This window comes from Variovorax sp. Soil_C_26 (genome assembly GCF_057657075.1).
Window position 1 is genome coordinate 56,643 of sequence record NZ_JBDGJC010000010.1, and the last position, 56,903, is coordinate 113,545.

Sequence of the window (56,903 nt, forward strand, 5' to 3'; positions counted from 1 at the left end):
TGACCATCGACGCGGCCCTTTGTGTGCTGTGCGTCTGGCTGGCACTCAGCCTGCGGTACGAAGCATGGGTAGAGCTGAAGGGGGTGCATTGGCTGGCAGTCGGGGCCGCGATCGTGGTGGCGCTACCGGTGTTTATCTTCACGGGGCTCTACCGCGCCATCTTCCGCTATGCGGGCAGCGCGGCGTTCATGGCGATCGTGCGGGCCTGCCTGGTGTTCGGCATCGCCTATTTCCTGATGTTCACGGTCATCGGTGTTCCCGGAATTCCACGGACGGTGGGCTTGTTGGTACCGGTGTTGCTGTTCCTCGCAATCGGCGGGTCGCGCTTGCTGGCGCGCTACTGGCTCGGCGGCCTGTACATGCAGGTGCTGCGCAGCAAATCGCTGCCGCAGGTGGTGATCTACGGCGCGGGCAAGGCCGGGCGCCAATTGGCGGGAGCACTCGCGCACAGCCCCGAGATGGTGGTTCGTAGGTTTATCGACGATTCGGTTCAGTTGCAGGGCCGCACGCTGAACGGCTTGCCGATTCACGCACCATCGTGGCTCAAGGCCAATGCTGCAGCGCATGGCATCACCGACGTGCTGCTGGCGATTCCGTCTGCTTCGCACAGCCGCAGGGCGGAGATCTTGAACGAGCTGCTGTCGCTGCATCTTCATGTGCGCACGTTGCCCGGCATGGCCGATCTTGCGCAGGGCCGGGTCCAGGTCAAGGACCTGATGGAGGTCGACATCGAAGACCTGCTCGGGCGCGACCCGGTGGCGCCGGTCGATGACCTGCTGCACCGCCACGTGCGCGGCAAGGTGGTGCTCGTGACCGGCGCCGGCGGCTCCATTGGCAGCGAGCTGTGCCGCCAGATCGGGCAGCTGTCTCCCTCGACGCTGCTGCTGGTCGAATGGAGCGAATTTGCGCTCTATGCCATTCACCGCGAACTGGAGCAGGCCGCGCCCGCAGTCAACGTGGTGCCGCTGCTGGCGTCGGTCAGCGACGGCGCGCGCATGCGCCAGATCATGGGCGTGTGGCGCCCCGACACCGTCTACCACGCTGCGGCCTACAAGCACGTGCCGCTGGTCGAGCACAACCCCGTCGAAGGCCTGATCAACAACACGCTGGGCACGCTGACCACCGCGCTGGCCGCACGCGACCATGGCGTGTCGCAGTTCGTGCTGGTCAGCACCGACAAGGCGGTGCGACCGACCAACATCATGGGCGCCAGCAAGCGCCTGGCCGAGATGACGCTGCAGGGCCTGGCGCAGCAGAAGCCGCACACCTGCTTTTCGATGGTTCGCTTCGGCAATGTGCTCGGCTCCAGCGGATCGGTGGTGCCGCTGTTCCGCCAGCAGATCGAGGCGGGTGGGCCCATCACGCTCACGCACGAAGACATCACGCGCTACTTCATGACCATTCCGGAGGCGGCGCAACTGGTGATCCAGGCCGGCGCCATGGCGGAAGGCGGCGACGTGTTCGTGCTCGAGATGGGCGAGCCGGTGCGCATTGTCGACCTGGCCCGCCGCATGGTCGAACTCTCGGGACGCACGGTCTGCGATGAACAGAATCCCGAAGGCGACATCGAACTGCGGATCACCGGCCTGCGGCCCGGCGAAAAGCTGTACGAAGAACTGCTGATCGGCGACAACGCCATGCCCACCGCGCATCCGCGCGTGATGAAGGCGCACGAGGCCTGCCCGCCCTGGGCACAGCTGGCGCAGCAGATCGAAGAGCTGGGCGTACTGCTGGAGCGCAACGACGTGCCGGCCATCAAGAGCAAGCTCAAGCTGTTGCTCGGGGGTTACCAGCCGCACGCCGAGGTGGTGGACTGGGTCTATCTGGAGCGCCAGCGCCGGACGTCGGCATTGCCGACGGCGGCTGCGGCAGATGCAGCAGCCGCAAGACCAGGACTCGCACCGATCTGAGGGACCTGGTCGGCCTTGCGAGGCGTCGGGATCGCGCTTTGCCGCGATCCCGGTCCTGCGCAGATCATTCGTTGTACTTGTACTCGGTGTACCGGTAGCCGCCGTAGCGGTAGCCATGGCTGCCGTAGTGGCGGCGCGTCAGGTCGATGCCGTTGAAGACCACGCCGGTGACGCCCTTACCCGCATGCGCGAGGCGCTTGGCGCTTTCGTTGAGCTCGCCGAGTTGGGTCTGGTCGGCGCGGGCCACCAGCAGTACCGCACCCATGTGCGGTGCCACGCCAGCGGTGTCGGCAGCGACCAGCACGGGCGGCGTGTCGATGATCACGAGCTCGTACTGCTCGGAAGCCATCTCCAGCACGCGCAAGAAGCTCTCCGACATCAGCATGTCGGCGGGATTGCTCGGCAGCTTGCCGGTGGTCAGCACGTCGAGGTTGGGCATCACCTGCCTGCGGATCGCCTGCTCGGCCGACAGTTCACCGGCCAGCAGCTCCGAGAGGCCGCCCTCGCGCGGGAGCCCGAACTGCTTGTTGAGGTGGCCCTTGCGCATGTCGGCATCGATCAGCAGCACCCGCTTGCCGGCATGCGCCATGATCGCGGCAAAGTTGCCCGAAACGAAGCTCTTGCCGATGCCCGGCGTTGCGCCGGTGATGAGTACCCGGTTGTTGCCGGCTTCGAGCGTGGTGAACTGGAGCGCGATGCGCAGGCTGCGCAGCGCCTCAATGGGCGGGCTGTCGGGATGGGTGGCCGCGAGCAACTGGATGCCCTTGGCACCTGCCGCCACGCGTTGATCGAGCATCGTCTGTTCGGCTGTGAAGGGAACGACTGAGTAGACCGCCAACCCGGTATGGGCCTCGATTTCCTGCGGGTCGCGGATTCCGGCGAAGAAGCGGCTGCGCAGGACGGCGAGCACCGCCGCACTCGCCAGGAGGCCGAGTACGAGCGACAGCGCGAGGATCAGCGGCTTTTGCGGCTTGACCGGCACTTTGGGCTTGACTGCCTTGTCGAGCAGTCGGACGTTGCCGGTCTTACCTTCTTTGACCAGCCGCAGTTGCAGCGCATTGTTCTGCAGCGATTGATAGAGGCCGCTGTTCACGCGCACATCGCGCTCCAGGCGCAGGGCGTCCTGCTGCATTGTCGGCATACGGCTCACGCGGGCATTGAGACTTCCGAGTTCCTTTTCAATGGCGCCGATCTGACCGTCGATGATCCTCACGCGCGAATTGGCGTCCGTGAAGCGCGCGGCCACCTCGCGGCGGCGCTGCTGCGCTTCGAGCAGCTTCGTCTGCAGCTCGATGGTCTGAGCCAAAACCCCCTTGGCTTCTTCATCGAAAGCTACGGTGCCGTTCTTGTTGCGGAAGCGCGTGTAGGCGTCCTCTGAGGCTTCGAGCTGGCGCTTGAACTCGGGAAGTTGCTCGTCGAGGAACTGCAGCGTCTTCTGCGCTTCGGCGGACTTGCGGTCGACGTTTTGCTTCACATACTGCTCGCCGATTGCATTGAGGATGCTCGAGAGCCGATCGCGGTCGCTGTCTTCGAGCGAGACGCTGATCACATTCGATTGCCGACCCTGCTCACCGAGCTGCAAACGTTTCTGCAACTCTTCGATGGTGCGCAGCCGTGATGCGCGAGAGACAACGAATTCCGCACCGGCTCTTCCGTCGAGCCGTTCGACGAGCAGTTCGATGGCGCCATCTTCGAATATTTGGTGCAGGGGTTGACCGACTGTGCCCGCGAGCGGTTGCTCCATTGCCGGGTGGTTCAATGTGTACGCGCCGTCGCCCTGGGCGGTCAGCACGAAAGGTTCGTCATCTTCAAGTGCGGGTGGCACGTCGAAGCGCGCGATGGTGATCCGTTCCTTCCCGCTGACATAGCCGTCCATCCCAAGAAAGCCGGGATTGGACAGCCCTTCCGCGCGTCGCGCCAACCATGTGCCAACGACGGGCAGGTAGCGCGGCGCCGCATCGATATAAAAGCGTGTCTGGTCCACCGCTGCGCCAACGACCATGCGCGAGCGAATCACCTGGATCTCGCCTGTGGCAGGCGTCTTTACGTCGAAGAGGCTGGAGGCTTCGCCGAGGAAGCCCTTCGCATCAGCGGCCGAGTCTTCGACCTGAACCAACAGGTTCGACTGATAGATGGGCGTGGCCAGCACGATATAGGCCACCCCAATCGCGAAAGCGAAAGCCGTGATCGCGGCGACCAGCCACTTGTGGTCGAGAAAGATGTCGACGAATTCCGACAAGTGGATGTCGTCATCGGCAGCTCCAACTGAAGGCGCAGCCCCCTGCCCAGGGCGCGCAGGATTCGAATTGGTGACAGCAGGAGTGTTCATTTGAATCGCCGAATGCGTTCGGCCCATGTCTCGACGCCGGCGTCGATGAGTTGGAGTGCGTGCTCGAAGGCTCCCTGGCCCATCTTGTACGGGTCGGGGATGTTCAGCTTGGCGGTTTCGGCAAGGCGAAAGACCTTGCCGCGCGTCAGCGGGTAGTTGTTTTCGATGTGGCGGCGCTGGCCCTCGTCCATCGTCAGGATGAGGTCGACCGGGGCGCACATCGACTGGGTGATCTGGCGCGCACGGTGTTCGCTCAGGTCGAGCCCGCGCGCGGCCATCAGCTCGCGGGCGATCGGGTCTGCCGGGTGGCCGATCAGGGCGCCGGTGCCGGCCGACGACACGGTGAGCTGCGGAAGGGCATTGGCCAGCAGGATGTGGGCCATCGGGCTGCGGCAGATGTTGCCGATGCAGACCACGAGGATGGATTTCATCGTGCGCTCCTTCCCGCTCGGCCGCGGGTGGGCTGGGTTTTCATGCGAACACTCATTGGCTGTTGCTGCTGCTGTCGAAGTTCAAGATGTTGTCTCCCGCACGAGGCGCTTTGTTGGGCGGTGGTGCAAAGTCGAAGGCGCCGCGGTCGCGCACGGACGTCATTTCGTAAAGGGTTTGGCTGCGGCCGAGCCGTGCGCCGCCGTCGCGCGTGAGCGGCGACCATCCAAAGCCGATCGAGAACTTGCTCGACCGCGGAAGCAGGGCGTCCAGCGGAATCGACAGGTAGATGCCCTTGTCGAAATCGCCTTCGCCGAACTGCTGCGACGAGACGTTCGTCTTGGTGGCATAGGCCCCGAGCACCAGCCCGTTGTCGAACCGGCGGATGATCTCGAGCGTCACGCCGCGGTCGCCCGCAAGGTACTGGCCGGCGCTGACCTTTGCCAGCACGCCGTTCCAGCCGGTGTCCCAGTAAAGGCTCGCGTGGCCGGTGGTCACCTTGTAGTCGCGCAGGCCGAAGTCTTGCGCAAAGTCGCGTTGCCGCACGCGGTTGATGTCGACGCCGAAGGCAATGGGCGAGCGCGCCGGCCGGTACAGCCACTCGGCGCCGACGCCCGCGAACATCGATTCGAGCAGGCCGCCATAAGCGCTGTAGTAGTGGTTGGTCGACCACTGGCCCACGTGCGTGAGCTGCAGCGAAGGAATCGTGAAGCGCCGCGAGGTCACGTACTCGCGCTGGAAAGTGCGCACGCGCGGCAACTCGCTGGGCGCGGTGTAGGTGAACTTGTCGTAGTTGTCGGCCAGCCGCAGGTTGACGTTGCCGCTGAGCCAGGTGCGCGGCGTGAAGCGGTATTCGGCGGTGGCCTGCACGCCGATCTGGTAAAGGATGAAGGCGTCGGGGCCGCCCACGATCTGCCCGTAGCTCGGCGCAAGCCCGAAGCTGAACTTGTCGCGGGCCTTTTCCCATGGCCCGAGGGTGGGTGCGGCAGGCGCATTGCCGTCGGCCGGGCTGCGCTCGACAGGCGGGAGCGGTGCCGACAGCTCGGGCGTGGCGGCAATCTGTGGCCTCTCGCCGCGGCGCGGCAGTGCGGGTTCGTAGTCGCGCTTCGACACGGCGCGGGCCTGGTGCGGCGGCAGCGCCTTGATGCGCGCGGTCACCCATTCGGCCCGATCGATCACTTGCGCATGCACCGCGAGCCCGCGCTCCGAGTAATGAAAGACGAAGCTCTTGAAGGCGTCCGGCGCGTCGTGGTGCAGCACCGCAATGGCTTTCTCGACGCGGGCGGTGCGATAGACGGTGTTGCTGTCGGTCACCCACACATGCACCACGTCGTGCTTTGGCGCGATGCGCTCGACGGTCCATTCGGTTTGCGCCTCGATCTCCATGGCCGTGGCCGCCCAGCCGGGCGAGCGCTCGGGCCCTTCGGCCCTGAAGCCCGGCAGCGGCCGGTCGGCCACCTTGGTGGTCTGGGCATTCGCCATATTGCCCGCCAGCGTGATGCCGACCATGAACTTGTCGCCACGCTCGAAGCCTGTCGACAGTGTGATCGTGGGCGAGACGCGGTAGGTCAGGCCGATGTTGAAGGGCGAGCGCTGGCGCTGGTTGTTGGCTTGCGGCTCGTTCTGGTAGTTGTTGCCGTCGTATTCGAGCTTGAGCGTGAGCGGGTCCCAGGGTGTGCGCCACTGCAGGCCGCCAAACAGCGCGGCAGGGCCGCGGAAGTAGGAGCCGAACCGGCCCGTGTTGGCACCCGAGTTGCCGCGCGTGTCGAAGCGGCTGCCGAGCAGCTTGAACGGGTTGCCGATGTTGCCGCTGTTGCCCAGGTAACCCCAGCCGATGCCCAAGTTGAAATCGAAGTCGTTCCAGCGTTTGCTGGCGACCAGGTACTCGCCCGAGAACAGGCCCGTGCCGCCGATGTCGCGAAAGCCCAGCGCCACCTCGGGTACGCGGGCGCTTTCCTTCAGCAGCCGCAGCTTGATGTCGATGCTCTTGTCCTTGTTCGACTGGCCGGTGTTGCTGGCCTCGTAGGCGCGGTTCGAGATCGACGTGTAGCGAAAGCCCGCCTCCATCCAGTCGAACGGCTGGAGCATGAAGTTCAGCCGCGTGTAGGGCCAGATGGACGTGAGCGATACGCGCCCGTCGCCGGCTTGTCCCATGCGTGCCGAAGGGGTCTGCAGCAGGCCGATTTCGCCCCAGTCGTTGCCGCTGATGTCGAGCGGGCGCGGCTGGGTGGCGACGGTGTCTGGCAGGGCGGCGCTCGAGGTGGGGGCGGCGTACGCGGGCGCGGCGGCGGCAGTTGCGGCATTGGTCGCCATCGGGGTTGCCGCATCGGTCGATTCCTGCGGCGACGGGCCCTGCACCGCCAGAAACTTGATCATGCCCTCCGACAGCGCAGCGAGCTCGGGCATGCTGCGTGGCGGCGCCCAGATCCACGCACCCGGGGCGGGCTCGTCGGCGGGCTCGGCGTTCCAGGCGGCGATGGCGGCGCGCGTGGTGCGGCCATCAGGCTGGGCAATCCAGGCCCAGTCGGCACCGCCTTCGGGTGCGCAGCCGGCCAGGTAGTCGAGCACCGTGCGCCCGGCCTCGTGCCTCACGCGGCAGAAGCTGCCGTCGGGCTGCACCACCGTCACCCAGCGCAGCGCGGGTGGGGGCGCCACGAGCCGCTGGCCTTCGCCGAGCACGGGATCTTGTTCGGGGTTGGCCTGGAGCCAGCGCGCATCGACGATGCCGAGCGCCACGCGGCCGGTGACCGGCAGGCCGTTCAGCACGGACAGCAGTTGCTCGCGCGCGGGCCGCTCGCTGGGCGATGCCGACCGCACGGCCGCTTCGACGCTGACCAGCAAGGTTTCCTTCAACAGTTGCTGCGCCAGCAGCTCCTGCGGTACCTGCCAGGCCAGGCCGGGGTTCGCTACCTGCTCGGGCTGGCGCAGCAGCCAGTCGCTGAGCCGCTCGCCCGCCTGCACCTGGTCAGCGCGCGCGGTCAGGCGGTCGTTCGGCGCGGCGTGGGTGGAAGGAACCGTCAACACGATCGCTGTGGCCAGCAGGCTGAGGCGGAAGGGGAGGTTGATCGGGCCGAGCGGTGCCAAAGTCATGAACCAGCGCTTGTCGAGGCAATGTTGGCCGGGGCAGGCGGGTTCCATCGCTCGAAGCTCAGGCACAGGTCGCGGGAAAGGCACTGTTCCGAATACACCACCTCGAACCGGTCGCCCACAGGCGCGAGGCCGAAGCGCGCCGGCGGCAGCGCGGCCGAAGCGGGGTGCGTGCTGCTGCGTTCCTCGACCCAGCGCAGCGACTCGGCGGACCGGCCGGCGAGCAGGGTGTCGCGGGGCGGATCGATCGGGTGTTGTTCGATTTCGTCGCGGATGCCGGCACGGTAACCGGGCATGAGGTCGCGTTCACGTTCGAACCGCACTGCCGAAGGCTCGCCTTTGGCGGCCTGGGTCCACGTGGGCACGTTCGAGAGGCGCACCGCGCGCCAGTCGGTCGTGAGCCCGGCCGTGGAAACCACGCGCCCGTGGCGCAAGCGCACTGCTTCACCCGAGGCGCTGTACCAGACCTCGGTGGGACCTTCAGGATGGGGGTCGACGTATCCGAGCACGAGAAAAACGGTGCGGCCTTCGAAGGAGGCGCGGAGATAGCTGAATTCCGGGCGGAATACCGGGGAGTCCGATGGCGAGGCGCTGAAAAGTTGCCGGGCGGTGGCGAGCATTGCCGAGGAGCCCGAAGAGCATCCGCCCAAAAAAAAGGATGATGCGAGAACGCAACATCCTAATTTTCGGACCGCGCCAGTGGTGCGCCGGACTCTCGCTGAGAACCCCCCCTTGCGGAGGGTTCCGGCCATTACCTGGTGCCGGTGGTTCCAGTGCCGGTACCGCCCGGGGGAATGTAGAAGCCGCCGCCGCCGCCACCACCGCCGCCGGCAGTTGCTGCGATGACCACACCGGTCACGGCGCCGATGCCGATCATTTGTTCGCGGGTCAGGGAGCCACCCGACGCTGCTTGGCGGGCTTGTGAGGCGTTGGCCGGCTGGGCCGCTTGGGCGGGCTGTTGTTGAGCCAGCGCAGGGGCGGAAGCCAGGGCTGCCAAGGCCATTGCGGCGATCAGGTGAGTGTGCTTCATGATTTCCCTTTTCAGAGGTGGAATGGGCGCTTATCGAGGTTACTTGCACAGATGCATTGTTACGACTCGCTGGGTGGATACTACCACTCTCAGAGCGGTGGGAGCTACCCGCATGAGAGGAGAAACGCTTCGGGAAGACCCGCTTTTCGCCGGAATTGCGACTTTTGTTGCAAATGGTTGCCCAAATTCTCAGTAAGCGGCACGCGAGCCGGCTTCGGCAGGCGCCGCCGCGCCCTTGAACTCGCCCGCAAGCCGCCGCGCGGCGCCCGCGAACAGCAGCAGATCGACGCCCACCGCGACGAAGGTGCAGCCGAGTTCGAGATACCGCCGTGCGAGCTTCGGGTCGGAGGTCAGCGTGCCCGCGGCCTTGCCCGACGCCACGCTGGTGCGCATGGCCGCTTCGATCGCGGCCTGGACCTCCGGATGCCCGGGGCGGCCCCGGTGGCCCATCGACGCGGCCAGGTCGGCCGGGCCGATGAACACGCCGTCGACGCCGTCCACTGCGCAGATCTCGTTGAGGTTCGACAGCGCCGTTACGGTCTCGGCCTGCACCAGCAGGCAGACCTCGTCGTCGGCGACTTCGAGGTAGTCGGTGCGCCCGCTCCACTGCGAAGCCCGGCCGACGGCGCTGCCCACGCCGCGGACGCCCAGTGGCGGGTAGCGCGTGGCCGCGACCAGCGCGCGTGCCTGCTCGGCCGTGTCGACCATCGGCACCAGCAGGTTCTTCGCGCCGATGTCGAGCAGCTGCTTGATCAGCGCGGCGTCGCCCTGCACCGCACGTACCACGGGTTCGGCCGGGTGGGGAGCAACCGCCTGCAGCGTGGCGAGCGTGGAGCGCAGGTCGTTGGGCGCGTGTTCGCCGTCGATCAGCAGCCAGTCGAAGCCGGCGGTGGCGCTGACCTCGGCCATGTACGGATCTGCCATCGACAGCCAGAGGCCGACCTGCGGCCGTTTCGCGGCCAGCGCGGATTTGAAATTGTTGTGGGCAGGCATGAAAGGTGTCCTTGGGTGGGGTGTTTGCGTCAGTCCAGCTGGCCCTGGCAGACGTATTTGGTGTGCAGGTAGTCGTCGAGCCCATGAACCGACCCTTCGCGGCCGTAGCCCGAATCCTTCACGCCGCCGAAGGGCGCGGCCTCGGCGGCGAGCGCGCCCTCGTTGATGCCGACGATGCCGGCCTCGAGCGCATCGGCCACGCGCCAGACGCGGCGCACGTCGCGCGAATAGAAGTACGCGGCCAGCCCGAACGGCGTGTCGTTGGCCTGGGCGATCACCGCCGCCTCGTCGGCGAAGCGCGTCAGCGGCACGACGGGGCCGAAGGTCTCTTCGCAGGCGCAGGCCATCGTGGCGTCGGCATCGGCCAGCACGGTCGGCGCAAAGTAATTCGGCCCGAGCGCGGGCAGCCTGGTGCCGCCGGTGAGCACGCGCGCGCCGCGCGTGGTGGCGTCGTGCACATGGCGCTCGATCTTCTCGACCGCGCGCGCATTGATCATCGGGCCGATCTGCGAAGCGCCGTCCGACGCCGGCCCCACGCGCAGCGCGGCCACGCGGGCGACGAGCAGCGCGGCAAAGCGGTCGTGCACGGCCTCGTGCACGAACACGCGGTTGGGGCACACGCAGGTCTGGCCGCCGTTGCGGAACTTGGCCGCCATCAGGCCGTCGACCGCGGCCTCGAGGTCGGCATCGTCGAACACGATGAAGGGCGCGTTGCCGCCGAGTTCGAGCGAAAGCTTCTTGAGCGTGTCGGCCGAGCGCCGCGCCAGGTGCTTGCCCACAGGCGTCGATCCGGTGAAGGTGATCTTGCGCACGCGCGCATCGTCGAGCCAGGCATCGACCACCTGGGGCGTGCGCTCGCGCGAGGCGGTCACGATGTTGAGCACGCCCGGGGGCACCCCGGCCTCGGCCGCCAGCGCCACCAGCGCGAGCGAGGTCAGCGGCGTGTCCTCGGCCGGTTTGCAGACCACGGTGCAGCCGGCCGCGAGCGCCGGCGCGATCTTGCGCGCGATCATCGCGGCCGGAAAGTTCCAGGGCGTGATCGCGGCCACCACGCCCACGGGCTCGCGCAGCGCGAACATGCGCCGGCCGGCCAGGGGTGCGGGAATCACCTCGCCGTTGGCGCGCGTCGCCTCTTCGGCGAACCACTCGATGTAGCTCGCCGCATAGGCGACCTCGCCGATGCCCTCGGCCAGCGGCTTGCCCTGTTCGCGCGAGATCATCCGGCCCAGGTCGTCCTGGTGGGCGAGCACCAGGTCGTTCCAGCGCTTGAGGATCTGCGCGCGCTGCTTGGCCGGCGTGCGGCGCCAGGCCGGAAAGGCGGCTTGCGCCGCATCGACCGCGGTGCGGGCGGCGGTGGCGTCGGAATCGGGCACCTGCGCGATCGGCGCGCCGGTCGCCGGATCGGTCACGTCGAACATGCGGCCGGCCGGCCGGTGCCATTCGCCGGCAATGAAGTTCGCGCTGCGCTGAAGGTCGGGGCGGGAGAGGGTGAGCATGTCCATTCAGATCATTGGTTCAGAAATCATCAAGCCGTCGCGCAATCGCCGCGCATGAAAAAGTGCGGCTGGGGCCAGGAACACCGCGGAACCGGCTTTGCCGGGCCGCTGGTGTTGCCCCCTTGAGGGGGGAGTCGAGCTACACGAAGTGAGCGAGGGCCGGGGGTGGGCCTTTCTCTAGCTCACGATGCCGAGGTGCCATGGGACGAATTCATGGTCGCCAAGGCCCAGTGCCTCGCTGCGCGTGCGTTCGCCCGAGGCATGGCGCAGGATCTGTTCGAAGATGCGCTCGCCGAGCTGCGGCACGCTGAGCTCGCCGTCGAGCACCACGCCGCAGTTGATGTCCATGTCTTCTTCGAGGCGGCGAAACATCGGCGTGTTGCTCGCGAGCTTGATCGTCGGCGCCGGCTTGCTCCCGAACATCGAGCCGCGGCCGGTCGTGAAGCAGATCAGCTGTGCGCCGCTCGCGATCTGTCCCGTGACCGCCACCGGGTCGTAGCCCGGCGAATCCATGAAGACGAAGCCGGCCTTGTCGATAGTCTCCGCATATTCGTACACCGCCTGCAGCGGCGTGGTGCCGCCCTTCATGGCCGAGCCCAGCGATTTCTCGAAGATGTTCGCGAGCCCGCCGGCCTGGTTGCCGTGGCCGACCACGCCGTTGAACTGCGCGTTCTGCCCCGTCGCATAGCGCTCCCACCAGGCCAGGCGGTCGAGCAGCTTCTGCCCGACTTCTGGCGTGACGGCGCGGCGCGTGAGCATGAACTCCACGCCGTGGATCTCGGGCGTCTCGCTCAAGATGGCGGTGCCGCCGTGGCGCACCAGCAGGTCCATTGCGGCGCCGAGCGCGGGGTTCGCGGTGATGCCCGAGAAGCCGTCCGAGCCGCCGCACTCCAGGCCGACCTTCAGGTGGTGCGCGCCCACGCGGGTGCGCACCGCGGCATTGGCCTCGGGCAGCATCTCTTCGACCGCGCGGATGCCGGCCTCGATGGTCTGGCGCGTGCCGCCCACCTCCTGCATCACCAGCGTGCGCAGCAGCCGGCCCTGCTCGAGCCCTTGCGAGTCGACCAGCGCGTCGACCTGGTTGCGCTCGCAGCCCAGCCCCACGATCAGCACGCCGGCCAGGTTGGGGTGGCGTGCATAGCCCGCGAGCGTGCGACGCAGCACGTCGAAATGCTCGCTCGGCGACGACATGCCGCAGCCGCTGGTCTGCGCGAAGGCGGCCACGCCATCGACGTTCGGAAAGGCCGCGAGCCGCTCGGGCGTGAAGTGCGCCGCGATGCGCTTGATCACCGTGGCCGAGCAATTGACCGACGACAAAATGCCGACGAAGTTGCGCGTGCCCACGCGCCCGTCGGCCCGCACGAAGCCCATGAAGCCCGCGCGTTCCGCCTCGGGTACATAGTCGACCGGGCGCACGTCCTGGCAAAAGCCCGGGTCGCGGTACGAGTCGACCAGAGTGAGGTTGTGGCTGTGCACGTAGTCGCCGGCCTCGAGGCTGCGCGAAGCGACGCCGATCACCGTGTCGTACTTCTTCACCTGCTCGCCGGCCGCAATCGCCCGCGCGGCGATCTTGTGGCCCGCCGGGATCTGGGCGCGTGCGCGCACGCCGAAGCCGGCGATCGTCTCGCCAAGCGCGATCGGGGTCTTGGCCACCAGCACGTTGTCGTTCGGGTGGAGGCGCAGCAGGCGGGCGTCGTTCATGTCGGTCAGCCTTTTTCCATCAGCTCCTTGAGATTGAGCTTGCGGATCAGCTCGGTCTCCTGTCGGTAGACGGCCTCGACGTACTTGCGGTAGTCGGGGCCGTCCTGGTACATGACGGGTGCATCGATGCTGTCGGCCACTTTCTTGAATTCGTCGCTGTTCACCGCCACGCGGAAGGCGTCGCGCAGCTTCTTCTCCACCGCGGGCGACAGGCCGCGGGGCGCGCCGATGCCGTTGGGCGCTTCGACCACCACGTCGTAGCCCAGCTCCTTGAGCGTGGGCGTGTCCTTGAAGCGCGGCGTGCGCGCATCGCCCCAGGTGGCGAGCAGGCGCAGCTTGCCGCTTTCGACGTGCGGCGCCCACGAGCTGCTGTCGGCCAGCACGTCGACCTGCTCGCCGAGCACGTCCTGCAGCGCGGCCGAGCCGCCCTTGTAGGCGATGGCGTTGAACTTCACGCCGGCCGCCTGCGCGAACTGCTCCATGCCCACGTGCGTGGCGCCGCCGATGCCCGCATGTGCATAGCTGATCGCGCCAGGCTTCGCCTTGGCCTGCGCCACCAGGTCGGCCAGCGACTTGAAGCGCGAGTTCGCATGCACCGCGATGCCGAAGGTCTGGCCCGAGGTGCGCGCGAGAAAGCTCAGGTCCTTGAGCGGATCGATCTGCACCGTGCCGATCTGCGCAAAGCGCGTGACCGAGATCGGGATCTGCCCGATGGTGTAGCCGTCGGGGCGGGCCGAGGCGAGCGCCTTGGTACCGATCATCCCGGAGGCGCCGGCGCGATTCTCGAGCGCGACCGGCTGCCCGAGTTCGCGCGCCGCGATCTGGCAGATCGCGCGCATGGAGCGGTCGGCTGTGCCGCCGGCCGGCCAGGGGCAGATGAAGGTGATCGCGCGCTCGGGGTACTCGGCCGCGAAGGCGCGGCCGGTGGTGGCGGCGAGCGCGGCGGCGCCGAGGCCGCCCAATACCAGCTGCCGGCGGGGAAGGGTGCGATGGATGCTCATTTGTTGTCTCCGTTGTCGGGTTCGAAAGGCCACGCGTATTCTTCAGCAGACAATCATTGCAATCCAATGAAATAGCGGACTCGCTTCATAGCCTGGAGGTTATGTAGCCGCCGTAAGCACCCCATGAGCCAGATCGACCGCGTTCTTCGTTCCAACCTCAAGCTGCGGCATCTGCAGATGCTCGTGGCACTCGACCAGTTCAGGCATCTGGGCCGGGCCGCGGAGTTCCTGTCGGTCACGCAGCCCGCGGTGTCCAAGTCGCTCGCGGAGATCGAACGCATGTTCGGCTTGGCGCTGTTCGAGCGCTCCACGCGCGGCACAGAGCCCACGCCCTACGGCGACAGCGTGGTGCGCTTTGCCCGCTCGGTGCTCGCCGACTACGACCGCACACGCGACGAGATCGCCGCGGTCGCGAGCGGGGCCGCAGGCCGCACCAGCGTGGGCGCCATGGTGGTCGCCACGCCGGTGTTGCTCGCGCGCGCGGTCGAGATGCTCAAGGCGCACTCCGCGCAGACGACGGTGCTGGTGGAAGAGGGCGACCTCACTCGCCTGCTGCCCAAGCTGCGCCTCGGCGAGCTCGACCTGTTCGTCGGCCGGCTCGAGCCCGGCTATGCGGCACCCGACCTTGAAACCGAGGCGCTGCATGCCGAGCCGATGGCGGTGGTGGTGCGGCCCGGCCATCCGCTCGCGTCGAAGCGCCGGCTCGACTTTGCGGGGCTCGCCAAGGAGCCTTGCGTGATGCCGCCACCCTGGGCGTCACTGCGCGTCAAGCTCGACCAGATGTTCTTTCGCGACGGCGTGCATCCGCCGGCCGACATCATCGAGTCGGCCTCGTTCCTGGCGCAGGTCAGCTTCGTGCAGCAGCGCGATGCGGTGGCCTTCATGGCGCGCTCGGTCGCGCGCCATTTCGAGCGGCAGGGCATGCTCAAGGTGCTGCCGATCGCGGTGCCGATCGATCTGCCGCCGGTGGGCCTGATCACGCTGCGCGGCCGCAGGCGCACGCCGAGCACGCAGCAGCTCATCGAGTGCCTGCGGCGCGCCGCCCGGGCCAAATCGCCGCGCTGACCCCGTCTATTGGCTCGACGGGCTGGCAGGCGCGGCGGGCGGGTTGCCCGTGCCGGGCGTGGTCTGGAGTTGCGGCGCGCTCTGGGTCGGCGTCTCGGGCTTGACCGGGCCTTCCTCGCGTGTCTGGATGAGCAGGTTGTAGAGCACCGCGAGCAGCATCACCGTGATCGCCGCGCCAATACCCCAGCGGAACACGCGCTTGTTGTCGCGCTCGTCGCTCTTCGCTTGTTCGGTCTTCATCATTCTTGGTTCACCCCTTCAATGCGGTGCAATCACGCTGCCTCGGCAGGGGGCTTCGGGGTGTCGGACAGCGACTCGGGTCCTTGGCGATGCCTGCCTACGCGGTGGTGCTCCGCATCGCACGCGCGTGCGCCGCCTCTGCGGCCATGCTCCGCGCATGCAGCAGCAGCAAGAAGACGACCCGCAAGATCCTTCACGCGACACGCGCGCGCGTGCCTGCCCGCCGTTCCGGTCCGCCATCCGCACCGGCCTGATCGCAGGCGCCTTCGCGAGCGTGGCCTCGACGATCGCGCTGTCGGTATTGGGGCGTTGCCAGACCGCCAGCGCCAGTGCACCGACCAATGCGACGAGCCACTGGATCTGGGACCGCACCGCGCTGATCAGGCGGTCGCCCTCGCTGCGCCACACGCTGATCGGCTACGCCATCCACCACGGTTCCGCCACCTTCTGGGCGGTGCTCTACGCCTGGCTCCATGCCAACCGCAGGCCAGCGCAGTCGGTGCCCGCGGCGCTGTCGGGTGCCGGCGTCGCGGCGGCCACTGCCTGCGCCGTCGACTATCTGGCGACACCCCGGCGCCTGACGCCCGGGTTCGAGCACCACCTGTCGCGGCCGGCCATGGCTGCGGTGTATGCCAGCTTCGCAGTGGGCCTGGCGCTCGGCTGCGCAGTGGCCAATCGCCCGCCGCGGCATTGACGCGCGGATGCCAGCGGCATGGTGAAAGAAGGCCGGCCATGCGCGTGGTGATCGTCGGCGCATCGGGCTTTCTCGGCCGCGCATTCGCAGCCGCCTTCGCGGCGCACGGCGCCGACCTGCTGTGCACCGCACGCGACCCCGAGCGCGCCAGCGCCGAGGCGACCTGGCCGCAGGCACACACGCAGTGGCTCGGCGCCGACCTGATGCAGGTTCCGCCCGCGTCGTTCTGGGCCGACCACCTGCGTGCCGGCGACGTGGTCATCAATGCGGCGGGCGTGCTGCGCGAGCGCAGCGAAGGCGAGTTCGAGGCGATCCATCACCTCGCGCCGGTGCAGCTTTTCGACGCTTGCGCCGCGGCGGGCGCCGCGCTCGTCATCCAGGTGTCGGCGCTCGGCGCCGCGGTGGACGCGGCAAGCGCCTACCACCGCAGCAAGGGCGCCGCCGACCGGCATCTGCGCCAGTGCCGCGTGGCGTCGGCGATCGTGCAGCCTTCGTTGGTCTGGGGCGACGAGGGCGCGAGCGCCAGGATGTTCGCCACACTCTCCGTGATGCCGCTGCTCGCGCTGCCCGGCGGCGGTGGCCAACTGGTGCAGCCGGTGCACCTGCACGACGTGGTCGCGGGCGTGGTCGCGTTGGCCGAGGCGCGCCCCGTGCGCAGCCGCACCATCGCCTTCGTCGGTCCGGAGCCGGTACGCTTTGGTGACTACCTCGCCGACCTGCGCCGCCAGCTCGGCCATGCACGCGGCGCCTGGGTGCTGCCGCTGCCCGAAGGCCTGTTCCGCTTCGGCGCGCGGCTCGCCGGCCGATGGAAGGGCAGCTTCCTCGATGCCGACACCGCAGGCATGCTGCTGCAGGGCAATGCCGCGCCGGCCGACGAGTTCGCGCAATGGCTCGGGCGCGCGCCGCGCTCGCACCGCAGCTTCGTCCCCGCGCAGGGTGCCGAGGCGCTGCGGCGCACGGCCTGGTTGCAGTGGATGCTGCCGCTGCTGCGGTGGTCGGTGGCGGCGGTGTGGATCTGGACCTTCGTGGTGTCGATCGGCCTCTATCCGCGCGACCAGAGCCTGGCGCTGCTCGCGCGCGTGGGCGCGCACGGCACGCTGGCCGAATGGCTGCTGAACGGCGCGGCGCTGTTCGACCTGGCGCTCGGCATCGGCACCGTTGCGTTGTCCGCCGCCTGGCGCGCCCGCGTGCTGTGGCCGCTGCAGCTCGCGCTCATGGCCTTCTACACGGCGGCGATCACCTGGGCCATGCCCGAGTTCTGGCTCCATCCCTTCGGACCGTTGTCGAAGAACCTGCCGATGGCCGCCGCCATCGCGCTGCTTTGGGCGATGGAGCCGCCCAACCGACCGGAGAAAAAGGAGATGAAGCCGCCATGGAATACCTCGTCCTGAAATACCTGCATGTGATCTCGTCCACGCTGCTGTTCGGCACGGGCATCGGGTCGGCCTTCTATTTGCTCGCGACCACGCTCTCGCGCGACGTGCGCGCGGTGGCGGTGGTGGCGCGCATGGTGGTGCGCGCAGACTGGCTGTTCACCGCGACCACGGCCGTGCTCCAGCCGGTCACCGGCTTCATGCTGGTGCAACGCATGGGCCTGCCGCTCTCGACGCCGTGGCTCAAGGCTTCGGTCGTGTGCTATGCGCTCGCGATCGCCTGCTGGCTGCCCGTGGTGTGGCTGCAGATGCGCCTGCGCGACCTGGCCGCCGAGGCCGCGCGCGAGGGCACGCCGCTGCCGCCGCGCTACTGGCTGCTGTTCAAGTGGTGGGTGGCGCTCGGCGTGCCGGCGTTCTTCCTGTTCCTGGCGCTGTTCTGGCTGATGATCGCGAAGCCGGCGCTCGGAGGAAGTTAAACAGACGTCTTGGCGCGCTCGATGATGCACCGCACCGTGATGGCCAGCGTGCAGAGGTAGCGCGCATCGGCCGCGAGCGACCGGGTCATGGCGGCCACGAGGTCATCGAAGTCTTCTTCCGATGGGCGCAGGCCGGCCTCGTCGTGGCGCCGGTCCAGCGCCCGGCGCACGCGGTCCTGCGCCTGCATGTAGTCGGTGCGCAGCAGCACGCTGCGCGCCAGCAGCACATCGAGGTTGAGCAGGTCGAGCGCGTTCATCGCAAGCCTCATCCGAGCGCCGTGTCGAGCACCATCATCACGACGAAGCCGACCATCAGCCCGCCGGTGGCGAAGGCCTCGTGGCCCTGGCGGTGCGACTCGGGAATGATCTCGTGGCTGATGACGAACAGCATCGCGCCGGCCGCGAGCGCCAGGCCCCAGGGCAGCAGGCTCGCGGTCAGCGTGACCAATGTGGCGCCGAGCACTGCCATCACGGGCTCCACCAGCCCCGACGCGACGCCCAGGCCCGCCGATGTCAGCCGCCCGTAGCCCACGCCGCGCAGCGCGAGCGCCACGACCATGCCCTCGGGCACGTCCTGGATCGAGATACCGGTGGCCAGCGCGGTGGCGGCCACCGGATCGGAGCCCGCGAAGGCCACGCCGATCGCCAGGCCCTCGGGCAGGTTGTGCAGCGCGATCGCCAGCACGAACAGCCAGACGCGCTTGAGCTTGACGGCCCGGGGCCCTTCGACGCCCTTGATGAAATGCTCGTGCGGCACGACGCGGTCGATCGCCAGCAGCAGCGCCGCGCCCAGCAGAACGCCGCCGCCCACGATGCCACCCGCGCCCCAGGCGCCGAAGCCCTGCGTGCCGGCAGCCTCGAGGGCCGGAATGACGAGCGAGAACGATGTGGCTGCGAGCATCACGCCAGCGCCGAAGCCCAGCATGGTGTCGAAGGTGCGCTGCGAGAACTGGTGCGACAGCAGCACCGGCAGCGTGCCGAGCGCGGTCGCCAGCGCGGCCAGCGAACCGCCGAGCAGCGCACCGCGCACGCGGGCATCGCCCAATGCCACCGCCTCGAATGCTTCGAGCAAAAGAAACACCACGCCGGCCGCGACGATGCAAAGGCCAAGCAGCCGGCGCCAGGACCGCCTCCGGCCGGCGCGTGCGAACAGCAGTTCGAGGGTCGTCATCTTGGAACCAGAAGAAAGGTGTTCGCAAAAAAAGGAGCGGCGACCTTGATGGCCGCCGCCCAACTCGCACCCACGAGAGAAAAGGTTGTCGAGCCGGTGTTTGTTCACCCTGGATGAAGATTCGGTGCGGCGAATGTGGCCGCGCGTAGGAGCGTTTCTCGTGTGGGCTGCAAATGCAGACTACATGCGCCTCCATCGCATGAGGCATTGAGCTTTGGTTTGCTCAGCTGCCGTGAGGCAGCCGCGCGTGCCCGCGCATGTCTGCCTCGGGCATGCCGATTGCCGCTCCCATCGAGCGCCGGAAAGCGCATTGCTTCCGGACCGACTCCTTCTTTCTCGATGCTGGATAACTGCCATGAAAAGATCGCGGCGGCGCGCGGGCCGCGCCAATGAGTGCTACGAACTGCTCGAACAACTCTCGCGCCGGAAACTGCCGGTGGTGTGCTCGGAACCCGATGAGATCGACAAGATCCTCGCGCTGCGCAGCGCCTTGCTGCTGCAGGCGCAGACGGAACCCACGGTGGTGCTGCGCACGGGCGAACGCCGCATCGCGCGTGCGATCGTGACCGCCATCACCGCCGAAGGCCGCGCTGCCTGCGCGTTGCACGGCGCGGCAGCTCCGCCCGCCCGCCGTTGAGCCATCCCGGCCCAAGCCAGGGCACCCGTGGAACGGGCTTTGCCCGGCCACCGGGTGCGCCCCCCAGTGGGGGGAGGCGGCTACACGAAGTGAGCCGCTTCGGGGGGCGTCCTGGTCCTCTAGAACTGTCCCTGGCCGTCGCCTGTTCTGTCGTGCACCCAGCGCATCGCCTGCTGCTCGGCATGGCGCAACGCCTCGGCCTCGCTGGCATAGCCGATCTCGTCGGTGTCGTCGGGCAGCGCCTGTTCGCGGTGGCCGGCGCCCTGGCCCAGGCAAACCACGACGGGGCGGTACACGCCCGTGGCCATGCGGCGCGCGCTGTAGATGAAACGCCAGCCGCGGTAGGCGAAATCGTGGCGATCGCCGGCCCCCGGATCGCCGCCCGCTGCTGCAGGTTCGCGTGCACTCATTGCGGTTGCTCCATCGTCAAGGGATTGCCGTGGCGCCGAACGGCCTCGCGGCGGCGTTCGAACGGGTCGATGTTCATGCTCTGGCGGTACTTGGTGACCGTGCGGCGCGCAATGCGAAAGCCCTGCTGCGCGAGCTGGCGCGCTAGCGCGGCGTCGCTGAGCGGTGCCACCGGCTTTTCCACCGCGATGAGCTCGCGGATCAGGCCCTGCAGCGCCACGGGCGCACTCGCGCCGCCGGCCGCATGCGCGAGCCCACGCGAGAAGAAATACTGCAGCTCGAAGACGCCGACCGGCGTGGCGATGTACTTGTTGTGCACGGTGCGCGACACGGTGGACGGATGTACGCCCACCTCGTCTGCGATTTCGCGCAAGCCCAGCGGCTTCATCGCGAGTGGGCCGTGCTCGAGGAACAGCTTCTGCCGCGCGACGATGGCGCGCGCCACGCCGAGGATGGTGGCGGCGCGCTGCGAGACGTTGCCCGCCATCCAGCGCGCCTGCTCCAGGCATTCCTTCATCGCGGGGCAGCGGTTGCCGCCGTGCTTCTCGAACAGCTGGACGTAGTCGGCGTTCACGCGCGCGCGCGGCACGGCGCCGGGGTTGAGCGCGGTGCGCCACGCGCCGGCCACCTTCCGGACGGTGACGTCGGGCGCCACGAAACGCGCACCGGTCTCGCCGAACTGCCAGCCCGGGCGCGGGTTCAGGCGCCGGATGGCGTCGACTGCGGCCTGCACCTCGTGCGCCGCGGCGCCGAGTGCGCGTGCGAGCCGGCCGGTGTCGCGCGCGGCGAGCAGCGCGATGTGCTGTTCGAGGATGCGGCGCGCCAGCTGGCGCGTGCCGTCGTCGGCAATCGCATCGAGCTGCAGGCACAGGCATTCGGCCAGGTCGCGCGCCGCCACGCCTGTCGGCTCGAGCGCCTGCACGCGCCGCAGCGCGGTGCGCAGCTCCTGTTCGGCGTCGGCATGGCATTCGCCGAGCGCGGTACCGATCTCTTCGAGCGAGATGCGCAGGTAGCCGTCCTCGTCGAGGGCCTCGACCAGCGCCTGCGCGAAGGCGGCTTCGCGCTCGGACAGCCGCAGCACGCCGAGCTGCGCATGCAGGTGAGCGCGCAGCGAATCGGGCAGCGGCACGCGCTGCATCAGGTCGAAGCTCTCGTCGTGCGACAGGTGGCGTTCGCCCGTGGCGGGCGCGGCGGTGAGGCGGTCGAAGGCGGCGGCATCACTGGCATGGTCGGCGAGCGCCGGCGCGGCCTCGGCCGTGTCTGCCGCCACGACGGCCCCCGCTTCGGTACCGTCCTGAGAGGCCGCATCGACTTCGAGGAAGGGATTGAGCTCGGCCGCTTCGCGCAGCGCCTGCGCGTAGTCGAGCGACGACATCTGGAGCAGCCGCACCGCCTGCTGCAGCCGGCGCGAGAAGACCGGCGCCTGGATCTGGCGGGCCTGCATGGCAATGGAAGTGTTCATGGATCTCCGTGTGTTGGCCTGGCGGGGCGGTCGGCAGGGAGACGGTCCTGCGCAACGGACGTGCCAGCGCCGCGGGGGCCGGAATCGGCTTGATCAGTAACTCGAAAGTTCGCGAAAATCGGGCCGGACCCCGGCACCGGCAGAAAGCCTTGCGGTAAATCTTGCGGACCGGCAGGGTAGAGACAGCCGCCTGCGCTTGCAGCACACTCCGGCCAATGAAAATTCCGGCAAGTGGGAACGAGGGCGCGTGGGCGAAGTTGGCCGGCGCGGGCGTGCTGTTGCTGAGCCTGGGGCTCGTGTGCGCGCGCCAGGCGCGCTCGTCCGCGGCGGCCCACCTGGCGCTGGCCGACCATGCACGGCGCCAGGCGGCACGCGCAGAGGCGGCGCGGCGGCTCGAGCACGACCTGCGCAGCCCCGTGGGCGCCATGGCCGTGGCGCTGGAGCTGCTGCGCAGTGCCGACGACGACGCCACGCGCAACGAAGCGATGGCGGTGCTCGAACGCCAGGTCGCTCGTATGACCTCGCTGACAGAGCGAGTGCACGAATTCGCACAAGGCATGGCCGATTGAGCTGTCCGGCGAACGCCTGCCCGCGAGGCAGGCTCGAGTTTCAGGGAGTGACGCGGAGCAACGCAAGCAAGCAATCAAGGCGCGGGCGCAGGCAAGAGCGCAGGGCAGGCAGCAAGCCGGGGAACAAATTGGGCCACGCACTCATTGTTGAAGACGACGAAGATTCGGCGCGCATGATCGGCGCGCTGATTGCGCGCGAGGGGCACACGGTGATGAACGCCCACTCGATCGCGGCCGCGCGCCGCATGCTCGCGATGCAGCGGGCCGACCTGCTGCTGCTCGACCTGCACCTGCCCGACGGCAACGGGTTCGACCTGCTGGACGATCCTGACATCGTGAAGGACACGGTGCTGGTGCTCATGACGGGCCAGGCGAGCCTCGAGACCTCGATCCGGGCGCTGCGCCTCGGCGCGGCCGACTACCTCGTCAAGCCGATCAATCCGCAACACCTCAAGGGGCTGCTCTCGCGGCTGATCGCGCCGTCGCAGTTGCGCGCCGAGCTCGACGAGGTGCAGGAGCTCTGGCGCGAGACCGGGCACTTCGGGCACCTGATCGGGCGCTCGCAGCCGATGCAGCGCGTCTACCGCCAGATCTCGCGCGTGGCCGGCACCGCGGTGTCGGTGTTCATCCATGGCGAGAGCGGCACCGGCAAGGAGCTGGTGGCCCGCGCGGTGCACGACCTGAGCCGGCGGCGCGAGCAGCCGTTCCTGGCGGTGAACTGCGGTGCGCTGTCGCCGCACCTGGTCGAGAGCGAGATCTTCGGCCACGAGCGCGGCAGCTTCACGGGCGCCGAGCGCCAGCACCAGGGCTTCTTCGAGCGCGCGCATGGCGGCACGCTGTTTCTCGACGAGGTCACCGAGATGCCGCTCGAGCTTCAGGTGAAGCTGCTGCGGGTGCTCGAGAGCGGCACTTTCATGCGCGTGGGCTCGACCCAGGTGCAGCAGACCGACGTGCGCATCATCGCGGCCACCAACCGCGACACCGGCAAGGCGCTGGCCCAGGGCGCGATCCGCGAAGACCTGCTCTACCGCCTCAACGTGTTCCCGATCTCCCTGCCGCCGTTGCGCGAGCGCGGCGAGGACGTGGTGCGGATCGCCAGCAGCTTCCTGCAGGATCTCGTACGCCAGGAGGGCGGGGCCAAGCAGTTCACGCCGCAAGCGCTGGCACGGCTGCAGGCCTATGCCTGGCCCGGCAACGTGCGCGAGCTTCGCAACGTGGTGCAGCGGGCCTGGGTGATGGCGTCGGGTGACGACATCGACGAGGAATGGCTCCCCCAACCAGACGCGGCGGCCGAGGCGCCCGACGCGTGGCCGCCGACAGTGCCAGGCGGCGCGTCCGAGAGGGCCGCCGGTGGCTTCGATGCGGGGAAGAGCCGGCTGGTGGTCGAGGTGGGCACGCAGCTCGCCGACATCGAACGGCAGGTGATCCTGGCCACCTACGAGCACTGCGGGCGACACAAGGAGCGTACTGCGGCGCTGCTCGGCATCAGCATGAAGACGCTCTACAACAGGTTGAAGGAGTACCGCGAATGAGGCGGCGCGGCGGTGTGCAGCGGCCCGTGCCGCCGGCCTGATGATGCGGCGCCCGAAGGCTGCCTCTCGTGCAGGATGGGCGGACGCGCGCGGTAGCTCTCCTGCCAGGTTTGAAGCCGCAGCCTGTAGGCCGCGGCGCCGGCAGGGTCGAAGTCGGTTCCCAGGTAGTTCGCTGGATTCTCGAGTGGATGGTGGGTGAAGTAATGGCTGAGTTCGTTCATGCATACCTCCAGGCGCACGAGGCGTTTTGTTCGGGTTCTCGTGCACGGCCTCTCCGGCACCCGGCAAACTGCGTGCCGCCTCCGGGACCCGGTCGGCGGATGGCGGCTTGCAACCAGGAGAAAGCGCATTGGATGAGTTGAACGCCGATCCTGCCGACGACGCGGCCCCGCCGCGCCGCGGGCGGCTGCTGCCCGTGGTGGGCCTGGGTGGCTGCGCCGGCAGCCTCGAAGCCCTGCGCGCCTTCTTCGAGGCCACGCCGGCCGAGACCGGCATGGCTTACCTGGTGGTGCTGCATCCCTGCGCAGCCCCCGAGCGCGCGCCGGTGCTCGACATGCTGCGGGCCGCCACCCGCATGCCGGTGCTGCCGGTCGACACGCGCGAGCGCATGCAGGCCGACACGGTGCATGTGGCGGCACCCGGCAGCACGCTGCGCCTGCGCGGCGAACGCATCGAGCCGGTGGCGCTGGCGTCGGCGCGCGGCGCCCACACGGCGATCGACATGTTCTTCCGCGCGTTGGCCGACAGCCACGGCCCGAGCGCGGTGGCGGTGGTCCTGTCGAGCCGGCACGAGGACGCAGCGATCGGCCTCAAGCGCATCAAGGAGCGCGGCGGGCTCACCATCGCGCAGGCGCCGCAGGAAGCCCGCCACGCCGCGATGGTGCTGGCGTGCATCGCCACCGGCATGGTCGACTGGACCCTGCCGGTCGGCGAGATCGCCGCGCGCATCCAGGCCTACCGCCGCATCGAGTCGCAACTCAGGTTGCCGGCCGAAGAGCTGGCCCAGGAAGGCGGCGCGGGCGTGTCGCCAGCCGCGCGCGACGAAGAGTCGTCCTTCAGGGAAGTGATGGCCTTCGTGCGGCACCGCACCGGACGCGACTTCGCGCACTACAAGCGCGCCACGGTGCTGCGGCGCATCGCGCGGCGCATGCAGGTGAACGGCGTCAGCGACCTCGCGGCCTACCTGGAGTGCCTGCGCACCCTGCCGGGCGAGGCCGGCGCGCTGCAGCAGGACATGCTCGTGAGCGTGACCAATTTCTTCCGCGACGCGGCCTGCTTCGAGGCGCTGGAGGCGCGGCTGCCGGCGCTGTTCGCCGGCAAGACCGCGACCGACACGGTGCGCGTCTGGGTGGCCGCGTGTGCCACCGGCGAGGAGGCGTATTCCGTGGCCATGCTGCTCAGCGAGCATGCGCAGACGCTCGAGAGCCCGCCGGCGGTGCAGGTGTTTGCCACCGACCTGAACGAAGAAGCGATCCGCACCGCGCGCGAGGGCATCTATTCGAGCGCCGAGGCCGACCTGCCGGCCGACCGGCTGCGCCGCTTCTTCGTGCGCGAGCCGCGCGGCTGGCGCATACGGCGCGAATTGCGCGAAATGGTGCTGTTCGCGGTGCACGACGTGCTCAAGGACTCGCCATTCGCGCGCATCGAGCTCGTTTGCTGCCGCAACCTGCTGATCTACCTCGATCGGCAGGCGCAGGCCAAAGTGCTCGCGAAGCTGCACTTCTCGCTGCAGTCGGGCGGGCTGCTCTTCCTCGGTCCGCAGGAATCGGCCGAAGACCAGCGCTCGCTGTTCTCCGCGGTCGACGAGCCACACCGCCTCTATGTGCAGCAGGACGTGCCCCGGCCGGCGCTCCCGGCGCTCCGGGGCACCGGGCGCCGGCTCGCAGCCGCACCGCGGGCGGACGGCGATGTCGCACCGCTGCCGCGCATCGCGCTCTCACCCTATGGCGGCACGCGCGCGATGAGCTGGGCCGAGCTGCACCTGAAGCTGCTCGACCGCCTGGGGCCGCCGTCGATCCTGCTCGACGCCGAGCACGAAATGCTGCATATCTCGCCCGCCGCCACGGCGTTCCTGCATTTCAGCGGCGGAGAGCCGTCGCGCAACGTGGTGCGCGCCATCGTGCCCGAGCTCAGGTCCGAGCTGCAGACCGCGCTCTACCAGGCCCATGAGCGGCGGCAGCCGGTGGATGTGGCGCCGGTGCATGTGCGGCTCGGCGGGCGCGATGTCGAGGTGGCCGTGCAGGTCGTGCCGGTGGACGAACTCGGGGGTGCGCTGCTGGTGTTGCTGCGCTCCAGCGAAGCGGCTGCTGAGCTGCGCGAGGTCGTCGTGGTGCCGCGCGCCGACCCTGCCTCCGTCGCCGGCCACCTCGAGCGCGAGGTGGAGCGCCTGAAGCAGCAGCTGCGCGAGACCGTCGAGCAGTACGAGACCTCGACCGAGGAGCTCAAGGCCAGCAACGAGGAACTGCATGCGATGAACGAGGAGCTCCAGTCGACCACCGAGGAGCTCGAGACCAGCCGCGAGGAGCTGCAGTCGATCAACGAGGAGATCACCACCGTCAACCAGGAGCTCAAGAGCCGCGTGGACGACCTCGGCCAGGCCAACAGCGACATGCTGAACCTGATGGACGCGACCGCCATCGCCACCGTGTTCCTCGACCGGGCATTCCGCGTCACGCGTTTCACGCCCAGCGCGGCCGCGGTGTTCAAGCTGATCGCCGCCGACGTCGGGCGCCCGCTCTCCGACCTGGCGACCTCGCTCGACTATCCGCAGCTGCCGGACGACGCGCACCGCGTGCTCGAGACGCTGCTGCCCTGCGAGCGCGAGGTCGGCGACGACCAGGGCACCTGGTACCTGGCGCGCCTGCGGCCCTACCGCACCATCGAAGACCGCATCGCCGGCGTGGTGCTGAGCTTCGTCGACATCACCGAGCGCAAGGCCGCCGAGGCCGCGCTGCGCGAGAGCGAGGAGCGGCTGCGGCTGATGCTGGAGAACGCGGTCGACTACGCCATCTTCTCGGTCGACATGGCGCGCCGCGTCACCAGCTGGAACACCGGCGCCCAGCGGCTGCTCGGCTACACCGAGCCCGAGATCCTCGGGCGCTCGGCCGACATCATCTTCACCGAGGAAGACCGCACGGCCGGCGCGCCGGAGGAAGAGGCGCGCACCGCGCTGGCGGCAGGGCGCGCGGCCGACGACCGCCAGCACAAGCGCAAGGACGGCTCGCACTTCTGGGCCAGCGGCGCGCTCATGCCGATGCACAACGGTCATGGCGCGGTGATCGGCATGGTGAAGGTGCTGCGCGACCAGAGCGAGCAGCGCGCGGCGCAGCAAGCGCTCGAAGCGGCCGATGCCGCCAAGGACCGCTTTCTCGCGGTGCTCTCGCACGAGCTGCGCAATCCGCTCGCGTCGATCAGCGGCGCGGCGCAGCTGCTGGCGCCCGAAAGCCAGCTCACGCCCGACCAGGCGCACGCCGCGCGTGTGATCCAGCGGCAGGCCTCGGCCATGAAGGCGCTGCTCGGCGACCTGCTCGACGTGTCCAGCCTGCGCATGGGCCGGCTCGCGCTGCGCCGCGAACGCTTGACGGCGCAGGCGGTGGTGGAGGCTGCCGTCGAGGCCACGCGGCCGCTGATGGAGCTCGGGCGCCATACCTTCGAGCTCGATGTCAGCGCCGAGGAAGTCAGGCTCGACGCCGACCCGATGCGCTTGACGCAGGTGCTGTCGAACCTGCTGTCGAACGCGGCCAAGTACACGCCCGACCGCGGCGTGATCCTGCTGTCGATGCACCCCGACGCCGCGGCGCGCGAGGCGGTGTTCACGGTGACGGACAACGGCATCGGCATGGAGCCCGATACCGTCCAGGCGATGTTCGAGATGTTCACGCAGAGCGTGCGTTCGCACGACCGCGCGGCCGGCGGGCTTGGCATCGGGCTGGCGCTGGTGCGCAGCATCGTCGAGATGCACAGCGGCAGCGTCATGGGCGAGAGCGCGGGCAGCGGGCACGGCAGCCGCTTCACGGTGCGCATTCCGCTCGCGCGCAGCGAGGCGCAGGCCGCCGGTGCCGAGCGCGTGGCGAACCTGCCGCCGCCGGGGCCCGGACAGCCGCCGGCGTCGGAGCGGGCCTTGCGCGTGCTGCTGGCCGATGACAACGCCGATGCGCTCTGGGGCATGGCGCGGGTGCTGTCGATCTCGGGCTTCCACGTGGAGACGGCCGAGAACGGCATCGACGCGCTGCGCATCGCCGAGGCGTTGCGCCCCGACGCGGCCGTGCTCGACGTCGACATGCCGGGGCTCGACGGCCACGAGGTGGCGCGGCGAATCCGCTCGCACCCCTGGGGACGCGCGATGCTGCTGGTGGCCGCCACGGGATGGAGCCAGCCCGAAGACAAGCAGATGGCGCTGGCGGCCGGCTTCGACGAGCATCTCGTCAAGCCCGTGGCCCTGGGCGACGTGCAGCGGCTGCTGCGCAACTGGCGCGTGTCGGGCTGACGGCCGCAGGCACGCCGTTTGCCAGCATGTCAGGAATGTCCCAGTCTTCTTCCTCCCTGCAAGCGATCTGCATCGGTGCCTCTTCGGGCGGCGTCAATGCGTTGCTCCAGCTCGTTCCCGCGCTGCCGGCCGGCTTTCCGGCACCGATCTTCGTGGTGCAGCACATCGGCGCGCACCGCAGCCAGCTGGCGTCGCTGCTGGACGCGCGCGGGCCCAACCGCGCGGTCGAGGCGAGGTCAGGCGACGTGCCTGCCGCCGGCACGATCTACGTGGCGCCGTCCGACCACCACATGCTGCTCGACGGCGGCGTGATCCGCCTGAACCGCGGGCCCAAGGAACACCATGCCCGCCCCGCCATCGATCCGCTGTTCCGCTCCGTCGCGCTCACGTGCGGGCCGAACGCCGTGGGCGTGGTCATCACCGGCATGCTCGACGACGGGAGCGCGGGGCTGCGCGCCATCAAGGACTGCGGTGGCGTCGCGGTGGTGCAGGACCCGGCCGAGGCGCACGAGCCCAGCATGCCGCGCGCGGCGATCGCCGCCGTGCAGGTGGACCACGTGGTGAAGCTCGCGGCGCTGCCGGGGCTTCTGATGCAGCTGGCGCGCCAGCGCAACGACACGGCGGTTGCGGCCGTGCCCGCGGCGCTGCGCGATGAATATGAAATCGGTCTCGGAGGATCCACCGTGGAAAAGCTCAAAGCCATTGCCGAGCCCTCGATGTTCACGTGCCCCGACTGCGGCGGCGTGCTGTTCGAACTCAACGACAAGCGGCCGGTGCGCTACCGCTGCCACACCGGCCACGCCTTCAGCCTGCGCAGCCTGGCGGCCACGCAGGAAGAAGTGACCGACGGCGCGCTCTGGACCAGCCTGCGCACACTGCAGGAGAAGGAATCGATCCTGCGCCGCCTGGCCGCGATGCAGCGCGACGACGGCACCGGCGACCCCGAGGGCAGCCTGCGCGAGGCCGACGACCTGGCGGCCGTGAGCACCGCGCTGCGCAAGCTCACGCTGAAGGCGCCGAGCCCGTCGGGCTTCGCCGTGCGCTGAGGCGCGGCGCCTTCTTTTCTTACTTACCTACTTCGCCTTCTTCTTGGCGGCAGGCGTGGGGCCGTTGTCGGCCGGGCCGGACGCGGGCCCTTCGCCCATGCCGAGCTCGGCACCGGTGAGCGGGTCGCCGTCGGGCTGCGACTGCGTGCGCTCGGCCATCTGCTGCAGCGTGGCGGCATCGGCGTCGTCGAGCTCGACGGTCGCGAGTCCGTCGCCGCCGTCCACGGGCGCCGAGTCCTGGGTGACGGGCACGAAGTCCCAGCGCTCGCCCTGGTTCCACGGCCCGCGCAGGTCCGCGTCGCCTTTCGACATGCGGAAGTACACGCTGGTGAAGCGCGGATCGCCCGGCAGCTTGCCCGGCGGAAAGTTCGGCTCGATCGCGTACAGCGCCTTCTCGAACGACTTCTGGTGCGCGATCTCGCGCGTCATGAGGAAGGTCAGCGCGTCCTTCACGCCGGGGTCGTCGGTGAGGTTGATCAGGCGCTCGTAGACGATCTTGGCGCGCGCCTCGGCCGCGATGTTCGAGCGCAGGTCGGCCGTGGGTTCGCCGATGGTGTCGATGTACGCCGCGGTCCACGGCACGCCGGCCGAGTTGACCAGGGGCGGGCCGCCGCCGTAGAGCACCTGCGTGATGTGGCTGTCGTTGCCCGCGCCGGTGATGGTGCGGTACATCTCGCCTTCCTCCTCCACGCCTTCGGCGAGCCGGCCCTTGGCGCCCTTGTTGAGCATGCCGACGATGGTGCCGATGATCTCGAGGTGGCTCAGCTCCTCGGTGGAGATGTCGAACAGCATGTCCTTGCGGCCGGGATCGTCTTCGCCGAGCGCCTGGGTGAAGTAGCGGCAGGCCGCCGCGAGTTCGCCCTGAGGACCGCCGAACTGTTCGAGCATGAGGTTGGCGAGGCCGGGATTGGTCTCGCTGACGCGCACCGTGTATTGCAGGCGCTTGTTGTGAGAGAACATGGGGACTGCTCCTTTGTTGAGTGGGGTCTGTTGTCGATCGAACGGCTGCGCGCTCGGCGCCGCCGCAGCTTCTTGCGGGCAAGCGGCGTGCCCTCTGGCGTGCGGCGGCGGCTGACACGCCGACGCGAAACGGCCTTGCTTGGACCTCGCGCGCACGTCCCAAACATCGCCGCGTGTTACCCGCGTTTCTTTCATCCACCGACCTCACTTTTTCGAAGGAAGTCACATGCCCGTCAAGAACATCTCCGATCTCTTCGTCCACGAACTTTCCGACACCTACAGTGCCGAGAAGCAGATGACGAGGTCGCTGCCGAAGCTCGCGCGCGCCGCCACCGACGAAGGCCTCGCCTCGGCCTTCGAGACCCACCTGGAAGAGACGCGCGGCCAGGTCGAGCGCATCGAGCAGATCGCCGAACTGCTGAAGATCAAGCTCAAACGCATCAAGTGCGAAGGCATGGCCGGCCTCGTCGAGGAAGGCGATTCGCTGATCGACCAGATCGAGAAGGGGCCGGTGCTCGACGCGGCACTGATCGGCGCCGCGCGCAAGGTCGAGCACTACGAGATTGCCGGCTACCACTCGCTGTGCACGCTGGCCAAGCAGTTGGGCCACACCGACGCCATCGAGCTGCTCGAAGCCTCGCTGGCCGAGGAGACCGCCACCGACGGCAAGCTCAGCGCGCTGGCCGAAGCGCAGGCGGTGCAGAAGGCCGTTACTGCCGATTGAGGGCGAGCGGGCACGCCGCTTGCCGGTGAACGGGTCGGCGCGCAAGGGTTGCGCGCACAGGCCCGCACTGTTTCGCGGATCGAAGGAAAGCACTTCAATGGACGATCAACAAGATCGCACGCGCGCCCCGCGCGGTTTTGCGAGGATGGACCCCAAGCGCCAGCGGGAGATTGCGCGCCAGGGCGGGCGTGCCGCGCACCGTCTGGGGCTGGCCCACGAGTTCACCCCTGAGGAAGCGCGAAGTGCGCGCGCCAAGAGCCTTGCCGCGCGTGCCATGGCGTCGGCCGTGCCGCCGGAGCCGCAGCCGCAGCCGGAATGACCGTCGTGCCCGCGCCGGGCATCGGCGCGGGCGACGGTGGCGAGCGCTGCACGGCCTGCGGCGGCACCGGCAAGGTCAACGTGGGAGTGGGCGGCGGCTGACGAGCGCTGCCGCAGCGGTTCAGCTGCCCGGTCGGGCACCAGCCGCGACTGCTGTTCCTGCAGCGTCTATCGGCCCGCCTGCGCGCCCTTCGGGTGCTGGTGCTCGGTACCGGTGGGATCGGCGATCTGCACCGGCGTGCCCTTCAGCCAGCTGTCGGCGCCTTCGGCGATCGGGGGCGACGGAATGTCTTCGCGCTGCTTTCTCTTTTCCATCGAGTCGACACCGAAGCGCTTGTCGCGCTCGGCCACCATCGCGGGGTCGATCTGGCCGTCGGCGGTGAACCCCATCATGAGCTGCGGAATGCCGATCGGCAGCTCTTTCTGCAGGTCGGTGTGCCAGGTGTGGAAGGTCTTGCCGTAGGTGCCGACCAGCTTCTGCATCAGCGCGTGCTCGGCTGCCTGCGGAATGCCCGGCGCGATCAGCTGCCCCGACTTGACCTCGTGCACATGGCTGTGCCAGAGCGCTTTTTCCTGCGGGGGCAGCGTCTGGAACAGGCGCTCGCTCACGATGTACTCGACGCCCATGATCTTTGCGGCTCGGGTGTTGCCGTCGTAGATCATGCACTGGATGAGCTCCTCGTTGAGCACGGCGCAGTAGTGGTGTGCCTCCATCTGGGCCTTCAGGTTGCCGCTGTAGAAGTGAAAGCCGTCGAGGTAGGCGTTGAGCGCCTCGATCGGCGGCTTGTCCTGCAGCGCCGCGGCGCCTTTCTCTAGCGCGGCGGTCTTCGCGCCCGTACCGGCACCGGGCGCTTCGACGTTGGATGCGGTGTTGCTGCCGCCGCAGCCCGCGAGCAGCGCGCCCGTGGCAAGGGTGATGGTGATGGCAAGGGCTGGGGTGGAAGGGCGCATGGCCGAGAACCTCGTGAAGCGGGTGGGCATGACCCGCGACCATGCGCCGCGGGCTTGCCGCATCGGCAAGCGACCGTCGCGAGCGGCTGTAGGATCAGTGCGAATCCGGTATCGCGGACAGCATGGTCGCGCGTTGCGCCCCTTCGGGGGGCAAAATCGGAGCTGGAACGCCACACGCCGGGGGCCATGGAAGCCACGGCTGCGCAACGACACCTTCATGCCAAAACCGAGCACGCCCCCGCCGTCTTCTTCGAACGAACCCGAACTCGTGCCGAGCACGCTGGACATGCCCGTGGTCGGCATCGGCGCCTCCGCGGGCGGGCTCGAGGCGCTGATCCGCTTCTTCGAAGGGCTGCCGCCCGAGCCCGGCATGGCATTCGCCGTCATCCTGCACCTGTCGCCCGAGCACCAGAGCAATGCCCCGGAGATACTGCAGCGTGCCACCTCGATGCCGGTGACGCAGGTCACGCAGGTGGTGCCCATCCGCGCCAACCACGTCTACGTGATCCCGCCGGGTGTCGAGCTGATGATGAACGACGGCCACCTGCAGCCCGTTGCCAGCAAGCGCATCAAGGGCCCGCACGTGGCGGTGGATGTGTTCTTCCGCACGATGGCCGAGGTGCACGACCGGCGCGCCGTCTGCGTCGTGATGTCGGGCACCGGCAGCGATGGGGCGGTCGGCCTCACGCGCGTGAAGGAGAACGGCGGCCTCGCGATCGCGCAGTCGCCCGAGGATGCAGGACATGACGGCATGCCACGCGCGGCCATCGCGACCGGCATGGTCGACATCGTGCTGCCGGCCGGGCAGATGGGCCAGCGCCTCGTCGAGCATTGGCGCAATGCGAAGCAGATCCGGCTGCCCAGCGCGAACGAGCCCGCAGCGGCCGGCCAAGAGCCCGGCGCTCAGGCGGCGGCCGCGCTCGCCGAAGAGGCGCTGCAGGAGATCATGGCGCTGCTGCGCACCTACACCCGCCACGATTTCCGCCACTACAAACGCGCCACGGTGCTGCGCCGCATCGAGCGCCGGCTGCAGGTGAACCGCGTGGCCGACCTGCCGGCCTACCGCGACTTCCTGAAGGCGCATCCCGAGGAAGCGACCCCGCTGCTGCAGGACATGCTCATCAGCGTGACCAACTTCTTCCGCGACCCCGACGCCTTCGAGGCGCTCGCGCGCGAGGCGCTGCCCACGCTGATCGAGGGCATGCAGCCGGGCGAGCAGGTGCGCGCGTGGGTGGCGGGCTGCGCCACGGGCGAGGAAGCCTACTCGCTGAGCATGCTGCTGCGCGAGGGGATCGACGCGCAGTCCAAGCCGCTCGACATCCAGATCTTTGCCACCGACATCGACGAACGCGCCATCGCCTCGGCGCGCAAGGGCCTCTATGCGCAGGGCATCGCGGAAGACCTCTCGCCTTCGCGGCTGCGGCAGTACTTCGTGGCCGACCAGGTCCAGTACCGGGTGGCCACCGTGGTGCGCGAGCCGGTGCTGTTCGCGCTCCACAACCTGCTGCGCGACCCGCCGTTCTCGCGGCTCGACCTGATCTGCTGCCGCAACCTGCTGATCTACCTCGACCGTGCGGCGCAGGCCCATGTGCTCGAGATGTTCCGCATCGCGCTCAAGCCCGGCGGTTACCTGTTTCTCGGCACCTCGGAGTCGATCGATGCGGTCGGGAGCATGTTCACGGCCGTGGACAAGAAGAGCCGCATCTACCGCGCGAATCCGGGGCCGACGGCAGGGCGCCAGCTGCCGCTCATCAGCGATGCGCCACCGCGGCCCGGTGGCGCCGGCGCGGTCCAGGCGCCGCGCACGCCCAAGCGCCCCGATCGGCCCCGCTTCTCGGAGCTGCACCAGCGCGCGCTCGAGCAGTTCTCGCCGCCGAGCGTGCTCATCAACGGCCAGCACGAGGTGCTCCACCTCTCGAACGGCGTCGGCCGCTTCCTCGAGCGCGCCGGCGGCGAGCCGTCGAACAACTTGCTCAACAACGTGCGGCCCGACCTGCGGCTCGAGCTGCGCACCGCGCTCTTCAAGGCCGGGCAGACGGCCCGCAGCGTGGAGACGCGGCTGCTGCAGAAGCGCGAGGACGGCCGCCAGGCGTTCCTCAACATCACGGTGCGCCCGCTGCAGCAGGACGACCAAGGCGCGCCGCAGCTCACGCTCGTGGTGTTCGACGAGGTCGAGGAAAGCATGCGCCCCGAAGGCGGCGAGCCCGCGCACGCGGCGCGCGAGCTGCTGATCGGGCAGATGGAAGACGAGGTGCGCCAGCTGAAGATGCACCTGCAGGAGACCATCGAAAGCTCCGAGACCCCCAACGAGGAGCTCAAGGCGTCCAACGAGGAACTGCAGGCGATCAACGAGGAACTGCGCTCGGCCACCGAAGAGCTGGAGACCAGCAAGGAAGAGCTGCAGTCGATGAACGAGGAGCTCGTCACCGTCAACTACGAGCTCAAGATGAAGGTCGAGGAGCGCGGCCACATCAACGACGACCTGCAGAACCTGATCGCCTCGTCGGAGATCGCGACCGTGTTCGTGACCCGCGGCATGCACATCAAGCGCTACACGCCGCATGCGAGCAGCCTGTTCAACCTGATTCCCTCCGACATCGGGCGCTCGCTGTTCGACATCACGAGCCGGCTCGACTACCCCGAGCTGGCGAGCGACACCGCGTCGGCCTTCAAGGACCTGCGCACCACCGAGCGGCACGTCACGAGCGTGGACGGGCGGCACTTTCTGGCGCGGATCCTTCCGTACCGCACCGCCGAAGACAAGATCGAGGGCGCGATCCTCAATTTCTTCGACATCACCGACCTGCATGCCGCCGAGGAGCGGGTGCGCGCGGGCGAAGAGCGGCTGCGGCTGGTGGCGGCCACCACGCGCGACTTCGCGATCATCACGACCGACGAGAACGGCCTGATCACCACCTGGAACGCGGGCGCCCAGCGCATCTTCGGCTACGCGGAAGAAGAAATGCTGCGCCAGCCCCTGGCGACGATCTTCACCGAAGAAGACCGGGCGCACGGCGTGCCCGAAGGGGAGATGCGCCGCGCACTCGAACTCGGCCGCGCGGAAGACGAGCGCTGGCACCTGCGCAAGGACGGTAGCCGCTTCTTCTGCAGCGGCGTGACGACACCGCTCGAGCTGTCGACCGGGCGCGGCTTCGCCAAGATCGCGCGCGACATGACGGGCACCAAGCAGCACGAGCTTGCGCAGGAGCACCGCCTGCTCAAGGAGAAGAAGGCCAGCCTCAGCGCGCAGATGGCCAACGAACTCAAAGACCGCTTCCTGGCCGTGATGTCGCACGAGCTCAAGCAGCCGCTGAACCTGATCCAGATGAGCGCCGAGCTGCTGGTGCACCTGCCCGCGACCGCCGCCGATCCGGCCGTGCAGCGCGTGGGCGACACCATCAAGCGCGCGGTGGCGAGCCAGACGCGCATCATCAACGACCTGCTCGACCTGTCGCGCATCCGCACCGGCAAGCTGCGGCTCAACCGCGTGGCGGTGAACCTCGGCGAGCTGGTGCAGGCCGCCGCGCAGGCGGCGCTGAGCAGTGCGGGCGGCAAGCAGATCGTGCTGCAGGTCGATTGCGAGGAAGGCGTGGTCTGCGACGGCGACCGCGTGCGCATCGAGCAGATCGCCTGGAACCTGCTGAGCAACGCGGTCAAGTTCACGCCCGAGGGCGGACGCATCTCGGCGCGCGTGTCGGCCGACGACGGCTACGGCCGGCTGACGGTGAGCGACACCGGCTGCGGCATCGCGGCCGAATTCTTGCCGCATGTGTTCGGCATGTTCAACCAGGCCGACAGCGACACCGCGCCGTCGAACGGCGGGCTGGGCATAGGCCTCGCGCTGGTGCAGGAGCTCGCGCGCGCGCATGGCGGCCGCGTCGAGGTGACCTCGCCGGGCGTGGGGCAGGGCGCCGAGTTCAGCGTGTGGCTGCCGCGCATGGGTGTGTCGATCCCGGCGCCGGCGGAGGCGCCCGCGGCCGAAGTCGACCTGCATGGCTGGCGCGTGCTGGCGGTGGACGACTATGCCGACGCCCTGGCGCCGTTCGCCGAGGTGCTGCGGCTCGAGGGCGCGATCGTCGACGTGGCGCAGAGCGCGAAGCGGGGCCTCGAGTTGCTCGAGGCGAACAGCTACGACCTGCTGGTGTCCGATCTCGGCATGCCCGAGATGGACGGCTACCAGTTCATCGCCGAAGTGCGCCGCAGGCCCGCCACGAGCGATTTGCGCGCCATTGCGATGAGCGGCTTCGGCCGCCGCTCCGATGCGCGCCGCGCGCTCGAAGCCGGCTTCAGCGCGCACCTGCCCAAGCCGGCGTCGATCGAAGAACTCAAGGCGGCGATAGGGAAGCTCTGACGACGAAGCCGCTGGCCGGCGCGAGCCATTCGGCCTCGGCCGCCGCAGCGGCCATCGCGCAGCCCGTGAACAGCACGCGCTCCTCGGCGAGCAAGAACTGCAGCGCGGTGCTGCTGCCCGGCGCGGCCTGCATTGCCTGCAGCGTGGCGCCGCCGCCGAGTGCCAGGCGCTCGCCGGGCGCGGGCCAAAGCACCGAAGCGCCGGGCCACGACGAAGCGTGTTGCGCCAGCGCGGCCTCCGCTGCGGGCGTGCGCGGCGCGGTCGACAGCAGCCAGCGCACGGGCCCGGGCGCCGCGGCGGCAGTTTCGGCGCGCATCGGGTCGATCAGCGCGAACGGGCCTTCCGCTGCGCCGACGAAATAGCTGTGCGGTCCCGCATCGCCGCCGTCGCCGGCCACGCGGCGGATCCGTGCCGTGAGCTGCGTCAGGTCGCCGGGCGAGAGCGCATAGCGCCCGGGGCCGCCGCGGCCCGAGCCATCAGGGTCGACGAGGCCGATCTCCGCGTAGGCGGCTTCGTCGATGTTCACCGCGCGGCGTCCGGCGGGGCCGTCGGCCAGGCGCGGCATGTTGAGCGGCAGGCGGGCCAGGCCGCGCGCATGCGCCATGCATTCCGCGGCGCTGGCAAAACCCGTGAGCGCTTCGAGCGTGCGCCGCGTCACGTTCATCAGCTTGAGCCCGCGGCGCGCGTCCACCGCCTCCGCGGGCCGCAGCCACATGTGGGCGACGGTCTCGCGGCCGTCGGGCTTCACGCTTTGGCCGGCGGGCATCTGGGCGATGAAGAAGCGCGTGTCGAAGCGGCGCGGCATGCCGGGCGGCGTGAGCCAATGGCTGAAGTACGCGAGCCGGTCGATCGCGAGCCGCCAGCCGTGGGCGTCGCACATCGCGAGCAGGGCATCGGTGCCTTGCTCGGCGGCATGGCGCATCGCCTCGAGCCGGCCGGGCGCGAAGCCGTCGAGCTCGACCACCCGGTCTTCGGCGTCGCAGGCGAACAGCACGCCCGCTTCCTCGAAGCACTCGCGCACCGCGGCGGCGTAGTAGTCGAGGCCGCCTTCGGCCACGCCGAGGCGCGCGCTCGCGCCGCGGTCATCGAGGCCCTGGCACATCAGGTGCAGGCCGCGGTCGTGGGCATCGAGCACGCCGCCTGGGAACACGCTGGCGCCGCTGTTCTGGTCGTCGGCTTTTTCGGCGCGGCGCAGCAGCAGCACTTCCATGCCGGCCGGGCCGTCGCGCAGGAGGATCAGGGTGGCGGCGTTGCGGATCGGGCGCGCGGGGATCGCCGGGACCACCGGGACCACCGGAACCACCGGGGAAGAGGAATTCATGGGCGCCGATTGTCGGGCCATCGCGGCTCGGGCGCCTGGCGGCTCAGTCCTTGGGTGTCAGCGGCCCTGCAGCGCCGCCGGCCGGCGAGTTGGCGGATCGCGAACTCGCGCTGCATGCCTGTTCTCCGACACCGGGCGCGCAGCTTTGGCGCCATGATCTCCCCGTGAAGATCGCGACCTTCAATGTCAACGGCGTCAACGGGCGGCTCCCGCGCCTGCTGGAATGGCTGGCCGAATCCCGCCCCGACGTGGCCTGCCTGCAGGAACTCAAGTCGCCGGATGCGAACTTTCCCGCCGCGGCGATCCGTGAGGCCGGCTACGGCGTGGTGTTCCACGGCCAGCGCTCATGGAACGGCGTGGCCATCCTGGCGCGCGGGCGCGAACCCATCGAGACGGGTCGCGGCCTCGAAGGCAACACCCAAGACGACCAGAGCCGCTACCTCGAGGCGGTGGTCGGCGGGGTGGTGGTCGGTTGCCTGTACCTGCCCAACGGCAATCCGCAGCCCGGCCCCAAGTTCGACTACAAGCTCGAATGGTTCGAGCGGCTCCAGGCCCATGCACGCCGCCTCTTCGATTGCGGCCTGCCGGTGGTGCTGGCCGGCGACTTCAACGTGGTGCCCACCGATGCCGACATCTACAACCCGGCCTCGTGGCGCAACGACGCCCTGCTGCAGCCCGAGAGCCGCGCCGCGTTCGAACGCCTGCTCGCGCAGGGCTGGACCGATGCGATACGCGCCCGCCACCCCACCGAGGCGATCTACACCTATTGGGACTACTGGCGCAACCGCTGGCCCCGCAATGCGGGCCTGCGCATCGACCACTTGCTGCTGAATGCGGAGCTGGCGCCCTTTCTCGTCGACGCGAACGTGGATCGCGAGGTGCGCGGGCGCCCGGGCGCGAGCGACCATGCGCCAGCCTGGGTCGAGCTCGACCTGCCGCGATAGCCGAGGGGGGAGCGGCGTTTGCGCTCTATCGGTATTGCGCCGCGGTGATGAACTGGCCGAACGATTCGCACCAGACGATGACCGTGTCGTAGGCCGCCGGATCGGCTGATTCGGGCATCGGCACAATGAAGTTTTCGAAGGTCTTCACGTCGCCGATGCGCAGCATCTTCGGCTTCAGCCGCAGGAACTCGGCCTCGGTCTGGACGAACGCCGGCGCGAGATAGAGCTTGTAGTCCGGCCCGGGTGCCACCTTGCCTTGCAGCGACACGGCGCTGCGGCTCACGGTGACCGTGCCTTCACCCCAGTGCAAGGCATCGCTGTCGGTCAGGTCGCGCTTGAATTGGCCGGTGAACTGCGCCTGGGCGGCCACCGCGGAAACCTCGGCCGACGTGGGTGCGGGCGGCGCCGTCAGGATGGGCAAGGCATAGATGCCTGCGCCAAAGCCCAGGCCCGCCACGATCCCGTGCGAAGCGACGAGGAGAAGGATCTTCTTCATGCCTGTCCGCCTACAGGGTGCCGGAGCGACCCACCAGCACCGGTTCGGAGCGATAGCGCCCGGGGAACACGCGTTGCAGGTTGTCCACCTTGGGCAGGTCGTTGATCACGATGTAGGGCTGCCGCGGGTTGCGGGTCATGTAGTCCTGGTGATACGCCTCCGCGGGGTAGAAGGCCTTTGCCGGCTCGATGGTGGTGGCGATCGGCTTGCCGAACACCTTCGCGTTGTCCAGCTGTGCAATGTAGGTCTTGGCCACCCGGGCCTGTTCGGCGTTCGCGGGGAAGATCGCCGAGCGGTATTGCGTGCCCCGGTCGGGACCCTGGCGGTTCAGCTCGGTGGGGTCGTGCGCCACCGAAAAGTAGATCTGCAGCAGTTGTCCGTAGCTGATCTGGCGCGGATCGTAGGTGATGCGAACCGACTCTGCATGGCCGGTCCGTCCCGAGCCGATCGCGCTGTAGCTGGCAGCGGCGGCATCGCCGCCGGCATAGCCGGACACGGCGCTCCTCACGCCCTTCACGTGCTGGAAGACGCCCTGCACGCCCCAGAAGCAACCGCCTGCGAACACGGCCGTTTCCGAGTCCGCACCCGGGGCCGCGGCAAGATCCTCCGCCGGTGCCGGAATGGCGACGGCCGCCTCCGCCATCGCGGAGGGCTTGGCTTGCCCCACGGCGGCGCCGGCGAAAAGGGCCATGCCGGTGCCGGCGACGATGCCGGCGGCCAACAGGGTGGCGGTGAGCTTGTTCATGTCAGGGTCCTCTCATGGGTCTGATTTCAGACAACACGAGTTCGAGTGAACGCGGTCGTGCGTTACACCTGGGTGGCCTCCGTCGTGAAATTTTCGGCGGCCGGCACGCCGGATCGATGGCTGAAGCGCGCTACACGTTGCTGGTCGCGCGCACTTCCTCGATGGTGGTCTGCCCCGAAAGCACCTTGTCGATGCCGTCCTGGCGCAGCGTGCGCATGCCTTCGCGGAGCGCGGCCGCCTGCAGTTCCTCAGCGCGGGCGCCGCTCTGCACCATGCGGCGCAGTGTCCGGGAGATGACCATCAGCTCGTGGATGCCGACGCGGCCCTTGAAGCCGGTGTTGTCGCAGCGCGGGCAGCCCTTGCTCGAATAGCGCTGGAGCTGGCCGTCACGCGCGTGGCGGCCGAGCCAGCCGCTGCGCACCGCCTCGCGCTCGGCCGGCGTGTCGTGGTCGCTGCCGAACGCGTGCATGTAGTCGGCGAGCAGTTCGTCGACTTCCTCGGGGCTGAGCGGCCGGCTCTGCAGGCAGTGGGTGCAGAGCCGCCGCACCAGCCGCTGCGCCAGCACGGCGAGCAGCGAGTCGGCGAAGTTGAACGGGTCCATGCCCATGTCCAGCAGCCGCGTCACGGTTTCGGGGGCGCTGTTGGTGTGCAGCGTCGACAGCACGAGGTGCCCGGTCAGCGAGGCCTCGATCGCGGTCTTGGCGGTTTCCTCGTCGCGGATCTCGCCGACCATGATCACGTCGGGATCGGCGCGCACGAAGGCGCGCAGCGCCTTGGCGAAGGTCCAGTCGATGCGCGGGTTGACCTGCACCTGGCGCAGGCCCGGCTGCGTGATCTCGATCGGGTCTTCGGCGGTCCAGATCTTGCGCTCGGGCGTGTTGATGTGCATGAGCGCCGAATGCAGCGTGGTGGTCTTGCCCGAGCCCGTGGGGCCCACGCACAGCACCATGCCGTAAGGCCGCTCGACCGCCTTCGTCAGCTCGGCGAGATTGCGCGGCGAGAGGCCGAGCTGGTCGAGCGGGATCGGCGTTGCCGACGCCAGGATCCGCATCACCACGTCCTCCAGGCCGTTGCTGGTGGGAATGGTGGCCACGCGCAGCTCGATGCGGTGCTGCGGCGAATAGCGCGAGAAGTTGATCTTGCCGTCCTGGGGCTTGCGCTTCTCGCTGATGTCGAGGTCGCACATGATCTTCACGCGCGCGACCACCGCGCTGCGGTAGCTCGCGGGCAGCTCGAGGTGCGTGCGCAGGCGGCCGTCGCGGCGAAAGCGGATGCGCGTCTTTTCCTTGCCGGGATAGCTCTCGATGTGGATGTCGGACACGCCTTCGCGGTGCGCGTCGATGATCATGCTGTTGATCATGCGCACCAGCGAGTTGTCCGACTGCTCGACGACGTCCTCGTCGGCGCTCGGCGCGGAGGGGCGTTCCTTCTCGAGTGTGACCAGCAGTTCACTGGTGCCGACGCCCAGGTCGAACTCCAGCGGCCGCGAGGGGTCGGCCGGCATATCCGGCTGGTGCGCGAGCGTGGGATCGAGGATCTCCGAGCCCACCTTCGAATAGGCCTTGAAGAGCAGCGGGTCGAGCGCCAGGCACTGGCCGACGACCGGGATCACCTTCATCTGCGAGATGAACTCCACCTCGTCGATCGCCGCATGGCGGCCCGCGGGATCGTCGAGCGCCAGCACGAGCCGGCCCTGGTGGACCATCAGCGGCATGACCTGCAGGCGCCGGGCGACCGCGAGGCCGACGCTGCGCAATGCCTCCACCTCGGCCGGGAACACATGCAGGTTCACGAGCGGATAGCCCATCTTGCGCACCAGCGCGGTCTGCAACTGGTCGCGCGTGACGAGCCCCATGCGGACCAGCGTTTCGCCGAGCGGCACGCTGCGGTCGAGCTGCTGCTGTTCGAGGCCGGCGCGCAGCTGCGCCTCGGTGACGGCGCCGCTCGCGATCAGCGCCTGGCCGATGCGCAGGATGGGCATGCGGCTCTGGGCTTCGAGGGCCTGCAGCAACTGCTCCGGCGTGACGACTTCGTGGGGGGACATGGATGGGTTCTCCTGTGTGAGGCGATTCTGGGGGCGGCGGCGTGGCTTGTCAGCCGGAGCAGGCCGCTCCCGCGCAGGTCGCGACAAAGCGCGGGTACGAAAGTTCGCAATCAGCCATCGGAGAAGCCGAAGGTGTTGCGCCCCGCCGACTTGGCGCGGTACAGCGCCGCGTCGGCGCGGGCCAGCAGGTCCGTTGGCTCGACGGGCGCGTCGGTGGCGCGGTGGAAGGCCACGCCGATGCTGGTGGTGACCTGGAGGCTGCGGCCGTCGAGTTCGAACGGTGCGCTGCCGACCTGATGGACGATCTTGCGCGCGGTGGCCACCGCGTCTTCGCGCATGTGCAGGTTCTCGAGTACCACCACGAACTCGTCGCCGGCCAGGCGGGCGACGGTGTCGGTGCTGCGCACGCTGCCCTTCAGGCGCTTCGCGTACTCGACCAGCACGCCGTCGCCGGTGGCATGGCCGAGCGTGTCGTTGATGCGCTTGAAGTGGTCGATGTCGAGGAACATCACGGCCAGCGCCTGGCCCGTGCGCTGCGCCCGCGCGACCGCGCCAGGCAGGAATTCGTTGAAGGCAAGGCGGTTCGCGAGCCCGGTGAGGGTGTCGGCGCGCGCCAGTTCGGTGAGCTTGCGTTCCACGTCCTTCAGCGCGCTGATGTCCAGGCTCAGCGAGAAGATGCCGCGCACGCTGCCGTCGGGCGCGACGTCGGGCACGTAGCTGACGCGGGTCAGCCGGTCGGAGGCCGCGGTGCGGGTGTGGGCCTCGAATTCCAGGCGCTCGCCGGCCAGCGCGCGCGCGATCATGGCCTTGCGCGACAGGTAGAGATCGAGCCCGGCCACGTCGCGCACATGGTTGCCCAGGATGGCCGATGGCTCCACGCCGAGCCAGTCGCGGTAGGTGGCGTTGGCGAAGGTGATCTTCTCGTCGCGGTCGATGTAGGTGATGAGCGCGGGCAGGTTGTCGGTGATGGTGCGCAGCCGCCGTTCGCTCTCGGCCTGGCGCAGCTCGGCGCGCTTGAGCGCCGTGATGTTGAAGGTCATGAGGTAGAAGCCCGTCACCGCGGCTTCGTGGTTCCTGTCGGGAATCAGGTTGACCTGGAAGTAGCCGGTCTTGCCGTGCAGCGGTGCGCGCACCGGAAAACGCACCGCCTTGCCTTCGCGCACCATCGGCAGGTAGGGCTGCAGCTGCCTGTAGACCGCGTGGCCCACCGCCGAGCGCAGCGTTACGCCGTCGAGCGGGCCGTTGCCCAGGCCCGCCATCTGCCGTGCGCGCACGTTGCCGAACAGGCAGTTCTCGTCGTTGTCGAAGTAGCCGACGAGGGCGGGGATGTTGTCCGTCACGTCGCGCAGGCGCTTCTGCTGCTCGGTCAGGGCACGGCGGATGTTCACCTCGTCGGTGATGTCGAAGGTCATCGAGAACACGCCCTGGACCACGCCGTTCGCATCGCTGTCGGGGATGTAGTGGGCCTTGAAGGTGCGGTCGCCCACCCCCAGCCTCGGGTCGCCGTTCTTCTCGAGCACGACCGCGTGGCCGGCCAGCGCGCGGGCATAGGCGGGCGCCACGCTGGCGTACTCATCGGGGCCGCGCATCTCGGGCATCGAGCGGCCGAGCATCTCCTTGCCGCCGTAGAGCATGCGGACCTGCGCGTTCACGAAGGTGTAGTGCAGCGACGCATCGACGCGGGAGACCAGCGCGGGAATGTTGTCGGCGATGGTCCGCACCTGCGCCTCGCTGTGCGCGAGGTTGAACTCGATCTGCTTGCGCTCGGTGACGTCGGAGGTCATGGCGTAGTAGCCGCGCACCCGGCCCGCCTTGTCGCGGTCGGGAATGAGCTCGGTCTGGAAGTGGCGCTCCCGTTCGCCGCGGCTCTCGATGCGCATGGCCTGGCCGGCCAGCACGCGCCGGACCGCAGCGTCGAGCGCCTCGTCCTCGGCGATGGCACTCAGCCCGCGCACGGGCTCGCCGACCAGCTGTACCGCATTGCGCCCGAGCTTCCGGCTGAGCGCCTCGTTGACGAAGGTGTAGCGGCCCTCGGCGTCGACGTGCGCAATCATCGCGGGCAGGTTGTCGGTGATGTCGCGCAGGAACTTCTCGCTCGCGCGGCGCTGCAGCATCAGCGTGTCGAAGGTGCGCCGGAGGTCGCCGATCTCGTCGCGCGCATAGTCCGGCAGCACGGCGATCTCGGTCGCGAGGTTCTCCGCGTCGAGCATGTGGCGGTGCAGGTGCCTGAGCGGATCGAGTTGGCGGTGCACCACCGCCAGCGCGAGAGCCCCCGCCATCACCGCGAGCAGCACCGCGCCGATCCAGGCTGTGCGCTCGATCGATTCGAAATGTGCGAACGCCTCCGAGGTCGGGTACATCGCGCCGATCACCCAGTCGGTCTGCGGAATGCGCTTGAAGGCATACATGCCATGCACCCCGGCATGGTTGAAGCCTTCGGCGATGCCTTCGAACTGTTTGGCCGGGAGGTCGATCTCTGGCGGGGCGGTGCCCGTCGGGTCGGCCGGCCGGGCGATGAGATCGGTGCGGGGATGATCGATGACGACCCCGTCGGTGGTCGTGATGAACAGGTAGCCGGTGTCGCCGAACCGGGTGCCGGCCATCTCGGCGAGGATGTTGCGGCCGCCGAGGTCGATGGTGGCCGAGATCACGAAGCGCACCGCGCCCGCTTCGTCGAACACCGGCTGGGTGAGGGCGACCTGTGCCAGGCCGCTCAGGCGGTTGAAGTAGGGCTCGGAAACCACGCCGGCCTTGGCCTGCAGGGTCCGGCGGAAGTAGGGCCGGTCGAGGATGTTGACCGCCCCCTCGGGCCGTGCCCCGTTCAGGTTGGCGACCAGGTCGCCCTCGGCCGTGAACATCGCAACGTTGCTGAAGGCCCGGCGCAGGGGCGCATGCCGCTCCAGGTACGGCTGCAGCAGGGCCGGATCTTCGAATCCGGCCACCTCCACGCCCACGGCGAAGGTCTGCAGCAGGGTCCGCCAGCCCACGAACTTCTGGTCGACGGTGTCCGCAATCGCCGACAGCCGCGCCTGCTCCTCGCTCTCGATCGACGCTTTCATGCTGGTGCGCACCAGATGCAACGCCACCGTTGCTATCGCGATCGTCGCCAAAAGGACCACCAGGGCTGCGCCCAGGCTCAGGCGCATGTTCAAGCTGAAGCGGATGTTTCTTATTAGACCGGGTGAGTTCATGGGCGATCGACATGCATCGCGTGATCCGCGCCGCGCCCCGTAGTGTGTCAGAAGGAGATTTTCAGATGTTTCTGGCAATCCCCCATATACACGTTTAATAACAAATCGGATTCACTTTTGGTGCGTCGGGCAGGCTGGCGCACCGACACGCGGGGGAGGGACGCCAGCCGGGCGCCTTCGGGGTCGGTCCGGTCGAAATAGTCGAGCACCGCCTCGATGGAGCCGTGCAGGCTGTAGAGATCGAGACCGTAGAAGCCGGTCTTGCCCTGCGGCGGCCCGGCCTCGTTGAAGGCGCGCTGCCACTCGACGAAGCGCGCCACGTCCTGGTTGCGCCACATCCAGGTAGGAAAGCGCGTGAAGCCTGCGAGGGCCTCGTGCGCCGTCGCCGAAACCGCGCACGTAGCGGTTCACGCGCCAGGCGTCGGGCCAGTCGCCCTCGACCGCCACGGCGCTGAACCCTTTCTCGGTAAACAGGCGCCGGGTGATGGCCGCGCGCTCGGCATAGAACTCGTGCGTGCCGTGGGAGGCTTCGCCGAGCAGCACGTAGTGCGCATCGCCGATCAGTTCGAGCAGGGCATCGTGGTCGTGCGCCGAGCCGTCCATGGGGTGCGCGACGGCGCGCAGTGCATCGGTGTCCTTCCGCATCTTCGACGGGTCCATGGATGACGGTCCTCCGTTCGCCAGTGTTTCAGGCCGACAGCGCGCCGTGGTGACGGTTCGCCGCGTCATCGAGCAGCGCGCAGACCTCCTCGTCGCTGGTCTGCGAAAAGTCGATGTACCAGCGCCCGACGCCGAGGAAGGATTCCGGCACTTCAGCACAGACGATCTCGTCGGCCTCGCTGCGCAGCAGTTCGCAGGCCTCTGCCGACGCCACCGGCACGGCCACCACGGTGCGTGCAGGCTGCTGCCGGCGCACCGCGCGCACGGCGGCGCGCATGGTCGATCCGGTGGCCAGGCCGTCGTCGACCAGGATCACGGTGCGCCCGTGCAACGCCAGCGGCGGACGGTCGCGGCGGTAGGTGCGTTCGCGCCGCGCCAGCTCACGCTGTTCGCGGGCTACGACGTCTTCGATGTCGCTGCGGGTGAGGCCGAGTTCGTGCACGACCCGCGCGTCGAGCAGCTGCTCGCCGCCGCTGGCGATGGCGCCCATGGCGTATTCCTCGTTCCAGGGAATGCCGAGCTTGCGCACCACGAGCACATCGAGCGGGGCGTCGAGCGCCCGGGCCACTTCATAGGCCACGGGTGTGCCGCCGCGTGGCAGGGCCAGCACGACCACACCGGGCTGCCCGGCGTGGCCGCCCAGCTTTTGCGCCAGCGTGCGGCCGGCGTCCCTGCGGTCACGAAAGTGTTCGAAGGCCATGTGTCCGGCGCTCCCGGAGGAGCTTTGCCGGACGACCTTAAATTTGCCGTGCCGCCGCGGGTGTAGGGCGAAGCCCACATCGGCGTAGGCGCCCGCTGCCACGGGCACCTGCGCTGCCTGCGCGCTCAGGCGGCCTGGATCTCGATGCGTCGCGGCTGCGCGTGTTCCGCCTTCGGAATGCGCAGCTTGAGCACGCCCTGCGACAACTCGGCCGTGATCGCGGCGGTGTCGAGTTCCTTGCTGAGCGTGAAGACGCGGCGGAAGCGTGCCAGGCCCACTTCGGTGTGGCTCGACGACAGCCCGTCGGGCACCGAGATGTCGGTCTCGGCGTCGATGGTCAGCGTGTCCGCCGCCACGTGCAGGCCGAGCTTGTCGCGCGAGACGCCGGGCAGGTCGGCATAGAGCGTGATGCCGCCGCTGTCCTCGATCACGTCCACCGGCGGGGTCAAGGCCGCATCGCTGTAGCGGGTGTCGTCCCCGCGGGCGACCTGTGTTGCCGTTTGCTGCGCCTTCTGCTCGGCGACGCGGTTCGATGGAGTGGTGTTCATGGTCGTTCTCCTTTCTTGCCTGGTTCTCTCTGCTTCGTCATTGAACGGCAATGCGCCGCGGCTGCGACGAGGCACGGCGCTGCACGCTGATGTGCAGCACGCCGTCGCGGTACTTGGCGGTGACCGCGTCGGGGTCGGCATCGTCGGGCAGGGTCAGCACCCTGCGGAAGCTCCCCTCGAAGCGCTCGTTGATGTGAACGGCCGCCTTGGCGCCGGCTTCGGGCAGCGCATTGCTGCGCTGGCCGGCGATCGAGAGCAGCCCGCGCTCGAGATGGACCTCGAGGCTGGACGGATCGACGCCGGGCGCGAACGCGTAGATCTCCACGGTCTGCGGCGTGCCGCCGATGTTCAGTGCCGGAAAGCCGTTGCGGGCGAGGCCGCGGATGGTGGGAGACAGATCGAAGGCCTGCTGCATCTCGCGCTGCAGGCGATCCATCTCGGCGAACATGTCGCGTGGAAACAGGGATCGGTACATGGCGAAACCTCCATTCAGAAACAAGTTGACGCTGCGCCGGAGGCCACCCCCGACGCTTCCGTCTTGCGAAGTAGGTGCCACGACCTTCTTTTCAAGAGGGGTTTCGTAGCCGTTTCCGGCCGATCGCGCGCATGCTATTGCGCCGCGTAGCGCGGCAGAAAAAACCAATCTGCAGACTCTCTTGAAGGCTTGGCCGGAAGACCTATTTCGATGCTCGTCGAACCGTCAATCGTCATCTCGAACCTAGAGGAGATTTGTCATGCCGATGGACCTGCTCAAGCAGATTGCCGCATCCCGGCTTCCCGTGTCGTTTCGCACGCCGAAGGAGATCGACGAAGTCCGGATTCTTCGCCAGGCCGGACTCGTGATCGCCTTCGTTCCGGCGCCAGCCGATCCCTTGAAGCTGTCGGGCGCGGAGCCCGCCGCCCAGGTGCTGGCCATCACAGAGAAGGGGCGCGAGGAGCTCGCGCGCATTCACTATCCCGGCGAGTTGCCGCGCGGTCCGTCGCCGCGCGCGGGATGGAAGAATCTGCTCGCGGGCGCGCGATTCGGACAGAAATCGCGGCAAGTCTTGCCGGCGCGCAGTCACGACGCGCACCCATCGCAGCGGATGTAGGCGGCATCCTTCCTGAACTCGCGCGGAAATCCATGCCGTTCCAACGTCCATCCCGCGCTGAATCCAGTCGCCATTGAGGGCATCAACAGGAGACAGACATGGATTTCGAGGGCATCTACTGCTTTGACACCGCCACCGTCCGCTTTGCGATCTACCCGGACGGGCCCGATGGCGCGCGGATCGTCGCGCAGATATCGGAGGAGACGCTGCACGACGTGTTTGGTACGCGCAATCTCGGGGACCGCCTGCTCGAAACGTGCAAGGCGCACTTCGATGCGATCGGGGGGGCTGCGAAGCGGCGCTACCGCGCCAATCCGCACCAGGCCATCGTGCTGACCGTGCGCGATTTCTCGCTGCGCAGCGCCGATCCTTCACCTGTCGTCAGCAAGATACATCAAGAATTAGTCACAACGTGATGTAAATCACGTTGCACGGCGTGCGGTGCGAGCATCTCTCCGACATGCAGAGGAGGCCAACCCTCCTGGGCCGTATCGTATGGGCTCTGTAAATTCTGTTCAGGATTTGTGAAGCGTCTGCGCGCTCTTTCGTGCGCTGGCTCGCAATCCTATTCTCAGGGAGGAACGCTGGTGCCATTGACTCAGCCGTCCATCGGACTCGAACCGCACGATGCATATCTGTTCCGCGAAGGAACGCACGCCCGCCTATACGACCGCCTGGGTTGTCATCTCGACCCCCAACAAGGAGGCGCACGCTTCGCCGTGTGGGCGCCCAATGCGGAGTCCGTCTCGGTCGTCGGCGATTGGAATCACTGGTCCGGCGAGGCCGATCCGCTGTCTGCGGACCCGGGTGGCACCGGCATCTGGCACGGCCACGTGCCGCAGGCAGCCGTGGGGCAAGCCTACAAGTTCCGCATCCATTCGCGCGTCAACGGCTACGTGGTGGACAAGGCCGATCCCTTTGCCTTCTGCGCCGAGCTGCCGCCTGCCACGGGCTCGCGCATCTGCGACCTGAGCTACGAGTGGAACGACGCCGAATGGATGGCGACCCGCGCCGCTCATAATGCGCTCGACGCACCGATGTCGGTCTACGAGGTGCACCTGGGATCGTGGCGCCGGCGCGAGGGCCAGTTCATGGATTACCGCGAGATGGCGCACGCCCTCGCGACCTACGTGAAAGAAATGGGTTTTACCCACGTCGAGCTCATGCCCGTGACGGAGCATCCGTTCTATGGATCGTGGGGCTACCAGACCACCGGCTATTTCGCCCCGACCTCGCGCTTCGGTTCGCCGCAAGACTTCATGTACCTGGTCGACCATCTGCACCAGAACGGCATCGGCGTGCTGCTCGACTGGGTGCCGTCGCACTTTCCGACCGATGAGCATGGCCTCGGATACTTCGACGGGACACACCTCTACGAACATGCCGATCCGCGCCAGGGCTTCCACCCCGAGTGGAATTCGAGCATCTTCAACTACGGGCGCAACGAAGTGCGCAGCTTCCTGGTGTCGTCGGGCCTGTTCTGGCTCGACCGCTACCACCTCGATGGCCTGCGCGTGGACGCGGTCGCCTCGATGCTCTACCTGGACTATGCGCGCAAGCATGGTGAGTGGATTCCCAACCGCCATGGTGGGCGCGAGAACCTGGAGGCCATCGAGTTCCTCCAGACCCTGAACCGCGCCGTCTATCGCGAGCACCCCGACACGGTCACCGTGGCCGAGGAATCGACCTCGTACCCGCGCGTGTCGCGACCGACCGACATGGATGGCCTGGGCTTCGGCGAAAAATGGAACATGGGTTGGATGCACGACGTGCTCGACTACATGAAGGAAGAGCCGATCTACCGCAAGTACCACCATCACAAGATGACGTTCTCGCTGGTGTACGCCTTCCACGAGAACTTCGTGCTGCCGCTCTCGCATGACGAGGTGGTGCATGGCAAGGGATCGTTGATCAACAAGATGCCTGGCGACCCGTGGCAGCAGTTCGCGAACCTGCGCGCGCTGTTCGGCTACATGTGGACGCATCCGGGCAAGAAGCTGCTGTTCATGGGGGGCGAGTTCGGCCAGCGCCGTGAATGGACGCACGACGGCGAACTCGAATGGTGGGTCTGCGGCCTCGAAGGGCACTCGGGCCTGCAGCGGCTCGTGGCGCAGCTCAACCGCGTGTACCGCGCCTCACCGGCGCTCTACCAGCAGGACTTTTCGCCTGCGGGCTTCGAATGGATCGCGGCCGATGAAGCCGACACCAGCGTGTTCGCGTTCCTGCGCAAGGCCCGCGACGGCGCACCGCCGCTGCTGGTGGTGAGCAACATGACGCCGGTGCCGCGCACCAACTACCTGCTGGGCGTGCCGCTCGGTGGGGTGTGGCGGGAAATCCTGAACACCGACGCCGTCGAGTTCGGCGGCTCCGGATGGGGCAACCTGGGCGGCGTCGAATCCGCCCCCGTGCGCTCGCATGGCCGCATGCAGGCCGTCAATCTGACCCTGCCCCCGCTTTCCACATTGATCCTCGAGCACAGCCCATCATGAAGAAGAAAATTTCCGCTACCCCCATCTCGCAGACCGTCGCCAACACCGTGTCGCCCGACATCACCGACGGCGCGCGCCGCGCCGTGATCGACGCCGTTCTGCCGTCCGTGGACCACGGCCGGTTCCCGGTCAAATGCGTCGTCGGCGAAAAGTTTCGCGTGACCGCGCACTGCTTCACCGACGGCCACGACGTTCTGCGTGCCAACCTGTGCTGGCGCGCCGAAGGCGAGGCCGAGTTCCGCGAGGTGCCGATGACGCCCCTCGTCAACGACGTGTGGGAGGCTTCCATCACGCCGCCGTCCCTCGGGCGCTACGGCTACACCGTGGCCGCTTGGGTCGATCCGTTCGAGTCCTGGCGCCACGAGCTGACGCGCCGTATCGACGCGGACGACGTGCGCATCGCGCTGCAGGTCGGTGCGCTCGAGATCGCCGAGGCCGCGAAGCGCGCCGCCGGTGCCGACCGAAAGGCACTTGCGGGCTGGGCCAAGGCGCTGGACGCGCTGGCACGCGACCCCGACGCACAGGTCGCCACGCTGAAGGCGCTGGCGCTCGACGAGGAACAGACCACGCTGGCCCGTCGCTACCCGGACCGGCGCCACGAAGTGCGCTTCGCGATCGAGTTGCCGCTCGACGCCGAACGCGAGCGCGCGCGCTTCAGCACTTGGTACGAACTCTTTCCACGCTCCACCGGCCCCACGCCCGGCGTGCACGGCACCTTCAGGGACGTCGAGCGCCGCCTTCCGGCGATTGCCGCCATGGGCTTCGACGTGCTCTATTTCCCGCCGATTCACCCCGTGGGGCGGGTGCAGCGCAAGGGGCCGAACAATGCGCTGACCCATGGTCCCGACGACGTGGGCAGCCCGTGGGCCATCGGCGCCGAGGAGGGAGGCCACAAGTCGATCCTGCCGGCGCTCGGCACGCCTGAGGACTTTCGCCACCTGCGCGAGGAGGCCGCCAAGCACGGCATCGAGCTCGCGCTCGACATCGCGTTCCAGTGCGCGCCCGACCATCCCTACGTGAAGGCGCATCCCGAGTGGTTCCGCTGGCGTCCCGACGGCACCGTGCAGTACGCCGAGAACCCGCCCAAGAAGTACCAGGACATCTATCCGTTCAACTTCGAGAGCGAGGACTGGCGCGGCCTGTGGTCCGAGCTGCGCAGCGTGATCGAGCACTGGATCGGGGAGGGCGTGCGCATCTTCCGCGTCGACAATCCGCACACCAAGGCTTTCCCGTTCTGGGAATGGTGCATCGGCGAGATCCGGCGCCAGCACCCCGAGGTGATCTTCCTGGCTGAAGCCTTCACGCGGCCCAAGGTGATGCACCGTCTCGCGAAGGGCGGCTTCTCGCAGTCGTACACCTACTTCACCTGGCGCAACACCAAGGCCGAGCTCATCGAGTATTTCACCGAGCTGTCCACCGCACCGGGGATCGACTACTTCCGTCCCAACGTCTGGCCCAACACGCCCGACATCCTGCACGAGCAGTTGCAGGGCGGCGAGATCTCGGTCTACCAGACCCGGCTGGTACTGGCGGCGACGCTCGCGGCCAACTACGGCATCTACGGCCCCGCCTACGAACTGCGCGAGCACAAGCCGCGCGAGCCCGGCAGCGAGGAATACCGCGATTCCGAAAAGTACCAGCTGCGCCACTGGAACCACGACGATCCGGAAAGCCTCGCGCCGTTCATTGCGCGCGTGAACCGCATCCGGCGCGAGAACCCCGCGCTGCAATGGGACCGCACGCTGCGCTTCCTGCCGATCGAGAACGATCAGCTGCTGGCCTATGCCAAGGCGTCGGAGGATGGCCGCAACGTGATCGTCACGGTGGTCAATCTCGACCCGCACAACGTGCAGTCCGGCTGGGTCAACCTGGCCCCCAAGAGCCTCGGCATCGAGACGCACGAGGCGTTCGAGATGCACGACCTGCTGAGCGGCCAACGCTTCATGTGGCAAGGCGATTGGCACTACGTGCAGCTCGACCCGCATCGCGTTCCGGCGCACATCTTCGCCGTGCGGCGTGGGAATGCCGACGACCGCGATTTCGATTACTTTCTTTGAAGGCGCAAGATGAACGCACCTGTATCCCATATTGCGCTTGAAACGGTCGAGATCGACACGAGCGACGATCCGCTTTGGTACCGCGACGCGGTGATCTACCAGCTGAACGTCAAGGCGTTCTTCGACACCAACAACGACGGCTTCGGCGACTTCAAGGGCGTGACCGCCAAGCTCGACTACGTCAAGGAGCTCGGCGTCAACACGATCTGGCTGATGCCGTTCTATCCCTCGCCGCTGCGCGACGACGGCTACGACATCTCGGCCTACGAGGACGTGAACCCGCAGTACGGCACGCTCGAGGATTTCCGCGAGATGATGGACGAGGCGCACAAGCGCGGCCTGCGCGTGATCACCGAGCTGGTCATCAACCACACCTCGATCGACCACCCCTGGTTCCAGGCTGCGCGCAACGCGCCGCCCGGGTCGCCCGAGCGCGACTTCTATGTCTGGAGCGACACCGACCAGATCTACCAGGGCACCCGGATCATCTTCACCGACACCGAGACCTCGAACTGGGCCTGGGACCCGGTGGCCAAGGCCTACTACTGGCACCGCTTCTTCAGCCACCAGCCCGACCTCAACTTCGACAACCCGGCCGTGCTGGAGGCAATCTTCAAGGTGATGCGCTTCTGGCTCGACATGGGCGTGGACGGGTTCCGGCTCGACGCCATTCCCTACCTGGTGGAGCGCGACGGCACCAGCAACGAGAACCTGCCCGAGACGCACGACGTCATCAAGAAGCTGCGCGCCGCGATCGACGCCGAGTACAAGAACCGCTTCCTGCTGGCCGAGGCCAACATGTGGCCCGAGGACGTGCGCGAATACTTCGGCGACGGTGACGAGTGCCACATGGCCTATCACTTCCCGCTGATGCCGCGGATGTACATGGCCATCGCCCAGGAAGACCGGCACCCGATCGTCGAGATCATGCAGCAGACGCCCGACATTCCCGAGGGCTGCCAGTGGGCCATCTTCCTGCGCAACCACGACGAGCTCACGCTCGAGATGGTGACCAGCAAGGAGCGCGACTACATGTACAACATGTATGCCGCCGACACCCGCGCGCGCATCAACCTGGGCATCCGGCGCCGCCTTGCGCCGCTGATGGAAAACGACCTCGATCGCGTCAAGCTCATGAACGGCATGTTGCTGTCGATGCCCGGTTCGCCGATCATCTACTACGGCGACGAGATCGGCATGGGCGACAACGTGTTCGTCGGCGACCGCAACGGCGTGCGCACGCCGATGCAGTGGAGCCCCGACCGCAACGCCGGCTTCTCGCGCGCCGACCCGCAGCGGCTGTACCTGCAGCCGATCATGGACCCGATGTTCGGCTACGAGGCGCTCAACGTCGAGGCGCAGGCGCGCGACGCCAGCTCGCTGCTCAGCTGGACCAAGCGCATGCTCGCCGTGCGCAAGACCAGCCACGCCTTCGGCCGCGGCAAGCGGCGCTTCCTCAAGCCCGGCAACCGCAAGATCCTGGCCTACCTGAGCGAGTACGAGGACGACATCATCCTGACGGTGTTCAATCTCTCGCGGGCCGCCCAGCCCGTGGAGCTCGACCTGTCCGCCTTCAAGGGGCGGGTGCCGATCGAGATGCTCGGGCGCGTGCCGTTCCCGCCCATCGGCGAGCTGCCTTACCTGCTGACGCTCGCTTCGTACGGCTTCTACTGGTTCAAGCTCGCCTCCGACGCCGAGATGCCGAGCTGGCACCAGGAGGGCGTGGCGCTTCAGGATTGGCCCACGCTCGTGCTGTTCGACGGCTGGAACAGCTTCTTCCGGGACCGCGTGATGCCGTGGCGCATGGGCATGTCCGAGCGCATGCGCAACCAGTTCGAACTCGACATCCTGCCGCGGCACATCGAGATCCAGCGCTGGTACGCGTCCAAGGGAACCCCGATCGCCCGGGCGCAACTGGCCGACTATGGGGTGTGGGAAACCGATGGGCAGAGCTGGCTGCTGCCGACGCTCGAACTCGACGGCCCACCCGGTGGCGCCACCTACTTCATGCCGCTCGCGCTGGCATGGGAAGAGCGCGACGAGGAGCGCATGAATGGCCTCACGCAGGCGGCACTGGCCAAGATCCGCCAGCAGGCGCAGGTGGGCGTGATGGGCGATGCCTTCTACGACGAGGCGTTCTGCCGGGCCCTGGTGCAGGCGATCCGCGACGGCATGGAGCTGCCGACCGCGAACGGCCGGCTGCGCTTCAAGGCCACGGCCGCGTTTGCGGCCATCGACGCCGACATCGCCACCATGCAGGTGGGCCGGCCCAGCGGCGTGAGCAGCAACACCGTGCTCACGATGGATGAAACGCTGTTCCTCAAGGGATACCGCAACGTGCGCGAAGGCTTGAACCCCGAGCTCGAGATGGGACGCTTCCTGACCGAGGACGCAAAGTACCCGTCGTGCGTGCCGGTGCTGGGCGCGCTCGAGTACATCGGCAACGATGGCCGCACGATGACGCTCGCGATGGTGCAGTCGTATGTGGCGAACCAGGGCGACGGCTGGGAGCACACGCTCGGCTACCTCGAGCGCTACCTGCGCGACTTCGCCACCACCGACGGCGGTGCCGCGCCCGATCCGCTGATCGAGCATGGCGGCTTCCTGGCGCTCATGACCACGCTGGGGCAGCGCACGGCCGAACTGCACAACGCACTCGCGATGCGCACGGGCGCGGCGGCCTTCGAGCCCGAGCCGCTGCAGCCCGAGGACGTCGCGCGCTACACGGCCAGTGCCGACGCCGACGCCAAGGTCACGCTCGCGCTGCTGCGCGAACGCATCGGCCAGCTGCCCGCCGTGGCACAGCCCGATGCCCAGTCGCTGCTCGACATGGAGGCTGCGCTGCACGCCACCATTGCGGCACGCCGGCCGCAGACGCAGGGCGCCATCAAGAGCCGCTACCACGGCGACTACCACCTGGGGCAGGTGCTGCTGCGCGACAACGACTTCCTGATCATCGATTTCGAAGGCGAACCGGCGCGCAGCTTCGACGAGCGCCGCACCAAGGGGTCGCCGCTGCGCGACGTGGCGGGCATGCTGCGCTCCTTCAACTATGCGCGTTGGTCCGCCCTGCGACGCGTGGCGCAGAGCGCCGAGGAAGCCGTCATGCTGGCCACGCCAGCCGCGGCCTGGGAACAGGCGGCGCGAGAAGCCTTCCTGGCAGGCTACATGGGATCGCTCACCACCGCGGACGGCAAGGCCGCGGCGATCGATGCCGAACTGCTCGCGCTGTTCGAGCTCGAGAAGGCGCTCTACGAAATGCGTTACGAACTCAACAACCGGGTCGACTGGGCGCAGGTCCCGTTGAACGGCGTGCTCGCCATGCTCCAGCCACCGCCCGCCGCCTGACCCATCGATCCTCCACCCCGAAGCACGCGCCGCCCCCGCGGCAACTGCTTCGATTTTCATATCCGCCTACCACCGCCATCACGCACGGGAGAAATACATGGACCGATTCGGCATTCAACTCGAACCACTGAATGCGATGCTCTACCAGGTCGGGGCCTTCGTGCCCCGCCTCGCCATCGCCATCGTGGTCGTACTCGCCGGCTGGCTCGTCGCCAAGACGGTGCGCTTCGCTGTCACCAGGGCCTTGCGGGCCATCAACTTCAACGTGCTCACCGAGCGCGCCGGCCTCGACAACTTCCTGCGCCAAGGCGGCTGGAACGGCGACACCAGCAGCCTCTTCGGGGTGCTGGCCTACTGGATGGTGATCTTCGCGTCACTGCTGCTGGCCTTCAACGGCATGGGGCTCAGCTACATCGCAGACCTGCTCGGTCGCGTGGTGTGGTTCGTGCCGAACCTCTTCGTCGCATTGCTGGTGCTCGCGTTCGGCTCGTACTTTGCCCGCTTCGTGGGCGAGGCAGTGGCCAGCTACCTGCGCGGCGTGCAGATGCGCGACGCGGCGCTGCTCGGGCGCATTGCGCGCTACGCGGTGATGGCGTTCGTGATCCTGATCGCGCTCGACCAGGTCAAGGTGGGTGGCGACATCGTGCGCGAGAGCTTCCTCGTCGTGCTTGCGGGCGTGGTGTTCGCGCTGGCGCTGGCCTTCGGCCTCGCAGGCAAGGACTGGGCTGCCACGCAGATCGAACGCTGGTGGCCCCGCGTGCCCAAGGACGACGTCAGGGCTGCGCCTCCCAGCACCACCACCACGACCACAGGGATTCGCCGGCCGGGCC

General features: G+C 68.4%; 46 protein-coding genes and 1 pseudogene (2 of these 47 cut by a window edge). 20 read left to right on the top strand and 27 right to left on the bottom strand.

What is annotated here, in order from left to right; genetic code table 11:
- Positions 1-1,910: the 3' portion of a polysaccharide biosynthesis protein gene (locus AC3A6G_RS23215; RefSeq protein ID WP_487874682.1), read on the top strand. 64 nt of this gene lie to the left of the window's left edge; only the last 1,910 of its 1,974 coding nucleotides appear in the window; its start codon lies beyond the left edge, outside the window; the stop codon is at positions 1,908-1,910.
- A 64-nt stretch (positions 1,911-1,974) separates the two neighbouring features.
- On the opposite strand, the gene AC3A6G_RS23220 is transcribed toward AC3A6G_RS23215, so the two are convergent.
- The 9 genes from AC3A6G_RS23220 to AC3A6G_RS23260 form a co-directional block, all read right to left on the bottom strand.
- Positions 1,975-4,239, bottom strand: a complete 2,265-nt coding sequence (locus AC3A6G_RS23220) for a polysaccharide biosynthesis tyrosine autokinase (RefSeq protein WP_487874683.1) — start codon at positions 4,237-4,239, stop codon at positions 1,975-1,977.
- A complete protein-coding gene (locus AC3A6G_RS23225) occupies positions 4,236-4,670 on the bottom strand; it encodes a low molecular weight protein-tyrosine-phosphatase (RefSeq protein ID WP_487863636.1) in 435 nt (144 codons plus the stop codon). The genes AC3A6G_RS23220 and AC3A6G_RS23225 overlap by 4 nt, the downstream gene beginning before the upstream one ends.
- Positions 4,671-4,722: 52 nt before the next feature.
- Positions 4,723-7,758, bottom strand: coding sequence for a YjbH domain-containing protein (locus tag AC3A6G_RS23230; protein WP_487874684.1), 3,036 nt, complete (start codon positions 7,756-7,758; stop codon positions 4,723-4,725).
- A complete protein-coding gene (locus AC3A6G_RS23235) occupies positions 7,755-8,375 on the bottom strand; it encodes a YjbF family lipoprotein (RefSeq protein WP_487874685.1) in 621 nt (206 codons plus the stop codon). The genes AC3A6G_RS23230 and AC3A6G_RS23235 overlap by 4 nt, the downstream gene beginning before the upstream one ends.
- Before the next feature lie 131 nt (positions 8,376-8,506).
- Positions 8,507-8,785: a hypothetical protein gene (locus tag AC3A6G_RS23240; RefSeq protein ID WP_487874686.1), complete on the bottom strand. Its 279-nt coding sequence runs from the start codon at positions 8,783-8,785 to the stop codon at positions 8,507-8,509.
- A gap of 189 nt (positions 8,786-8,974) precedes the next feature.
- A complete protein-coding gene (gene hpaI / locus AC3A6G_RS23245) occupies positions 8,975-9,778 on the bottom strand; it encodes a 4-hydroxy-2-oxoheptanedioate aldolase (protein ID WP_487874687.1) in 804 nt (267 codons plus the stop codon).
- A gap of 29 nt (positions 9,779-9,807) precedes the next feature.
- Positions 9,808-11,274: an NAD-dependent succinate-semialdehyde dehydrogenase gene (locus tag AC3A6G_RS23250; protein WP_487874688.1), complete on the bottom strand. Its 1,467-nt coding sequence runs from the start codon at positions 11,272-11,274 to the stop codon at positions 9,808-9,810.
- A gap of 177 nt (positions 11,275-11,451) precedes the next feature.
- Entirely contained in the window at positions 11,452-12,975 is a 1,524-nt protein-coding gene (locus AC3A6G_RS23255; RefSeq protein WP_487874689.1) for a UxaA family hydrolase, read from the bottom strand.
- A gap of 5 nt (positions 12,976-12,980) precedes the next feature.
- Positions 12,981-13,976, bottom strand: a complete 996-nt coding sequence (locus tag AC3A6G_RS23260) for a tripartite tricarboxylate transporter substrate binding protein (RefSeq protein ID WP_487874690.1) — start codon at positions 13,974-13,976, stop codon at positions 12,981-12,983.
- Between the two features lie 123 nt (positions 13,977-14,099).
- On the opposite strand from AC3A6G_RS23260, the gene AC3A6G_RS23265 reads away from it, so the two are divergent.
- Positions 14,100-15,041 (top strand): LysR substrate-binding domain-containing protein, encoded by a 942-nt coding sequence (locus AC3A6G_RS23265; protein ID WP_487874691.1) that lies wholly within the window; start codon positions 14,100-14,102, stop codon positions 15,039-15,041.
- Positions 15,042-15,047: 6 nt separating this feature from the next.
- Here the strand turns inward: AC3A6G_RS23265 and AC3A6G_RS23270 are convergent, their stop codons facing one another.
- The gene (locus AC3A6G_RS23270; RefSeq protein ID WP_487858666.1) at positions 15,048-15,281 is read right to left on the bottom strand and encodes a hypothetical protein; all 234 of its coding nucleotides are present in this window, start codon (positions 15,279-15,281) and stop codon (positions 15,048-15,050) included.
- Between the two features lie 157 nt (positions 15,282-15,438).
- On the opposite strand from AC3A6G_RS23270, the gene AC3A6G_RS23275 reads away from it, so the two are divergent.
- From AC3A6G_RS23275 to AC3A6G_RS23285, 3 genes are read left to right on the top strand one after another with little or no spacing between them, the layout of a single operon-like run.
- Positions 15,439-15,975: a hypothetical protein gene (locus AC3A6G_RS23275; protein WP_487874692.1), complete on the top strand. Its 537-nt coding sequence runs from the start codon at positions 15,439-15,441 to the stop codon at positions 15,973-15,975.
- A gap of 38 nt (positions 15,976-16,013) precedes the next feature.
- Positions 16,014-17,366: an SDR family oxidoreductase gene (locus tag AC3A6G_RS23280; RefSeq protein ID WP_487874693.1), complete on the top strand. Its 1,353-nt coding sequence runs from the start codon at positions 16,014-16,016 to the stop codon at positions 17,364-17,366.
- Positions 17,348-17,824, top strand: coding sequence for a DUF2269 family protein (locus AC3A6G_RS23285; protein WP_487874694.1), 477 nt, complete (start codon positions 17,348-17,350; stop codon positions 17,822-17,824). Before AC3A6G_RS23280 ends, AC3A6G_RS23285 begins: the two co-directional genes overlap by 19 nt.
- Here AC3A6G_RS23285 and AC3A6G_RS23290 read toward each other — a convergent pair.
- Both AC3A6G_RS23290 and AC3A6G_RS23295 read right to left on the bottom strand, forming a co-directional pair.
- On the bottom strand, positions 17,821-18,081 hold the full coding sequence (locus AC3A6G_RS23290; protein ID WP_487874695.1) for a hypothetical protein: 261 nt from the start codon (positions 18,079-18,081) through the stop codon (positions 17,821-17,823). The genes AC3A6G_RS23285 and AC3A6G_RS23290 overlap by 4 nt on opposite strands.
- An 8-nt stretch (positions 18,082-18,089) precedes the next feature.
- Positions 18,090-18,995, bottom strand: coding sequence for a ZIP family metal transporter (locus AC3A6G_RS23295; protein WP_487874696.1), 906 nt, complete (start codon positions 18,993-18,995; stop codon positions 18,090-18,092).
- Between the two features lie 355 nt (positions 18,996-19,350).
- On the opposite strand from AC3A6G_RS23295, the gene AC3A6G_RS23300 reads away from it, so the two are divergent.
- Positions 19,351-19,632: a hypothetical protein gene (locus AC3A6G_RS23300; protein WP_487874697.1), complete on the top strand. Its 282-nt coding sequence runs from the start codon at positions 19,351-19,353 to the stop codon at positions 19,630-19,632.
- Between the two features lie 119 nt (positions 19,633-19,751).
- Here the strand turns inward: AC3A6G_RS23300 and AC3A6G_RS23305 are convergent, their stop codons facing one another.
- Together AC3A6G_RS23305 and rpoN are read right to left on the bottom strand one after the other, a co-directional pair.
- Positions 19,752-20,042, bottom strand: coding sequence for a hypothetical protein (locus AC3A6G_RS23305; RefSeq protein WP_487858673.1), 291 nt, complete (start codon positions 20,040-20,042; stop codon positions 19,752-19,754).
- On the bottom strand, positions 20,039-21,502 hold the full coding sequence (gene rpoN / locus AC3A6G_RS23310; RefSeq protein WP_487874698.1) for an RNA polymerase factor sigma-54: 1,464 nt from the start codon (positions 21,500-21,502) through the stop codon (positions 20,039-20,041). Before rpoN ends, AC3A6G_RS23305 begins: the two co-directional genes overlap by 4 nt.
- A gap of 215 nt (positions 21,503-21,717) precedes the next feature.
- Here rpoN and AC3A6G_RS23315 point away from each other — a divergent pair, with 215 nt between their 5' ends.
- Positions 21,718-22,071 carry a histidine kinase dimerization/phospho-acceptor domain-containing protein gene (locus tag AC3A6G_RS23315; RefSeq protein WP_487858675.1) on the top strand — a complete coding sequence of 118 codons (354 nt, stop codon included), beginning with the start codon at positions 21,718-21,720 and terminating at the stop codon, positions 22,069-22,071.
- A 128-nt stretch (positions 22,072-22,199) separates the two neighbouring features.
- A complete protein-coding gene (locus AC3A6G_RS23320) occupies positions 22,200-23,603 on the top strand; it encodes a sigma-54-dependent transcriptional regulator (protein WP_487874699.1) in 1,404 nt (467 codons plus the stop codon).
- Here AC3A6G_RS23320 and AC3A6G_RS23325 read toward each other — a convergent pair.
- Entirely contained in the window at positions 23,573-23,824 is a 252-nt protein-coding gene (locus AC3A6G_RS23325) for a hypothetical protein (RefSeq protein ID WP_487874700.1), read from the bottom strand. The two genes, AC3A6G_RS23320 and AC3A6G_RS23325, sit on opposite strands and share 31 nt — an antisense overlap.
- A 128-nt stretch (positions 23,825-23,952) precedes the next feature.
- On the opposite strand from AC3A6G_RS23325, the gene AC3A6G_RS23330 reads away from it, so the two are divergent.
- Both AC3A6G_RS23330 and AC3A6G_RS23335 read left to right on the top strand, forming a co-directional pair.
- Entirely contained in the window at positions 23,953-28,089 is a 4,137-nt protein-coding gene (locus AC3A6G_RS23330; protein ID WP_487874701.1) for a CheR family methyltransferase, read from the top strand.
- Positions 28,090-28,124: 35 nt separating this feature from the next.
- Complete coding sequence (locus tag AC3A6G_RS23335; protein ID WP_487874702.1) at positions 28,125-29,135, top strand: chemotaxis protein CheB; 1,011 nt, start codon at positions 28,125-28,127, stop codon at positions 29,133-29,135.
- A 27-nt stretch (positions 29,136-29,162) separates the two neighbouring features.
- Here AC3A6G_RS23335 and AC3A6G_RS23340 read toward each other — a convergent pair whose 3' ends face one another.
- Complete coding sequence (locus AC3A6G_RS23340; protein WP_487874703.1) at positions 29,163-30,095, bottom strand: manganese catalase family protein; 933 nt, start codon at positions 30,093-30,095, stop codon at positions 29,163-29,165.
- 226 nt (positions 30,096-30,321) lie between these two features.
- Here AC3A6G_RS23340 and AC3A6G_RS23345 point away from each other — a divergent pair, with 226 nt between their 5' ends.
- Together AC3A6G_RS23345 and AC3A6G_RS23350 are read left to right on the top strand one after the other, a co-directional pair.
- Positions 30,322-30,819 carry a YciE/YciF ferroxidase family protein gene (locus AC3A6G_RS23345; RefSeq protein ID WP_487874704.1) on the top strand — a complete coding sequence of 166 codons (498 nt, stop codon included), beginning with the start codon at positions 30,322-30,324 and terminating at the stop codon, positions 30,817-30,819.
- 97 nt (positions 30,820-30,916) lie between these two features.
- A complete protein-coding gene (locus AC3A6G_RS23350; RefSeq protein WP_487858682.1) occupies positions 30,917-31,138 on the top strand; it encodes a KGG domain-containing protein in 222 nt (73 codons plus the stop codon).
- Positions 31,139-31,305: 167 nt separating this feature from the next.
- On the opposite strand, the gene AC3A6G_RS23355 is transcribed toward AC3A6G_RS23350, so the two are convergent.
- A complete protein-coding gene (locus AC3A6G_RS23355; protein WP_487874705.1) occupies positions 31,306-32,088 on the bottom strand; it encodes an OBAP family protein in 783 nt (260 codons plus the stop codon).
- Positions 32,089-32,305: 217 nt separating this feature from the next.
- Here AC3A6G_RS23355 and AC3A6G_RS23360 point away from each other — a divergent pair, with 217 nt between their 5' ends.
- Positions 32,306-36,439, top strand: a complete 4,134-nt coding sequence (locus tag AC3A6G_RS23360; protein WP_487874706.1) for a CheR family methyltransferase — start codon at positions 32,306-32,308, stop codon at positions 36,437-36,439.
- Here the strand turns inward: AC3A6G_RS23360 and AC3A6G_RS23365 are convergent.
- The gene (locus AC3A6G_RS23365) at positions 36,414-37,760 is read right to left on the bottom strand and encodes an NUDIX hydrolase (protein ID WP_487874707.1); all 1,347 of its coding nucleotides are present in this window, start codon (positions 37,758-37,760) and stop codon (positions 36,414-36,416) included. The two genes, AC3A6G_RS23360 and AC3A6G_RS23365, sit on opposite strands and share 26 nt — an antisense overlap.
- 164 nt (positions 37,761-37,924) lie before the next feature.
- On the opposite strand from AC3A6G_RS23365, the gene AC3A6G_RS23370 reads away from it, so the two are divergent.
- Positions 37,925-38,704 (top strand): exodeoxyribonuclease III, encoded by a 780-nt coding sequence (locus tag AC3A6G_RS23370; protein WP_487863656.1) that lies wholly within the window; start codon positions 37,925-37,927, stop codon positions 38,702-38,704.
- Positions 38,705-38,729: 25 nt separating this feature from the next.
- Here AC3A6G_RS23370 and AC3A6G_RS23375 read toward each other — a convergent pair whose 3' ends face one another.
- The 9 genes and pseudogenes from AC3A6G_RS23375 to AC3A6G_RS23415 form a co-directional block, all read right to left on the bottom strand.
- Complete coding sequence (locus AC3A6G_RS23375) at positions 38,730-39,200, bottom strand: DM13 domain-containing protein (RefSeq protein ID WP_487874708.1); 471 nt, start codon at positions 39,198-39,200, stop codon at positions 38,730-38,732.
- A 10-nt stretch (positions 39,201-39,210) separates the two neighbouring features.
- On the bottom strand, positions 39,211-39,945 hold the full coding sequence (msrA, locus tag AC3A6G_RS23380; protein ID WP_487863658.1) for a peptide-methionine (S)-S-oxide reductase MsrA: 735 nt from the start codon (positions 39,943-39,945) through the stop codon (positions 39,211-39,213).
- 130 nt (positions 39,946-40,075) lie between these two features.
- Positions 40,076-41,989 carry a GspE/PulE family protein gene (locus tag AC3A6G_RS23385; protein ID WP_487858689.1) on the bottom strand — a complete coding sequence of 638 codons (1,914 nt, stop codon included), beginning with the start codon at positions 41,987-41,989 and terminating at the stop codon, positions 40,076-40,078.
- Between the two features lie 110 nt (positions 41,990-42,099).
- Positions 42,100-45,180, bottom strand: coding sequence for a sensor domain-containing diguanylate cyclase (locus AC3A6G_RS23390; RefSeq protein WP_487874709.1), 3,081 nt, complete (start codon positions 45,178-45,180; stop codon positions 42,100-42,102).
- Positions 45,181-45,227: 47 nt separating this feature from the next.
- Positions 45,228-45,518, bottom strand: a complete 291-nt coding sequence (locus AC3A6G_RS23395; RefSeq protein ID WP_487874710.1) for an erythromycin esterase family protein — start codon at positions 45,516-45,518, stop codon at positions 45,228-45,230.
- Positions 45,519-45,597: 79 nt separating this feature from the next.
- Positions 45,598-45,909: pseudogene (locus AC3A6G_RS23400) on the bottom strand (hypothetical protein); the annotation flags it as partial.
- Positions 45,869-46,540 carry a phosphoribosyltransferase gene (locus AC3A6G_RS23405; protein ID WP_487874711.1) on the bottom strand — a complete coding sequence of 224 codons (672 nt, stop codon included), beginning with the start codon at positions 46,538-46,540 and terminating at the stop codon, positions 45,869-45,871. The gene AC3A6G_RS23405 and the pseudogene AC3A6G_RS23400, both read right to left, overlap by 41 nt.
- Before the next feature lie 125 nt (positions 46,541-46,665).
- Entirely contained in the window at positions 46,666-47,088 is a 423-nt protein-coding gene (locus AC3A6G_RS23410; protein WP_487874712.1) for an Hsp20/alpha crystallin family protein, read from the bottom strand.
- A gap of 37 nt (positions 47,089-47,125) precedes the next feature.
- Entirely contained in the window at positions 47,126-47,563 is a 438-nt protein-coding gene (locus tag AC3A6G_RS23415) for an Hsp20/alpha crystallin family protein (protein WP_487874713.1), read from the bottom strand.
- Between the two features lie 259 nt (positions 47,564-47,822).
- On the opposite strand from AC3A6G_RS23415, the gene AC3A6G_RS23420 reads away from it, so the two are divergent.
- The 6 genes from AC3A6G_RS23420 to AC3A6G_RS23445 all read left to right on the top strand — a co-directional run.
- Positions 47,823-48,179, top strand: coding sequence for a hypothetical protein (locus AC3A6G_RS23420; RefSeq protein WP_487874714.1), 357 nt, complete (start codon positions 47,823-47,825; stop codon positions 48,177-48,179).
- Positions 48,180-48,277: 98 nt separating this feature from the next.
- The gene (locus tag AC3A6G_RS23425; protein WP_487858696.1) at positions 48,278-48,595 is read left to right on the top strand and encodes a hypothetical protein; all 318 of its coding nucleotides are present in this window, start codon (positions 48,278-48,280) and stop codon (positions 48,593-48,595) included.
- 171 nt (positions 48,596-48,766) lie between these two features.
- The gene (gene glgB / locus AC3A6G_RS23430; protein ID WP_487874715.1) at positions 48,767-50,668 is read left to right on the top strand and encodes a 1,4-alpha-glucan branching protein GlgB; all 1,902 of its coding nucleotides are present in this window, start codon (positions 48,767-48,769) and stop codon (positions 50,666-50,668) included.
- On the top strand, positions 50,665-52,725 hold the full coding sequence (locus AC3A6G_RS23435) for an alpha-1,4-glucan--maltose-1-phosphate maltosyltransferase (RefSeq protein ID WP_487874716.1): 2,061 nt from the start codon (positions 50,665-50,667) through the stop codon (positions 52,723-52,725). The genes glgB and AC3A6G_RS23435 overlap by 4 nt, the downstream gene beginning before the upstream one ends.
- A 9-nt stretch (positions 52,726-52,734) precedes the next feature.
- Positions 52,735-56,073 (top strand): maltose alpha-D-glucosyltransferase, encoded by a 3,339-nt coding sequence (treS, locus tag AC3A6G_RS23440; RefSeq protein WP_487874717.1) that lies wholly within the window; start codon positions 52,735-52,737, stop codon positions 56,071-56,073.
- Between the two features lie 97 nt (positions 56,074-56,170).
- Positions 56,171-56,903, top strand: partial view of a mechanosensitive ion channel family protein gene (locus AC3A6G_RS23445; RefSeq protein WP_487874718.1) — the 5' portion only. It continues 44 nt past the right edge of the window; only the first 733 of its 777 coding nucleotides appear in the window; it begins with the start codon at positions 56,171-56,173; its stop codon lies off the right edge, out of view.

What these genes read in the sequence shown, in the direction of transcription:
- AC3A6G_RS23220 (WP_487874683.1), bottom strand. Translation starts at nt 4,239, where the DNA reads ATGAACACTCCTGCTGTCACCAATTCGAATCCTGCGCGCCCTGGGCAG.
- AC3A6G_RS23225 (WP_487863636.1), bottom strand. Translation starts at nt 4,670, where the DNA reads ATGAAATCCATCCTCGTGGTCTGCATCGGCAACATCTGCCGCAGCCCG.
- AC3A6G_RS23230 (WP_487874684.1), bottom strand. Translation starts at nt 7,758, where the DNA reads ATGACTTTGGCACCGCTCGGCCCGATCAACCTCCCCTTCCGCCTCAGC.
- AC3A6G_RS23235 (WP_487874685.1), bottom strand. Translation starts at nt 8,375, where the DNA reads ATGCTCGCCACCGCCCGGCAACTTTTCAGCGCCTCGCCATCGGACTCC.
- AC3A6G_RS23240 (WP_487874686.1), bottom strand. Translation starts at nt 8,785, where the DNA reads ATGAAGCACACTCACCTGATCGCCGCAATGGCCTTGGCAGCCCTGGCT.
- hpaI (WP_487874687.1), bottom strand. Translation starts at nt 9,778, where the DNA reads ATGCCTGCCCACAACAATTTCAAATCCGCGCTGGCCGCGAAACGGCCG.
- AC3A6G_RS23250 (WP_487874688.1), bottom strand. Translation starts at nt 11,274, where the DNA reads ATGCTCACCCTCTCCCGCCCCGACCTTCAGCGCAGCGCGAACTTCATT.
- AC3A6G_RS23255 (WP_487874689.1), bottom strand. Translation starts at nt 12,975, where the DNA reads ATGAACGACGCCCGCCTGCTGCGCCTCCACCCGAACGACAACGTGCTG.
- AC3A6G_RS23260 (WP_487874690.1), bottom strand. Translation starts at nt 13,976, where the DNA reads ATGAGCATCCATCGCACCCTTCCCCGCCGGCAGCTGGTATTGGGCGGC.
- AC3A6G_RS23265 (WP_487874691.1), top strand. Translation starts at nt 14,100, where the DNA reads ATGAGCCAGATCGACCGCGTTCTTCGTTCCAACCTCAAGCTGCGGCAT.
- AC3A6G_RS23270 (WP_487858666.1), bottom strand. Translation starts at nt 15,281, where the DNA reads ATGAAGACCGAACAAGCGAAGAGCGACGAGCGCGACAACAAGCGCGTG.
- AC3A6G_RS23275 (WP_487874692.1), top strand. Translation starts at nt 15,439, where the DNA reads ATGCAGCAGCAGCAAGAAGACGACCCGCAAGATCCTTCACGCGACACG.
- AC3A6G_RS23280 (WP_487874693.1), top strand. Translation starts at nt 16,014, where the DNA reads ATGCGCGTGGTGATCGTCGGCGCATCGGGCTTTCTCGGCCGCGCATTC.
- AC3A6G_RS23285 (WP_487874694.1), top strand. Translation starts at nt 17,348, where the DNA reads ATGGAATACCTCGTCCTGAAATACCTGCATGTGATCTCGTCCACGCTG.
- AC3A6G_RS23290 (WP_487874695.1), bottom strand. Translation starts at nt 18,081, where the DNA reads ATGAACGCGCTCGACCTGCTCAACCTCGATGTGCTGCTGGCGCGCAGC.
- AC3A6G_RS23295 (WP_487874696.1), bottom strand. Translation starts at nt 18,995, where the DNA reads ATGACGACCCTCGAACTGCTGTTCGCACGCGCCGGCCGGAGGCGGTCC.
- AC3A6G_RS23300 (WP_487874697.1), top strand. Translation starts at nt 19,351, where the DNA reads ATGAAAAGATCGCGGCGGCGCGCGGGCCGCGCCAATGAGTGCTACGAA.
- AC3A6G_RS23305 (WP_487858673.1), bottom strand. Translation starts at nt 20,042, where the DNA reads ATGAGTGCACGCGAACCTGCAGCAGCGGGCGGCGATCCGGGGGCCGGC.
- rpoN (WP_487874698.1), bottom strand. Translation starts at nt 21,502, where the DNA reads ATGAACACTTCCATTGCCATGCAGGCCCGCCAGATCCAGGCGCCGGTC.
- AC3A6G_RS23315 (WP_487858675.1), top strand. Translation starts at nt 21,718, where the DNA reads ATGAAAATTCCGGCAAGTGGGAACGAGGGCGCGTGGGCGAAGTTGGCC.
- AC3A6G_RS23325 (WP_487874700.1), bottom strand. Translation starts at nt 23,824, where the DNA reads ATGAACGAACTCAGCCATTACTTCACCCACCATCCACTCGAGAATCCA.
- AC3A6G_RS23335 (WP_487874702.1), top strand. Translation starts at nt 28,125, where the DNA reads ATGTCCCAGTCTTCTTCCTCCCTGCAAGCGATCTGCATCGGTGCCTCT.
- AC3A6G_RS23340 (WP_487874703.1), bottom strand. Translation starts at nt 30,095, where the DNA reads ATGTTCTCTCACAACAAGCGCCTGCAATACACGGTGCGCGTCAGCGAG.
- AC3A6G_RS23345 (WP_487874704.1), top strand. Translation starts at nt 30,322, where the DNA reads ATGCCCGTCAAGAACATCTCCGATCTCTTCGTCCACGAACTTTCCGAC.
- AC3A6G_RS23350 (WP_487858682.1), top strand. Translation starts at nt 30,917, where the DNA reads ATGGACGATCAACAAGATCGCACGCGCGCCCCGCGCGGTTTTGCGAGG.
- AC3A6G_RS23355 (WP_487874705.1), bottom strand. Translation starts at nt 32,088, where the DNA reads ATGCGCCCTTCCACCCCAGCCCTTGCCATCACCATCACCCTTGCCACG.
- AC3A6G_RS23360 (WP_487874706.1), top strand. Translation starts at nt 32,306, where the DNA reads ATGCCAAAACCGAGCACGCCCCCGCCGTCTTCTTCGAACGAACCCGAA.
- AC3A6G_RS23365 (WP_487874707.1), bottom strand. Translation starts at nt 37,760, where the DNA reads ATGAATTCCTCTTCCCCGGTGGTTCCGGTGGTCCCGGTGGTCCCGGCG.
- AC3A6G_RS23375 (WP_487874708.1), bottom strand. Translation starts at nt 39,200, where the DNA reads ATGAAGAAGATCCTTCTCCTCGTCGCTTCGCACGGGATCGTGGCGGGC.
- msrA (WP_487863658.1), bottom strand. Translation starts at nt 39,945, where the DNA reads ATGAACAAGCTCACCGCCACCCTGTTGGCCGCCGGCATCGTCGCCGGC.
- AC3A6G_RS23385 (WP_487858689.1), bottom strand. Translation starts at nt 41,989, where the DNA reads ATGTCCCCCCACGAAGTCGTCACGCCGGAGCAGTTGCTGCAGGCCCTC.
- AC3A6G_RS23390 (WP_487874709.1), bottom strand. Translation starts at nt 45,180, where the DNA reads ATGAACTCACCCGGTCTAATAAGAAACATCCGCTTCAGCTTGAACATG.
- AC3A6G_RS23395 (WP_487874710.1), bottom strand. Translation starts at nt 45,518, where the DNA reads ATGTGGCGCAACCAGGACGTGGCGCGCTTCGTCGAGTGGCAGCGCGCC.
- AC3A6G_RS23405 (WP_487874711.1), bottom strand. Translation starts at nt 46,540, where the DNA reads ATGGCCTTCGAACACTTTCGTGACCGCAGGGACGCCGGCCGCACGCTG.
- AC3A6G_RS23410 (WP_487874712.1), bottom strand. Translation starts at nt 47,088, where the DNA reads ATGAACACCACTCCATCGAACCGCGTCGCCGAGCAGAAGGCGCAGCAA.
- AC3A6G_RS23415 (WP_487874713.1), bottom strand. Translation starts at nt 47,563, where the DNA reads ATGTACCGATCCCTGTTTCCACGCGACATGTTCGCCGAGATGGATCGC.
- AC3A6G_RS23420 (WP_487874714.1), top strand. Translation starts at nt 47,823, where the DNA reads ATGCCGATGGACCTGCTCAAGCAGATTGCCGCATCCCGGCTTCCCGTG.
- AC3A6G_RS23425 (WP_487858696.1), top strand. Translation starts at nt 48,278, where the DNA reads ATGGATTTCGAGGGCATCTACTGCTTTGACACCGCCACCGTCCGCTTT.
- AC3A6G_RS23435 (WP_487874716.1), top strand. Translation starts at nt 50,665, where the DNA reads ATGAAGAAGAAAATTTCCGCTACCCCCATCTCGCAGACCGTCGCCAAC.
- treS (WP_487874717.1), top strand. Translation starts at nt 52,735, where the DNA reads ATGAACGCACCTGTATCCCATATTGCGCTTGAAACGGTCGAGATCGAC.